This window comes from Streptomyces sp. DT190 (assembly GCF_049846985.1).
Classification (GTDB): Bacteria; Actinomycetota; Actinomycetes; order Streptomycetales; family Streptomycetaceae; genus Streptomyces.
The window spans coordinates 170,963-228,633 of the sequence record NZ_JBNCNM010000013.1; the positions used below are offsets into that span (position 1 = coordinate 170,963).

Consider the following 57,671-nt stretch of genomic DNA (forward strand, 5'->3'; position numbering starts at 1 on the left):
GCGCAGGGCGCTCATCCAGTTCCACATGGTGTCGGAGTTGGCTTGGAACGCCTGGTAACACATGGGGTCTTCGGTCTGCATGGCCGGGCTCGTGTGGTTGCTGCCCCAGGTCTTCCAGCACTGGTACGCGCGGGTGGCGGGGCTGACGATGGTGCCGTGTGCCTGGGCGGGGGTCGACCAGGCGAATGCACCGACCACCGCGGCGAACACCATGACGAGCGCCTGAAGAGGCCGGCGCAGGGACCGCGAACGCCCGGATAACGGACTCTGTTTGCGCATGTGGGGGGACTCCTTCCAGTGTGCAAAGCTGTCATGGGAGCGCTCCCAACGGTACGACTGCGGCACGAAATGTCAATGGAGCAAACAAAGTTGATTTCAGGGGTGGGCGATGAGCTGGCATCTCTCGGGGGCCGCGGGTCGGAAGAGTACGCGGGGCCGGTTCAGCGTCACGGCCGGGCAGGGGGCGCGCCTCGTCGACGCACATCCCGCCATCCCGCCAGCGGCTGTCCGTGCACTTCGCGGGCCTCTTCCTCCGGCCGACCGTCCTGACCGGCCCAGGCGTCCGGACGGCGTCGGCCCGATCTCGCCGTCACCGGCCCACGGGATCACCGTCGGCGCCGTCGTCGCGGCTGCGCAGTGTCATGTGACCGCCGTGGTGCAGCGGAGTACCCGGGCGCAGCCGGGTCACCTCGTGCCCCGCCTCCGCGTCGACGAGGTGCACCTCGCCGTGGCCGCCCCGGCTGACGGCGATCCAGTCGGAGCCCGGTGAGGCGGCGACCGCCCGGCGCTGGACGCCTTCCTAGGGGGTGCCGTCGCGGCGCGGAGCGCCCGCCATGGCCGCCAGGGGAACGCGGCGGACGGTGCCGTCGGTGCCCAGGAGGACAAGTTCGTCGCCGTCGGGGTGGATGCGGGTGAAGGCGGTGTGACGCCGGGCGAAGGCCAGCCGGAAGACGAGCCCGGGGCCGAGTTCCGTGCGGAGCGTGCGGCCCGTCCCCAGATCGTGCCGCCACGCCTGGTTGGTCCATTCCGGCCAGCGCAGCGGGTCCGGGTCGCCGCCGCGCAGCGTGCTCCACAGAGCCGGTCGGCGGGTGTCGAGACGGAGATACCAGCCGCGGGCGGGCGACCCCCAGGGGACGACGGTCTCGTGGACGAGTACGTCGCCCTTCCTGCGGGCCCGGTGCACACCCTCGCCCGTGGCCGCGAACACCTCTCCCGTGTCGGGGGCCAGCGCGTCCCCGTGTCCGTCGTCCGGCAGGGGCAGCACCGCGAGCGGTGTGACCGGCGGGCAGCCGGGCGGAGCCGCGAGGAGGCCGGCGAACCGGTGGACGGCCAGCTCCCCGGGCTCCCGGTGCCGGAGTACGACCAGCGGATCGTCGCCGCCCAGCACCGTCACGCCCGGTTCGCCGACGCGGGTGCGGACCCGTGCCGTGTCCCCGGTGGCCAGATCCACGACGGTCAGCAGCTCCGACCACGGTGCGGCGTTCTCGCCCAGGCCCGTGGTGACGGCCAGCCGGCGGCCGGACGGGTCACAGGCGAGGTGCTCGGCGGGCACGGCGACCGGGACCGCGCGTTCCACCAGCTTCGCGGCGAACGGATCGAGTACCAGCAGCTCCCCTCGGCGGTCGTCGACGCAGGCCACCCGTCCGCCCGGCAGCGCCAGGAACCCCGCGTGCTCGGAGAGATGGCGGCCGGTCAGGCGTCCCACGACCTCCCCGTCCGGCACGGTCAGCACATGGACCGATCCGTCCACATGGTCGGAGACGAGCAGAACGGGTGCGGGCATGGGGGTCCTCCAGAAACCGGGTCTGATGAAAACGATTATCATGTATCTTCGGTGCGTTCCCGATATCCGAGAAAGAGCGAGGGCATCGATGCTGCGCGCACCGTCGAGATTCGTCCGTGGCTGGATCACCGCCGCGGTGGTGGGTTCCGTTCTGGCCGGCTGCGGCTCGCCGTCCGAAGAACCCGCGAGTGACAAGGCCAGGCCGGCGGCGAAGACGGACGTCGGCGTCGAACCCATCAAGGCGTCCACGGAGTTGACCGACACCAACGGCGTCAAGGTCTCGCTGAAGAAGGAACCCGAGCGGATCGTCTGCCTGTTCGCCCTCTGTGACGACATCCTGACCGAGCTGGGCATCGTCCCGACCGCCACCAACAGCGCGTTGCTGGCCCACCCGGACTTCCTGGGGGAGGAGAAGGCCAAGGAGGTCGACGTCATCCCCGGCGGATTCATCGCCCCGGAGGTGGAGGCGATCCTCTCCCACAAGCCCGACCTGGTGATCGGCCTGGGGGACACGCACGGCAAGCTCGCCCCGGCGCTCAAGGGCGCCACGACGTTCTGGGCCATGCAGCCCGAGACGTGGGAGGACAGCGTGGGGTACCTGCGTGACCTCGCCGCGCTCACCGGACGCACCGCCGAGGGCGAGAAGGCCGAGCGGACCTTCCGGACCAAGCTCGCCGCCGCCGAGAAGGCTCCCAGCGACAGGACCGCTCTCATCATCTACGGCAGTGACGAGAACTTCGGCGTCGCGACCCCGGAGACCGACGTGGCCGCCAGCCTCTTGCCGAGGATCGCCGAGTACCCGTGGAAGTCCCGTGGCGTCGAAGGCAGTTACAGCCTGGAAGAGATCCTCGCCCAGGACGTCGACGTGCTGTTCGTCGAGACGCTGGGCTTCGGCGACGCGGACGGCAAGCTGTCGGAGAAGCTGGCCGAGAACCCCCTCTGGGGCAAGATCCCGGCGGTGAAGAACGGCGATGTCCACGAGGTGAACTCGGAGGTGTGGGCCAAGGGCCGCGGCACCCGCTCACTCGGCATCGTCCTCGACGAGGCCACGGCCGCCCTGCGGTGAGGGCGCTCCTGACCGCACCCGTCGCGTCGGGCGGACAGCGGGCGTCACGGGGCGTGCGCAGGGGGCAGCCGCTCCTGGTGGCCGTCCTGCTGGTCGCCTCCTCGGTCTGCGCGCTCAGCCTCGGCACCCCCTACGTCCCACCGCACCGGCTGGCCGCCGCCGTGCTGGACGGGGACACCACGCTCGCAGGGATCGTCGTCACCGAACTGCGCGTGCCGCGGCTGGTGCTGGCGCTCGTCGCCGGAGCCTGTCTGGGCGCGGCAGGGCTCGTGCTCCAGGAGGCGCTGCGCAATCCCCTGGCGGTGCCGGAGATGCTGGGCGTGTCGTCCGGTGCCGCCCTGGGGGTCGCCGCGCCACTGGTGCTGAGCCTGTCACTGCCCGCCGCGGTCCAGCCGATGCTCGCCATCGGCGGGGCCGCGCTCGGCGGTGGTCTCACACTCCTGGCCGCCGGGCTCGGCCGCGGCCCGTCCGCGGTGCTGCTGACCGGCGCCGCGGTGGCGGCCGCGCTGCAGGCCGCGCTGCTCGTCCTGATGGTCATGGCCGACCAGTTGGACCTCCAGCTCATCTACCGGTACCTGCTCGGTTCCCTGTCCGCCCGGACCTGGGACGACGTGGCGGGTCTGTGGCCGTGGCTGCTCGTCGCGGCCCCCGCGCTCGTGCTGTGCGCACCGGTGCTGTCGGTGCTGCGGCTGGGTGACGAGGACGCCGAGGCGCTGGGGGTGCGTGCGCAGCGCGCCCGGCTTGCGGCACTGGCCATCGCGGTGGTGCTGATCGCCCCGGTGACGGCCGTGTGCGGTCCCGTCGCGTGGGTGGGCTTCCTCGCCCCGCACCTGGCCCGGTGGTTCGGCCCCGCGGCGGGGGCGGTGCGCTGGCTTCCGTGGTCCGCCGCCTGGGGCGCGGCCGTCGTGATGGTCGCCGATGTTCCGGCCCGGCTGGCCCTGGCGCCCGTGGAGACGCCGGCCGGTGCGTGGACGGCTCTGCTGGGCGTGCCGGCCGGGGTCGCGCTGATGCGGTCGGGTGGTCGCGGCCGGGCGTCCCGGCGCCGCCCGGCCGCCTCGTCCGTGGCGCGCGAGCCACTGCCCGGACCGGGGAAGGCGGCTCCCGGTGCCGCGGACGACATCCTGCGCGCCGGGGCGTCGTACGACGTCGGCGCGGACGCGCCCGGGTACGGCGGGCTCCGCGACGGTGGCCCGCCCCCTTCCGGCGCGACCGGAACGGAGGGTGGACGGTGACCCGGCGATTCACGGTTCTCGCGGTGCTGGCCGTCGTGTGCGCCGGAGTGGAGCTGGTGGCCGGGCGCGGCATGTCCCCGGGCGCGGCCTGGGACGTCCTGAACGGCGGCGGTGACGCCACGGAGCGCCACATCCTGTTCCAACTGCGCCTGCCCAGGCTGCTGGTGGCTCTCGTCGCCGGTGCCTGTCTCGCCGTGGCGGGGCTGGTCCTGCAGTCCGCTCTGCGCAATCCCCTCGCCGGCCCGGAGGTGACGGGCGTGACCCCCGGGGCGGTACTCGGAGCCGTCACCGCGACCGCCCTGGGACTGGCGGGGTGGGACTCGCCCCTGGCCGTGGTCCTCGCCGCGTGCGCGGGCGGATGTGCCGGAGCCGCACTGCTGTGGCTGCTCGCCGGCCGCGGGCGCGGTGACCCCGCGCAGACCGCCGTGCACGGGGTGCTGGTGTCGGCGGTGCTGGGCGGACTCACCGCCATGGTGCTCCTGGTGGAGCCGGGCGAACTCGGCAGTGTCGTCCAGTGGCTGGTGGGCACGACGGAGGGCCGGGTGTGGCAGCACTGGCACCTGCTGTGGCCGTGGGCCCTCGTCTGGGGGGCCGGGGCCTGGTTGCTGGCCGGGCCGTTGACCCTGCTGCGCTGCGGGGACGACATCGCCCTGGCCGCCGGGCTCTCGGCCCGCCCGGCCCGGACCCTGGCCCTGCTGTGCGCGGTGGCGCTGACGGCGGGCGCGGTGGCCGCCGTCGGGGCGCTGGGCTTCGTGGGACTGCTCGTTCCCCATCTGGCCGTGGCCGTCTTCGGCGCGGACCTGCGGGTGAGCCTGCCCGGTGCCGCCCTGGTGGGCGCGGTGGTGGTGTGCGGGGCGGACGCGACGGCGCAGCTGTCCTCGCGGCTGCTGGCGGGGGTGCTGGACTCCGGACGGCTCACGCTGCCGGTCGGGGCGCTCACCGCCTGCCTCGGCGCCGCGTTGCTGCTGGTCGTCGTGCGCCGCACGCCGAGCCGTACGTTCTGACGTCGAATCGAGGACAGAGCATGACCGAGTCCGTGGGGATCCACGTCGAGGGGGTCCACTTCGGTTACCCCGGGCGACCCGTACTGCGGGGCGTCGACCTGACCGTCCGGCCGGGTGAACTGACCGCCCTCATCGGGCTGAACGGCTGCGGCAAGTCGACCTTGCTGCGGCTGGCGGCCGGGCTGCTGCGACCGGACGAAGGGCGCGTTCGCCTCGGAGGGGACGACCTGGCCCGGTTGTCCCGGAGGGCCACCGCCCGGAGGGTGGCCCTGCTGCACCAGTCCGCTCCGGCCGTCCCGGGCCTGACGGTGCGTCATCTCGTCCGTCAGGGGCGGTACGCGGCCCGCGGGCCGCTGGGCATGCTGCGCGAGGGGGACGACCCTGTCGTGCACCGGGCGCTGCGGGACGTCGGGGTGGGGGAGTGGGCCGACCGTGACGTCGACGCGCTGTCCGGGGGCGAACGGCAGCGGGTCCGGCTCGCGATGGCGCTCGCCCAGGACACCCGCGTGCTGCTGCTCGACGAGCCGACCACCTACCTGGATCTGCACCACCAGCTCGACGTGCTGCAGACGGTGGTCCGCCTGCGCCGGGAACGCGGGCTCACCGTGGTGATGGTGTTGCACGACCTGGCCCACGCCGCCCGGTTCGCCGAACGCGTCGTCGCCCTGCGCGACGGCCGTGTGGTGGCCGACGGAGCACCGGGCGAGGTGGTGACGCCGGGGTTGCTGGCGGACGTGCTGAAGGTGGCCGGGCGGGTCGGCAGGGACCCCGAGGGAGGCTGGCCGGTGTGTTACCCAGATCACCCCCTGTCAGACCTAGAAAATGAAAATCAGATTCATTAGTGTGGCGGCGCGGCGCTCAACCGGGCGCCTCAACTCCCGTACGAACAAGGAGAGTTCATGGACAACGAGCAGATCTTCACGCCGATCGCCGACCAGGGTCAGCTGGCTCACGCCTCGGCCTCCCACTCCAACGCGCTCGTCGAGAACCCCTTCGACGACAACGAGGAGTAAGCGAGGGCCCACCCCCTCGACAGTGGGGCCCGCCCGTTGCCTTCCGGGCGGGCCCCGCGCCCGTACCCCACCCTTGCGTCAGGAGGATCGCCGTGTCCCGCAGCCGACTCGTCCCCGGTGCCGAGGTCGTCGCCGTGCCCGGGCGAGGGCTCGCCGTCCGGACCCCGGAAGGGGAGTTCTTCAGCGTCACGACAGGGGGCGCCGACGAGGACGTCCTGCTCTCCCGGCTCACGGGCGCGGCCACCGGCCCGATGGACGAGGAAGTCGGTCGTGTGCTGCGCGCGTTCGAGGACGTCGGCTACCTGGCGGAAGGGCCACAGGAGTCGCAGTGGCCCGCCGCTCGCCGGGACGTCCGCGTCCTCGGTGATCCGGTCCTGACAGAGCCGCTCGCCGCGCAGCTGGCCGCCCTCGGCGCCCGGCCGCACGTGACCGGGACCGCCTCGGGCGGATCACCGGTGAGTGTCGCGGACCTGCTCGACGGAGACTGCTCCGCGGTCGTGTGGTGCCTCGACGGACCCGTGCCGGACGGGTTGTGGCGCGCGGCCGACACCCTGCCCGACCGTGGCGTCGCATGGCTGCGCTGCCACCGCGAGGGCTGGCAGGCGTACGTGGAACCGGTGGCCGCCGCTCCCGGAGACGTCACCTCGGCGCACGTGCGTTCCCGGCGGCTCGCCGCCACCCCCGCCCACCGCGAACTGGCCGCCTACTGGAGCGGACCCCGTACCTCCGGCGCCCCGGTGCGGCTCTCCCCGCCCGCCGCCACGTTGCTCGCCGCGCTGCTCGCGGACGATCTCCACCGGTGGGCCACCGGCGCCTCGGAAGCGGCCGGCGTCCCGGCCCGTCGCCGGCTCCGCCGCGTGGACCTGCGCACGCTGACGGTCACCGAGCACCCCGTCCTCCCGGTGCCCGACGTCGCACCGATACCGGAGAAGGACGGATGACGGCGTTCGACGCGACCGTGGCGGAACTCGCCACCGACGTGGTCCTCCCGGCCGGCGACGGCCCCTTCCCGGCCGTGCTGATCCGCACCCCGTACGACCGGACCCGGCACCGTGCCGAGGCACACGGCTGGGCCCGCCGCGGATTCGCCGCCGTCGTCCAGGACGTGCGCGGCCGGTTCGCCTCAGGGGGAGACTGGCACCCCTTCGCGAGCGAAGCCGCCGACGGCGCGGCGGCCGCCCGCTGGATCCGGCGCCAGCCGTGGAGCGACGGCCGGCTGGTGGCCGTCGGCGCCTCCTACGCGGCCCACTGCGCCCTCGTCCTCGCCCTCGACGCGCCCGGGGACGCCCGGCCCGACGCCGTCATAGCTGCCGTACCCGCCCTCGGCCCGGCCGAGACGGCCCGCGAGACGTCCGGCGTGGAGCGGCTGCTGTCCCGCGCCGGATGGTGGTCCGCCCACGGCGACCGACCGGACTCGGACGAGAGCGCGCTCGACAAGGCCCTTGCAACGGACCCCGGTCTCCTCGTCCACCTGCCGCTCACCGGCCTTCCCGAACGGCTGGGCCGCGCGCTGCCCTCCTGGGCCGGCCTGTGGCGGGACCGCGACCGCGGGCGCCTGATCGCGCGGGCGGCGGACGCCACCGTGCCCCTGCTCGCGGTGGGCGGCCACCACGACCACTTCACCGAGGACACCGTCGCACTCTGGCACGCCTGGGCCGGACCCTCGGCGCGGCTGCTGCTGGGCCCCTGGGGTCACGGCCTCGGTTCCACACCCGGCCCCGACGCCGGCCCGGCCCACCGGGTGAACCTCGGCGAGCTGTACGTGCGCTGGACCCGCCGTGCCCTGGCCGGCGAACTGGCCCCCGGCCGCCACGGCTCACAGGCCCTGGGCGGGGCCGATCTGTGGCTGCCCGCCGTCGCGGAGGGCCAACCGCGCACCCTACGGCCGCGGCTGCTGCACGGGGCCGCGTTCACCGCCGATCCCGGCCGGCCCGTCCGCTCCGACGATCTGAGCGTCCCCGCCGACGGCCCACCCGACCGCTGCCTGCTGGTCACCCCGCCGCTCCCGCGTCCGCTCGACGTGGTGGGCCCCGTGAGCGTGCGCCTGCGGGCCACGGCCCACACACCGTCCGCCGACTGGGCCGCTCGGCTGGTCGTCCTCGCTCCGGAAGGGACCGCCGTGGGACTCGCCTTCGGAATCGTCCGGCGCGACGAACGGGCGGGCCGCGAGGCCGCGTTCACCGTCTGCCTCGGCCGGATCGCGCGTCGGCTGAGCGCCGGCACCCGGCTGCGCCTGGAGATCGCCGGGCACCACTTCCCGGCCCACGCCCGCAACCCGCACACCGGCGAGGACCCGGTGACGGCCGGCCGGCTGCGCGCCTCCCGGCGCGAGATCGATCCGGACGGCGTGGTGCTGACCCTGCCCGTGCTCCCGTCCCGCCCCACCCCCGTCGACCCCGCGGAGGAGATCCTGAGATGACGACGCTGTCGCTGGAAGCACTCGTCGACCCGGTCTGCGGCATCGTCCGCAAGGTCGAGCCCGTCGAGCACCCCACGGGCGCCCCGCCCCGCTACACCGCCCTCACGGCCGAGATAGCCGACGCCCGCAGACACGGCCTGTGGCCCGCCGACCGGGTCTCCCTCGGCACCACCTTCGGCGACCCCGGCCAGGCACGTGTCGCCGCGATAGCCGAGGGAGTGGAGCGGTACTGCGGCAACCGCGTCCCGCCGCCCGGCCACCCCGACGCCCCCGTGCGGGCCACCGCCACCGAACTGGCCGACAAGGGCCTGCGGTTGTACGGCCCGGAAGACCTGCCCGCCTACGCCGACTGGCAGTACGCCCGGGACAAGTTCCCCTACCGCCCCCTCACTTCCGACACCCCGGCCCTGTGGACGCACGGCACCGAACTGCTGCCCGGCGGACGGACGGCGGATGTCTGGGCGCCCGTCGCGCTCACCCACCTCAACTGGCGGCAGGGCGAACTGCGGCAGCTGCCCCGCACCCACCACCTCAACTACGCCGGAATCGCCACGGGACAGGGCCTCGACGACGCCGTCGAACGGGGCCTGCTGGAGATCGTCGAACGCGACGCCCTGGAACTGTGGTGGCATCTGGACGGCCCTGCTCGCGGCATCGACCCGGCGAGCGTGCCCGGCCTCGCCGACGACCTCGCCGGTTCCGCCTTCGACGTCCACATCGTCGAGATGTACTCGGAGTTCGCCCCCTGCATGGCCGCGCTCGTGCACGACCCGCGCCTCGGCCTGTACGCGGCCGGGTTCGCCTGCAAGTACGACCCGGCCGAGGCGGCCCGCAAGGCCGTCCTGGAAGCCGTCCACACCTGGGTGTTCACCCAGGGCCTGACCGATCCCGACGGCTGGGTCTTCCAGGCCGTGGAGGCCGGGCTGCTCGCCCGCGGGCTGTATCTGGACCACCGGTCCGACGGCCGTTACCTCGACGTGTGCGGCGAGCAGTTCGAGCACGTGAGGGACCTGGGCGCCCATGTGCAGGTGTGGCTGGACGAGCGGATGGCCGCCGAGGCCAGGCGCTTCACCGCGCCGGCGCTCGACACCGTGTCCCTCGACGAGGTCGAACACGGCAGCCGGCAGCGGCTGGACAGCACGCTGCGCGCGGGCGGACACCGTGTGATGACCTTCGACCTCACCACGGAGGACGTGGCCGAGACCCCCTTGCGCGTCGCCCGCGTCCTCGTCTCCGGGCTGCTGCCCAACGCCCCTGCCGCCTTCGGCTACTTCGGCTGCCCGCGCCTCGCCGAGGCCGCCGTCGCCCGAGGGTGGCGCACGAGCCCGCCGAGCGCGCCGGAGGACTTCACGCTGGCGCCTCCGCCGCACATGTGAGGGCCGCACCCGTGGAAGACCTTCGCGAGGACCGCCCGGTGGACCTCGTCGCCGCCCTCGCCCGCGCACGCTCCGCGCAGCCACCCGGACCCGACACACCCGCCGGGGGAGCGGTCCGGGCCTGGCCCGGACCGCCGCGCCCCCTCCCGCCGGCCGGCCCGGCCGACCTCGACCTGGAGGCCCTGCTGCGCCACTCGCTGTCCGCGGCGGACGACTCCGGACGCCTCAGGCCCGCCTCCTCCGCCGGTGCGCTGCACCCGGTGGACGCCGAACTGCGCGTGGGCGCGGGCTGCTCCCTGCCGCCCGGCCGCTACGGCTACGACCCGCTGCGCCACCGCGTCCACCACCTCGGCCGGCAACCCGAGGGCACCCCGCCCGGCGTGACCGCCGAGCTCTCCGTCACCGCGCGGCGTACGGTCTCCCACTACGGCCACCGCGCCTGGCCGCTGCTGCTGCTGGACACCGGGCACGCCGCCGCGGCCCTGTTCCTCGCGGCACGCGCGCTGGGCACGGACGAGCCCGAGGTGCGGCTGGACGGTCTCACCGAGAGCCCCCTGGCCACCGTGCACGTCCCGCCGCCCGACGGGCGGGGCGGCCCGGCGCACCAGGAGGACGGGCAGGGCCGGGCGCACCAGGAGGGCGGGCAGGGCCCGGCGCACCAGGAGGACGGGCAGGGCCGGGCGCACCAGGAGGGCGGGCAGGGCCCGGCGCACCAGGAGGCTGGGCGGGGCCGGGCGCACCAGGAGGCTGGGCGGGGCCGGGCGTACCAGGGCGGCGGCGCCCGCTTCCTCGACCCGCCGGGCGGCCCGGCGACCCCGGCCGAACTGCTGGCGCGCCGCAGTACCCCACCGCCTCTGACGGGCGCCCCCTCCCAGGACGCGCTGCTGGCGGTCCTCACCACCGCGGAACGGGCGGGCACCGGCATGTTGCGGGAGGTCCTCCCGACCGCCGCACGGCCGGACCGCGGGGACCTGCGCTGGTGCGCCGCGGTGGGCCCGCCACGACCCGCCCTGATGGCGCTGTCCGACGACGGCACGACCCTGCGGCGGCACGCGGCGGGAGAGGCCCGCCCGACCCTCGCGGCCTGGGCCGCGGGCCAGGCGTGGATCGCGGACGCGGGCGCCGTCCTGCTCGCCCACGGCTGCCCGGCGGACGCCGACGCCGCACACATCCGCCGCACCCACCTGCGGGCCGGCTTCGCCGTTCACCTGGCCCATGTCACCGCCCTGCGCCACGGGCTGGCGGCCCGGCCCGTCGGCTCGTGGCAGCAGGCGGACCTCGGCGCCGCCCTCGGTGCCCGCCCGGGCCGGGACTGGGTCGTCCACGGACTGGCCCTCGGCACCCGCCACGCCGACGAGGAGAACACCACGTGATCGTCCACCCCGAGCTGCTTCGCGCCACCAGGGGCGCCCGGCGCCCCCTGCTCGCGTCCGCCTTCCTGCAGGGCGCCGTCACCCTGACGCACCTGGTTCAGGCCGCACTGCTGGCCCTCGCGCTCGCCCACCTGGCCCGCGGCGACACCGGCCGGCTGCCGTGGCTGCTGGCCGCGGTGCTCGGCGTCGTCGCCGCCCGCGCCGGGCTCGCCGTGGGGCAGCGGCGCACCGCCACCCGTGCCGGGGCCCGGGGCAGGGTGGCTCTGCGGGACGAACTCCTGGCCCATCTGGGCAGGTTGGGGCCGGCCCACCTGACCACCGCGAGGGCCGGAGCGGTCCGCACCACCCTCGTCGACGGGGTGGAGGGCGTCGACGCCTATGTCTCCCGCTACCTGCCCCAGCTGCTGATCACCCTCACGGTGCCGCCCCTGGTCCTGGCCGCCCTGGCCGTGGTCGAACCGTGGGCACTCCTCGGCCTCGTCCCCGCCCTGCTGCTGGCCCTGGCCGGTCCGCGCGCCTGGGACCGGCTGCTGGCCGCCCGCGGCAAGGAGCACTGGGACACCTACGAAGGGCTCGGCGCCGACTACCTGGAGGCGCTCCAGGGCATGCCGGCCCTGCGTGCCGCAGGCGCCGTCGGGCGCACCCGCGCACGCCTGGAGGAGCGGTCCGCCGCGCTGCACCGGGCGACCGTCGCCAAACTGAGGGTGTCCCTGGTCGACACCGCCATCACCGACCTCGCCATCCAGGGCGGCACCGCCGCGGCCGCGCTCCTGGCGTGCTGGTCGGCCGTCACCGGATCCACCACGGCGACCGGCACCTATCTGATGCTGCTGCTGGCCTCCGAGTGCTTCCGGCCGGTCCGCGACCTGGCCCGCGAATGGCACGCCGGATACCTGGGCGCGTCGGCCGCGGACGGCCTCGCGGCCCTGCGCACCGCCGAGCCGCCCGTCCCCGACACCGGAGAGACCCCCGCCCACTGGACGACCCCGCCCGAAGTGCGGTTCGACAACGTCCGGTTCACCTACGACGGCACCCGGGCGCCGGCCGTCGACGGCGTCTCCTTCAGCGCGCAGGCGGGACGGACCACGGCGATCGTCGGCCCGTCCGGCGCGGGCAAGTCCACGCTGCTGGCGCTGCTCCTGCGTCACCACGACCCGCAGGAGGGCAGCATCACGCTCGACGGGCGCCCCACCACCGAGTACACCCTCGACTCGCTGCGGCAGGGCATCGCCGTGGTGTCGCAGGAGACGTACCTCTTCCACGCCGGCATCGCCGACAACCTGCGCCTGGCCCGGCCCGGCGCCACGGACGACGATCTGATCCGGGCGGCGCGCGTCGCCGGGATCCACGACGAGATAGCCGCCCTCCCCGACGGCTACGCCACCGTCCTCGGTGAGCGCGGCGCCACCCTCTCCGGCGGCCAGCGCCAGCGCCTCGCCCTCGCGCGCGCCCTGCTCGCGGACGCCCCGGTGCTGGTCCTCGACGAGGCCACCAGCGCGGTCGACGAGCGCCGCGAAGCGGACATCCTCGGGGAACTGATGAACGCCGCGAGCGGCCGGACCGTCCTGGTGGTCGCCCACCGGCTGGCCGCCGTGAGGCACGCCGACCGCATCGTCGTCCTCGACGAAGGACGGGTGGACGCCGTGGGCGAGCACGCCGGCCTCGTCGAGGCCGGCGGCGTCTACGCGCGGCTCGTCGACGCCGGCCGCGCCCACCGAGGAGAACTCGCCGCATGAGCACCGCCACCGCCACCACCCTGTCCGAAGCGGACGCGCCCGCGCGAGGCGCACTGCGGGCCCTCCTCCCCGCCCTCGCCGCTCACCGCGCCATGACGGTCCGCACCTGCGCCGCCGCCCTCCTCGAACAGGGCTCCCTCGTCGCGCTGGTGACCCTGGCCGCACACACCGTGGGTACCGCCGTCATCGAAGGGCGAGCCCCCTCGGCCGCCACCGTCACCGCACTGGTCGCCCTGGTCCTCGTCCGTGCCCTGACGACCTGGCGGGAGATGGACCTCTCGCACGACCTGGCCTACCGGGTCCTGGCCGTGCTGCGGGTGCGCGTCTTCGACGGACTCGCCCGCAGCGCGCCCGCCCGCATCGGGGCCCGGCGCAGCGGCGACCTCGCCGCCACGGCCATGGCCGACGTGGAGGCGCTGGAGTTCTTCTACGCCCACACCACCGCCCAACTGCTGGCGTCGGGAACGGTGTTCACCGGCGGTTCCCTGGTCCTCGCCGTGGCGGAACCCTGGCTGCTGGCGGCCGTCCTCCCGGTCGCGGCCCTGCTCGCCGCGGCGCCCTTCGCCGACGCGCACGGGCGCGCGGCACGCGGCAACCGCACCCGGACGGCCGCGGCGAGGCTGTCCGCCGACACCGTGGAGACCGTCGACGGGCTGCGCGAACTGCTCGCCTTCGGCCGGCTCGCCGAACGCCGCCGCACGCTGGCGGAGCGGGGACGGCAGCTGGGCGACGCCCAGCGCGCCGAGGCCACCTGGGAAGCCGTCGCCGCATCGGTCCGTGACCTGCTCATCGTGGCCGCCGTCCTCGGCGTGGTCACCGCGGCGGCGCAGTCCGTGACCTCCGGACGGCTGCACGGCGCGTGGGCCCCGGCGGCGATGGCCCTGGCCCTGTCCGTCCTCGGCCCGGTCGCGGAGTCGGCCCGCGCCCTGAGCCAGGCCGTCGCGCTGCGCGCCGCGGCCGCCCGCGTGGGAGCCGCCGTCAAGGCGCCCGCCCTCGCCCCGCCGCCCGCCGCTCCCCGTCCCCTGCCGCCCGGGCCGCTGGGCGTCCGGCTGCGCGGCGTGCGGTTCGACTACGGCGGACAGCCCGTGCTGGACGGCGTCGACCTGACCGTCCCGCCGGGCCGGACCCTCGCCCTGGTCGGTGTCTCGGGAGCCGGCAAGTCGACCTGCGCGCACCTGCTGGCCCGCTTCTGGGACCCCTCCCAGGGAGCGGTCCAGCTGGTCCCCGCGCACGGCGACCCCGTGGACATCCGGGAGGTGAGCGACCCCGAACTGCGGCGGGCGGTCGTCCTCGTGGGACAGGAGACACCCCTCTTCCACGGCACGCTCGCCGAGAACCTGCGGCTCGCCGCACCCGAAGCGGACGACGACCTGCTCGCCACGACGGCGCGCCGGTGCGGCGTCGACCGGATCGCCCGGATGGACACCCTCGTCGGCGAACGCGGCGCGACCCTTTCAGGAGGACAACGGGCCCGTATAGCCCTCGCCCGCGCGCTGCTGGTACGCCCGCGCGTCCTCGTCCTCGACGAGTCCACCGCCCACCTGGACAACACCGGCGACGCCCAGCTCGCCGCCGCGCTGCGGGAGGAGGGCCGCACCACGATCGTCATCGCCCACCGGCCTGCCACCATCCGCCGTGCCGACCGCATCGCCGTCCTCGAGCAGGGCCGCATCACGGAGGAGGGAACCTGGGAGGACCTCACCAGCCGCCCCGGCAGCGCGCTCAACCGCGTGCTCTCCATACCCTCCTGAGCCCGGTGACGACCAGCTGCTTGGCCGGAAATGCGCATGGCAGGCCGAGGCCCGGATCCGTCGCTTCACCGTCTGAAGCGGGTGCTCGAACCGTGGACGCGACTGCGCGACACCGGTCTCCGCCTCCGAATCGCTGACGGTACCTTCCACCGTCGCATGCCGCTTCAGCAGGGTATCAAGCAGTTTCCGGCTGTCGCCACGTTCTCGCCAAAGCGCCCACCGCACATCTCGTGGTCCTACGGATCGCCTCGATCTTCCTTTGGCTTTGCGCACAATGATCATCTATTACGGAGAACTTGAAGCGGCCACCGTGATGGTCAGGGTTGACTCAAAAGAGATGCCGGGGGCCGGCAGACGGCGGCGCTGCGATTTCTGGGTCCTTGAAGGTCGCCCGGTAGCGCCTCGTCGAGGCCGCTGCGGCAATGCTGCCGTCCGGCCGATCCGGCCGAATGGGCAGGCGGGTGGCCGTGCGGCCATGGACATCGGGTGGGGTGGTGCCCCGGGGTGTCGGGATGCCGCCCAACTTTCTTTCCGAGTTACGGGTTTGCCTGTGAAAGGGCGGGATACACGGCCTTCTTGGTGGGCTGCTGAACGGCCATCTTCCCGTCAACTTCGGGGGGTTGCCATCCTGTGACCCAACGTGAAAACTGTGAGCGCACTCGGTCGGGATGATCGTGTCGAAGCGCGTTCGTGACACGTGAATCGAAGGACAGGGAGTTCTGCGCAGGGCTGCTGCGCGGAGTAGTCACTGGGGGGACGTGGTGGTGTCTGCAAGGTGCCCTGGGCGCGTGTTGCCGGGCTGCGCACGTGCGGGCCTGTCCGCGGCTCGGCGGGCGTCCGGACCGCTCGGAACCGCCGCCCCGCCGCGCCTGTCCAGTCCTCAGTTCCGCTGACGCCCGGGCCGGAATGCCCTGAGAAGTGGCGAAGCCGGCCGTCCTCGGTGGGCCGACCCCGCTGAGCCGTGCCATGGTCCACCTGGCGCGGAGCGACAACCGCCTCGCAGCGCCTCACCCCGATGGCCGAACCCGTGACGGCCGGTGCTGCCCGCGGTCCGCCACCGCGCAGGTCGGTGGCCCACCGCCGGGCAGGCGCGCCCTCACCCAAGGAGAAACGGTGACAAGCACACAGCTGACCGGGGCCGAATCGCCGCTCGACGCGTTACCCGGGCGATGGCGGTCCTTACGCGACGCGGGCCCCGTGACGTACGACGAGGAGCGGCGGCAGTGGCACGTCGTGGACCACCTAGGCGTCTCGTCGGTCCTGTCCGACCCGGCGACGTACTCCTCCGACATGACGCCGATCGCCCCAACCCAGGAGGACTTCGAGGCGTTCACGCAAGGCAACTTCGTCGGCATGGACCCGCCCGAACACCGCAAGCTGCGCACCCTGGTGAGCCAGGCCTTCACCCCGCGCGTGATCCACGGACTCGCACCGCGCATCGAGGCCGTCTGCGCGCGGCTGTTCGACGGCGTCGCCGACCACGACCGCTTCGACCTGGTCGACACCCTCGCCTACCCCCTGCCGATCATCGTGATCGCCGAACTCCTCGGAATCCCCGCCGAGGACCACCGGCTGTTCCAGGAATGGGCGGCGACCCTCTTCGGCGGTGACCAGCTCGGCGACAGCCTGGACATGGCCGACCTGGAACGTGCGCTGGAGGCCATCGCCCCGACCGTGCGCGAGATGAACGGTTACGTGCTGGACCACATCCGGCACCGCCGCGCCCACCCCGGTGACGACCTGACGAGCCGGCTCCTCGCGGCCGAGGTGGACGGCACGCGACTGGCGGACCAGGAGATCGTCGGGTTCGTCGCCCTGCTGCTGGTCGCCGGGCACATCACCACCACCGCGCTGCTCGGCAACGCCGTGGTCGCCTTCGACCGGCACCCCGGCACGCTCACGGCGCTGCGGAGGGATCCGGACCGGGTGCCGGACGCCGTCGAGGAAGTCCTGCGCTGGCTGCCGCCCTTCCCCGAGCTGGGCCGGCGCACCACCCGGCCGGTGACGCTCGGCGGTCACGAGATCGCCGCCGACACGCTGCTGATGGTGCACCTGGGAGCCGCGAACCGCGACCCCTCCCGCTTCACCTCGCCGGACGTCTTCGACACGGCCCGCGACCCCAATCCTCACCTGACGTTCGGCCACGGCATCCACTTCTGTTTCGGCGCCCCATTGGCCCGGCTGGAAGCCCGCATCGCCCTGCAGATGATGATGGAACGTTTCTCCTCCATCGAGGTGCCCTCGTACGAGGACGTCACGTACCAGAACCCGGCCGTCATCGTCGGCGTACGCCACCTGCCGGTCGCCGTCACCCGGCCGTAGCACGTTCCACGCGCGCCTCCCGCACCGCTCACCCGCGGACCGGCCGCACTCTCCTCTCCACACCCGCTCACGCCAGGAGTCACCTCCCCATGCCGTACCCCACCGCCGCTCCGGCCGCCCACCGGCCGCCCACCTTCTCGCAGCAGGAGTTGAGCAGCCGCCTCGACTCCCTCGCGCGCGCCCACCGTGTGCCCGGCGCCCAACTGGCCGTGCACACCGGAAGCGACGTCCTCAGCGTGCACACCGGCACGGCCGACGCCCGGACGAACACCCCGTTCACTGCGGGGACGGCCGTCCCCCTGGGTTCCGTCACCAAGACCGCCACAGCCGCGGCCGCTCTGCTCCTCGCCGACGACGGAGACCTGGAACTGGACGATCCCGTCGCGGGCTTACTGCCAGAGTTAGCCGGGGGGATACCCGATGTGACGGTGCGGCACCTGCTGAGTCACACGGCCGGCCTGCCCACCGGGCCCGACTCCGACAGCGCCGCGGGCACCACCCCCGCCCGCTACCTCTCCGCGGTCTGCACCGCCCGGAACACCCTCTTCCCGCCGGGCACCGGATTCTCGTACTCCAACGCCGGCTACGTGGCCGCCGGCCGCATCCTGTCCGAAGTGACGGGCATGACCTGGCAGGAGGCGGTGACGGCGCTCGTCCTGGAGCCCCTGGGCATCGCGCCCGCCTTCCTCGGTGACGCCGCACCCGCACGGCCACTCGCCAGTGGCCACGCCCTCAACACGGCCACGGGCCTGGTGCGCCCGGCTCGGCAGAACCTCGCTCCGGTGGAGGCTCCGGCCGGAGCCCTGCTGGCGAGCGCCGAGGATCTGGCCGCTCTCGGCCGGGCCGTGATCGGCAGGTCCGCCGCGTTGCCGGCCGCCGTCGCCGATGCGATGCGATGCCCCGAACCGGCCGCCGACCCCGGTGCGCTGGCCGACGCCTGGGGCCTGGGCCTCGCCCTCTTCCGGCAGGACGGCCGGGTGTGGTGCGGCCACGACGGCAACGCCCAGGGCACCTCCTGCCATCTACGGGCGGACCCCGACAGCGGGATCGTCGTCGCCTTCACCGGCAACGCCGGCGCCGCCACCGCCCTGTGGCGCGACATCGCCGCGGAACTCGCCCGGGTCACCGGCATCCGCGTGCCCACCGCCCCGGCCGCCGGCACCCACCGCCGCGGACCGGCCGTGGCGCTCCCGGACTGCGCCGGGACGTACCGCAACGGGAGCACCGAGTACACGGTCAAGCTCGACGGGGACGGCAGGCCGACCCTGTCCGTCGACGGCGACTGCCCCATTCCGCTGGTGTGCTACCCGGACCTGTCCTGCGACCTGCTGGACCCGGCCACGGACCGGGTGGAACCGGGTGGCCGCTTCCATCGCGACCCCGACACCGGGGTCATCGACCGCCTGCAGGTCTCCGGACGCACGGCGCGCCGTACCGGCTCCGACTGACACAGGCGCCGCACCGGTGGCGGCCGGCCGCGCGAGGCCGCGCACACGTCGTCCGGCCGCGCGCCTCACCGCGCCGTCACATCACGCCGGATCCGCGCGATCCGACCACGCGCCGGACCGCATCGCCCGAGCGCGGGCCGAACCGCCCGGTCCGACCGCGCACGGCACCGGCACGGCCCGGCCGTGCCCCGCACCCGCTCCGTACGCGAGGACCCCGCTCCGCTCCGGTGCGCCCACGGGCCGCCCGGGAGCGGCGCGGCGCGTCCGTGCGCCGCCCCCACGCCCGAAGGACTGCACCCGATGACGGACCCGCACGCCCAGCGCCCCGCCACAGCCGGCCCCTCGGCGGCCGGCACCGTCCCCCCGACCCCCGACGGCGACGTCCACGGGCACCTGCCGCTCGGTGAGCTGTTCACCAGGCGGGTGAGGCACGATCCGCACGCCCCGGCGCTCACCGACGGCCGGCGCACCTGGTCGTACGGAGAGCTGGCCCGGCGGGCCGGCCGGCTCGCCGCCCACCTCTGCGCGAGTGGTGCCGGGCCGGAGCGGGCGGTGGCGCTGATCCTGCCCCGATCGATGGAACTGATCGCAGCGGAACTGGCGGTGGCACTCACGGGAGCGGCCTTCCTCCCCGTGGACCCCGGCTACCCGACCGAACGGCAGGCGCTGATGCTCGCCGACGCCGCGCCCGCCGTCGTCCTGGACGACACCGGACAGGTCCGCGCCCTGCTGGACGGTGAAGACGGGCTTGAGGGGGAGACCCTCCCCGTTCCCCGCAGAACACTCCTGGACCACCCGGCGTACGTCATCTTCACTTCGGGCTCCACCGGCACCCCCAAGGGCGTCACCGTCACCCACCGCGGCATCGCCGGTTTCGCAGCGGCGGCCGCCGAACGGTATGCCGTCGGCCCGGGCGACCGAGTCCTGCAGTTCTCCTCGCCCAGCTTCGACGCCTCCGTACTCGAGGTGTTCATCTCGGTGCTGTCCGGGGCCCTGCTCGTGGTCCCGCCGAACGGACCGTGGCTCGGTGAGGAACTCGCCGCCGTCCTGGACGAACAGCGCATCTCTCACGCCCTCATCCCGCCGGCCGCCCTCGCCACGCTGCCCGAACCGGCGGACGTCGGCGGCCTGCCCTCGTTGCGCACCCTGATCGTCGGGGCCGAGGCGTGCCCGGCCGCGCTCGTCGACCGCTGGGCATCCGGCCGTCGCATGATCAACTCCTACGGTCCGACCGAGGCCACCATCGTCGCCACCTGGACCGGACCGCTGGCCCCCGGCTCCGGGGCGCCCGGCATCGGCGGTCCGCTGCCCGGCGCCGAGGCCCACGTCCTGGACGCGGCCCTGCGCCCGGTGCCGCCCGGCGCCGAGGGTGAGCTGTTCGTAGCCGGTGACGGCCTGGCCCGCGGCTACCTGGGCCGCCCGGGTCTGACCGCGACGCGGTTCGTCGCCCACCCCTTCGGACCGCCCGGCGCCCGTCTGTACCGCACCGGCGACCGGGTACGCCGGCGGGCCGACGGCGAGCTGGAGTTCCTCGGCCGGGTGGACCGGCAGGTCAAGGTCCGCGGCTTCCGCATCGAGCCCGGCGAGATCGAAGCTGCGCTGCTGCGCGACCCGCACGTCCGCGAAGCCGTCGTCGTGGTCCGCGACACGGAACCCGCCCGCGGTCGCCTCATCGGCTACGTCACCGCCGCCGACCCCGCACACAGGCCCGAACCGGCCCGGCTGCGCGCCGCCCTCACCGCCTCCCTGCCGGTCCACATGGTGCCCTCGGCCGTCATCGTGCTGGACACGCTGCCGCTCACCCCGCAGCACAAGATCGACCTGCGGGCGCTGCCCGCCCCGGGCGGCGTGGCCGCAGAGCAGCACGTCGAACCGCGCACCGGCGAGGAAGACACCCTGGCCGCGATCTGGGCCGAGGTCCTCGGCGTCGGAACCGTCGGCGTCACCGACGACTTCTTCGACCTGGGCGGCGACTCGATTCTCGCGGCCCGCATCCTGACCCGCGTCCGGGAAGCACTCGGTGTCCGGCTCTCCCTGCGCGACGTGTTCACCGCGCGAACCGTCGCCACGCTCGCCACGCTTGCCGCGCCCACCGCCCGGCCGTGCGCCACCGCCCCGCCGGAGCCGATCCCCTCCGCCCCACGCACGCAGCCGGTCCCGCTCTCCGGCGCCCAGCGGCGCCTGTGGTTCCTCGACGACCTCGCCGACGGCGGCACCGAGTACAACACCGGTGTGGCGCTGCGGCTGGGCGGCCCCCTCGACACGACGGCCCTGGAACGCGCCCTGCACCGGCTCGCCGCACGCCACGACTCCCTGCGCACCACCTTCGCCACCGTCGACGGACAGGGTGTCCAACTCGTCTCCGATGAATCCGACTTGCCCCTGCGCACCACCGACGTCGGGCAGGTGCCCGGTGACCGGCGGGACCAGGCCGTCGAACGGCTGCTGACCGAGGAACTGCGCCGGCCCCACGACCTCACGACCGGGCCCCTGACACGGGCACTGCTCGTCCGCCGGGCACCCGAGGACCACGTCCTGCTGCTGGCTCAGCACCACATCGTCACCGACGGTTGGTCCGTCGGCGTCCTCACCCGGGACCTGGCGGCGCTCTACCGCGCCGAGGCCACGGGCGAACCCGACGGACTGTCCCGGCAGGACGTGCAGTACCCCGACTTCGCGCTGTGGGAGCGCGAGCGGCACACCGCCGACGCCCACGCCGACGACCTCGCCTACTGGAAGCGCCATCTGGCCGGCCTCCAGCAGCTCGACCTGCCCACCGACCGGCCGCGCCCCGCCGTGCGCACCACCGCGGGCGCCGCACACCGCGAGGAGCTGCCGCGCCACCTCGTGGACCGGCTGCGGCAACTTGCCGCGAGCCGCGACACGACCGTCTTCACGGTTCTCGCCGCGGCGGCGGCCGTGCTGTTCGCCCGCTGCTCCGGGCAGCGGGACGTGGCGTTCGGCACCATCACCAACGGGCGCGACCGCCGCGAACTGGAGGACGTGACGGGCTTCTTCGCGAACACCGTCGTGTTGCGCGGCGACGTCGACGACGCCGTCACCGTCGACCGGTTCCTGCAGACCATGCGCGGGACGGTGCTGGACGCGTTCGCCCATGACGGCGTGCCCTTCGACCGGGTGGTCGAAGAACTCGCCCCGCCGCGAGACCCCAGCCGCACCCCGCTGGTGCAGGCGCTCGTGGTCCAGCAGGCGGCACCCGCGCGGCCGCCGGTCGCCGCCGGGGTCCGCATCGAGGACCATCCGCTGCCCCGCCCGGCCGCCCGCTTCGACCTCGTGCTGGAGTTCGCGCCACGCGCGGACGGCGGGCAGGAGCTGACGGTCGAGTACAACACCGACCTGTTCGAGGCGGCGACCGCGGCCCGGATGGCCCGGCACCTGCGGCACCTGCTCGACGGCATGGCGGAGGCGCCGCAAAGGACGCTGGCCGACCTTCCGCTGCTCTCCGACGAGGAGCGGCGCGAGCTCCTGGACACCTGGAACCCGCCCGTGCCGCCCGGGGACCGGGCCGACGGCGCCACGCTGCCCGCGCTCTTCGAGGAGCAGGTGGCCCGCACTCCCCACCGGACGGCGGTGACCTGCGACGGGACCCGGCTCGACTACGCAGGGCTGAACCGGCGTGCCAACCGTCTCGCCCGGCTCCTGGCGGCGCGCGGCGCGGGACCGGAGTCGCTCGTGGCGCTGTGCCTGCCGCGCACCGCCGACCTGCTGCCCGTGCTGTGGGCCGTCCTGAAGTCGGGCGCCGGGTACCTGCCCGTCGACCCGGGCTACCCGGCCGAGCGCATCCGCTTCATGCTCGCCGACGCGGCCCCCGCCCTCGTCCTGGCCACCCGGGAAACGGCACATGCCCTCCCCGAGGACTGCGAGCCGCTCCTGCTGGAGGACGTGGCACCCCCCGCCGTCGGCACCTCGGACCAGGCTGAAGCCGACGCCCCGGATCCGGCCGATGCCGGCGCCGCCGACCTGACCGACGCCGAGCGGACCGGACCACTCGACCCGTCCCATCCCGCCTACGTCATCTACACATCGGGCTCCACCGGCCGGCCCAAGGGCGTCGTCGTCACCCACCGCAGCGTGGCCGCGCTCGCAGCCTGGGCCGGGGAGACGTTCGGTGCGCGCGGGTTCTCCCACGTCGTCGCCTCCACGTCCCTCAACTTCGACGTGTCCGTCTTCGAGTTGCTGTGCCCTCTGCTGGCCGGCGGCAGCGTCGAAGTGGTCACCGACCTCACCGCCCTCGCCGACCTCACCGCCTCCGCCGACGGCTCCCGCCCGCGCCGGGTCGGACTGATCAGCGGCGTGCCGTCCGCGCTGTCCCGCATCTTCGGCGACGACGGTGCCATCGAGGCGGACACCGTCGTCCTGGCCGGCGAGGCCCTGCCCGCCCGGACCGTCCGGGACATCCAGGACGCCATGCCCGCGGCCGAGGTGGCGAACATCTACGGCCCCACCGAGGCCACCGTCTACGCCACCGCCTGGTTCGCCGACGGCGCCCTCCCCGACCAGGCCCCTCCCATCGGCCGTCCCCTCGCCCGCACCCGTGCCTACGTGCTGGACCGGCTGCTGCGCCCCCAGCCGCCGGGCGTCACCGGCGAGCTGTACCTCGGTGGCGGCGGCCTCGCACGCGGTTACCTGCGCCGCCCCGGACTGACCGCCGCCCGCTTCGTCGCCGACCCGTTCGGCGCACCCGGGGAGCGCATGTACCGCACGGGTGACCTGGTGCGCTGGAGCACCCACGGCCAGCTCGAATACCTCGGCCGCGTCGACCAGCAGGTCAAGGTGCGGGGCTTCCGCATCGAACTCGGCGAGGTCGAGGAGGCCCTGCGCAGCTGCGCGGGCGTCACGGAGGCCGCCGCCACCGTCCGCGACGCCGACGGCCACCGCCGCCTGGCCGGCTACGTGGTCGCCGCCCCCGGCGCCCGGCTGGAGCCCGAGGCCGTGCGCCGCGAACTCGGGCGCACCCTGCCCGACTACATGGTCCCCTCGGCCGTCGTGGTGCTGCCCGCCCTGCCGCTCAACCCCAACGGCAAACTGGACCGCGGCCGGCTCCCCGATCCGGCACCGGCCGAACCCGCCGCTCGCCACGTCGCGCCCCGCACCCCCACCGAACGGACCCTCGCCGCCATCTGGGCCGCCGTCCTGCACGTGGAGCGGGTCGGAGCGGACGACAACTTCTTCGCCCTGGGCGGCGACTCCATCCTCAGCATCCAGGTCGTGGCCCAGGCCAGGCAGGCGGGCCTGACGGTCACCTCGCGGGACGTCTACCAGCACCAGACGGTCGCAGCCCTGGCCCGCCGCGCCGACGAGACGGACCGCCACCGGACCGCCGTCCCGTCCGCCCCCGTCGAGGCCACCGGGGCCGCGCCGCTGACACCCATCCAGCACTGGCTCTTCGACAGCGCCGGCCAGCGGGCGGGACACTTCGCCCAGACCCTCTCGCTGGAACTGCCCGTCGACGTCGAGGAAAGCGCGCTCCAGGCCGCCCTCGACGACGTGGTCGCCCACCACGACGCACTGCGCTCCCGCTTCCGCGCCGACGGCACGGGCGTACGGTGGCTGGTCGACGGTCCGGCCGTGCGCTGCCGCCTCACCCGTCACACCGGCCCGGACACCGACAGCCCGCACTCCGGCCCCTACGACCTGGGCCACGGCCCGCTGCTGCGCGCCGTCCTGCACGACCGGGGCGACGGTCGGCCGCCCGTGCTGCACCTGTCCGTCCACCACCTGGTCGTGGACGGGGTCTCCTGGCGTCTGCTCCTGGAAGACCTCGAACGCGCCTACCGCGCTCGCCGCGAGGGCCGGGACGGCGAGGCCGCGCTGCCCCGTAAGTCCTCCCCGCTGCGGCAGTGGGCCGAGCGCCTGGCCGCGCACACCGCCGCCGGTGGTTTCGACGACGAGCGGGCGTACTGGATCCGCGAGACCGAAGACGCCCGGGCGGCTCTGCCCGCGGACCGGGAGGGCACCGGCACCTACGCCTCCCAGCGCTCGGTGACGGTGCGGCTCGGCACCGATGACACCGAAACGCTGCTGCGGACGCTTCCCGAGACGTACCGCACCCAGGCCAACGACGTCCTGCTCGCCGCCCTCGGCCGGGTGCTGTGCGGCTGGAGCGGGCACGACCGGGTCCTGGTCGACGTCGAAGGGCACGGCCGTGAGGAGCTCTTCGCCGACGTCGACACCAGCCGCACCGTCGGCTGGTTCACCACCCGCCACCCCGTCGCCCTCGCCGTCCCGCCCCAGGCGCCCTGGGACAGCGTGCTCAAGCAGGTCAAGGAACACCTGCGCGCCGTGCCCCGGCACGGCATCGGCCACGGCGCCCTGACCCTGCCGGGCCGTGACGGCGCACCCCTCCCGGCCGCCGGCGCGCAGATCAGCTTCAACTACCTCGGCCGGTTCGGACTGTCCGACACCACCGAGGGCCTGTACCGCGGGCTGGTCCGCCCGCTGGAACTGGACGCCGACCCCTCGGCGACGCGCCCGCACGCACTGGAGGTCGTGGGGCGGCTGGACGGCGACGGCCTGGAGTTCACCTGGTTCTACTCCGACCAGGTGCACCGGCCGGAGACCGTCACCGAGCTGGCGGAACGCTACGCCGACGCGCTGGCCGGCCTCGCCCGGTACGCGGCCCGGCCCGGCACCGCCGGACGCACCCCCTCGGACTTCCCGCTGACCCGGCTCGACCAGACCCACGTCGACCGCATCGTGGGCGACGACCCCGCCGGTGTGGAGGACGTCCACCCCATGACGCCCACTCAGGCCGGCATGCTCTTCCACCGGCTCTCCCAGGACGACGGCGCCGTGTACTTCCAGCAGCTGACGTTCGTCCTCGACGGCGTGCCCGACCCGCGGGTGCTGGCGGACGCCTGGCAGCGGGTCTCGGACCGCACACCGGTGCTCCGCTCGCGCGTGGCGTGGCAGGACGTGCCGGAGCCGCTGCTCGTGGTGCAGCGCCGGGCGGCGGTGCCGGTGGAACTGTCCGACTGGCGTGGTCTGGCCGCCGCCGAACGGGACGAGCGGCTGCGCGACCTGCTCGTCCGCGACCGGGCCCGAGGCGTCGACCTGACCCGCGCACCGCTCCAGCGCCTGGTGCTGGCCCGGCTCTCCGACCGCGAGGTCCGCGTCGTGTGGTCCTTCGACCACCTGATCCTCGACGGCTGGAGCCTGTTCCAGGTCCTCTCCGACGTCTTCGCCAGCCACGCGGGACTGTCCGGCACGGCGCAGCTCGCGCTGCCCGAGCGCCGCCCGTTCCGTGACTACGTCGCCTGGCTGTCCGAGCGCGCCGACCGGGCCGGGGCCGAACGGCACTGGCGGGCCCGCCTGAACGGCCTGAGCGAGACGACACCGCTCCCGTTCGACCGCGAGCCCCGCGAGAGCCACCGCGCGCAGTCGACGGCGGCGGTGCGCGTCACCCTGCCCGAGCCCGCCACGAAAGCGCTGGCGGATCTGGCCAGGACGGCGGGCCTCACGATGAACACCCTCGTCCAGGGCGCCTGGGCGGTACTGCTGAGCCGTCAGGCGGGCCGTGCCGAGGCGGTCTTCGGCACCACCGTCTCCGGACGGCCCGACGAACTGCCCGGGGCCGACGCCATCACCGGCCTGTTCATCGCGACCCTGCCCGCCCGTGTGACCGTGCCCCGCGACGAGCCGCTGCTCACCTGGCTGGCCCGGCTCCAGCGGGAACAGAGCGAGGACCGGCGCCACGACCACGTGCCGTTGCACCGGATGACGGCGTACACCGAGCTGCCCGAGCGGGCCGCCCTCTTCGACAGCATCGTCGTGTTCGAGAACTACCCGGTCGACGACGGCCTCGCCACCGCGCACGGCCTGCGGCTGACCGGTCTGGACGGCATCGAGACCACCAACTACCCGCTGAGCCTGGTCGCCTACCCCGGCACGGAACTCGCCCTGCGCCTCGGCTACGACCCCGGCCTCTTCGACACCGCCACCGTCGAGCGGATGGCCGAGTACCTGACCGTCCTGCTGGAGGGCTTCGCCGCCACCCCGCGGCGCACTCCCGCACGCCTGCCCCTGCTGACGGCCGCCCGCCGTGAGCAGGTGCTCCACACCTGGAACGACACGGCCACCGGCACCCCGGCGGCGACGGCCGCGGACCTCTTCGCCGCGCAGGTGGAGCGCACCCCCGACGCCGTCGCGCTGCTGGCCGGCGCCGAACGGCTGACCTACCGCGAACTCGACGTGCGCGCCGCGGCCCTGGCCGGCCGGCTGGCAGGCCTCGGGGTGCGCCCGGAGGTCGCCGTCGGCGTGCTGATGGACCGCTCGGCCGCCCTCGTCGTCACCCAGCTCGCCCTCGCCCGCCTCGGCGGCGTGTACGTCCCGCTCGACGGCCGGGCCCCCCGTGAACGGCAGCGCACGATGCTCGCGGAGGCCGGCGCCGGCCTGCTGCTCACGGACACCGAGTGGCACGAGACGGCCGCGGACCTTCTCCCGGAAGGACGCGTGCTGCGCCCGGGCGAGGACACCGCCACGACCGCGGACCCCACCACCGTGCCGCGCGTGGACCCGGACAACGTCCAGTACCTCATGTTCACCTCCGGATCGACCGGCACCCCCAAGGGCGTGGCCGCGCGGCAACGGGACGTCGCCGCGCTCGCCCTCGACCGTGCCTTCACCGGCCACGACCGCGTCCTGGTGCACTCCCCGCACGCCTTCGACGCCTCCACCTACGAACTGTGGGTGCCGCTGCTGCGCGGGGGCACCGCCGTTCTCGCCCCTCCGGGGGACCTGGACGCCGCCGCCGTCCGTCACGCGATCGGCGAACAGGGCGTGACCTGCCTGTTCCTGACGGTCGGCCTGTTCCGCCTGCTCGCCCAGGAGGACCCCGCCTGCCTGCGCGGCGCCCGGGAGGTGTGGACGGGCGGCGAAGCCGTGCCCGGCGCCGCCGTACGGCGCGTGCTGGAGGCCTGCCCCGACCTCACCGTCGTCGACGTCTACGGCCCGACCGAGACCACCACCTTCGCCACCCGCCAGTCCTTCCACGCCGGTGACTCGCTGCCCGTGACCCTTCCCATCGGCCGCCCCCTCGACGACACCCGCGGCTACGTCCTGGACGGCGCGCTCCAGCCGCAACCGCCCGGGGTGCCGGGGGAGTTGTACCTCGCCGGCGCCGGCCTGGCCCGCGGCTACGCCGGGCGCCCCGGCGCCACCGCGGCCCGCTACCTGGCCGACCCCTACGGGCCGCCCGGCGGGCGGATGTACCGCACCGGCGACCTCGTGCGCTGGAGCGCCGACGGCGAACTGCACTTCGTGGGACGCGTCGACGACCAGATCAAGATCCGTGGCTTCCGCGTCGAACCCGCCGAGATCGAGGCCCGGCTCACGGCCCACCCGGCGATCGCCGAGGCGGTGGTGTCGGTGTCACGGCACGAGGGGCGCAAACGCCTGGTCGCCCACCTGGTGCCGGGCCCCGGCGCGGCCGTGCCGCGGGCGGTCGAACTGCGCGCCCACGTGGCCGCTGAACTGCCCGACTACATGGTCCCGGCCGCGTTCGTCACCGTGGCCGAGCTGCCCCTGACCGCGAACGGCAAGGTCGACCGGCGCAGGCTGCCCGAACCCGAGTGGTCGGCGGCGGCCGACACCGTCCACCGTGCGCCGCGCACCGAGGCCGAGCGGGTGCTCGCCGGCATCTGGGCCGAGCTGCTCGGCGTGGACCGCGTCGGCCTCGACGACCACTTCTTCATGCTGGGCGGCGATTCGATCGTCAGCATCCAGGTCGTCTCCCGTGCCCGCACCGCCGGGCTCGCCCTGACCCCGAGGGACCTGTTCCGCCACCCCACGCTCGCCGATCTGGCCGCCGCCGCGACCGGCACCGGCGCGGCCGTCGCGGGCACCGGCCCGGTCTCCGGGGAGGTCGCGCTCACTGCCATCCAGCACTGGTTCCTCGACGCCGAGCCGCCGCGCCCGGAGTACTTCAACCAGTCGGTGGTCGTGGAGACCGGCGAGGACGTCGACCCCCGTGCGCTGAACACCGCCCTGGCCGCGCTGTGGACCCACCACGACGCTTTGCGGGCCCGCTTCACCCGCGCCGCGGACGGCACCTGGCGCCAGGAGTACTCCGCCGCGGACGCCGACCTGCCGGAGCTGCTGCGGGTGCACGACCTGAGCGGTCACGACGCGCAGGCCGCCTCGGAGGCCGAGGCTCGCCTCACCCACGAGGCACACACCGGCTTCCGCCTGGACACCGGGCCGCTGATCGCCGCGCGCCTCTTCACCGGCGACAGTCGGCCCCCGCGCCTGCTGCTGACCGCCCATCACCTGATCGTCGACGGCGTCTCCTGGCGCGTCCTGCTCGAGGACCTGGAGACCGCCTACCGGCAGGCCCGGGCCGGTGAACCGGTGCGGCTGCCGCAGCGCACCACGTCCGTGCGGGAATGGGCGCGGCGGCTCACCGCCCGCACCGGCGAGGCGGACCTCGCCGCGCAGCGCGCCCACTGGGCGGACGTCTCGCGGCACTGCGCCGAACCGCTGCCGGTGGACCTCGACGGCGGCAACACCGTCGCCGACCTGCGCGCCGTGACCGTACGCCTGGACCGGCGGCGCACCGAGGACCTCCTGCGCAAGGTCCCCGGCGTGTACCGCACCCGCGTCGACGACGTCCTGCTGACCGCTCTCGGCCGCGTCCTGGCGGACTGGACCGGGCGCCGCACCGTCGCGGTGGCGCTGGAGGGGCACGGCCGCGAGGATCAGCTCTTCGACGACCTCGACCTGTCCCGCACGGTCGGCTGGTTCACCAGTCTCTTCCCGGTGGCCCTGGATCTGCCGCGGGGCGACTGGGGCACCGCGCTGAAAGCCGTGAAGGAACAACTGCGGGCCGTACCCGACCGGGGAATCGGCTACGGCGCCCTGCGCCACCTCGCGGGCGACGAACGGCTCGCCGCCGCGCCGCTGCCCGGCATCAGCTTCAACTACCTGGGCCGGTTCGACTGGTCCGCCGCCGACGCCGAGCTGGTCCGGGCCGTGCCCGGCGGCCTGGACGGCGCGGAGGACCCTGCGGCGCCCCGTCCGCACCTGCTGGACGTGGTGGCCCGTGTCGAGGACGACCACCTGGAGATCACCTGGCACTACAGCGGCGCCCGCCACCGCGAGGAGACCGTCGCGGCCCTCGCCGAGGGCATGCTGCGCTCGCTGGAGGAGATCGTCGCGCACTGCGCCACCCCCGGGGCCGGCGGCCGTACCCCCTCCGACTTCCCGCTGGCCCGGCTCGACCAGGCGGCCGTGGACCGGGTCGTGGGCGACGGCCGCGGCGTCGAGGACGTGTACCCGCTGACCCCGATGCAGGCGGGCATGCTGTTCCACAGCCTCCTGGACCCGCAGGGCCGCACCTACGTCAACCAGGTGCAGGTCGTCCTGCACGGCGTCACCGACCCGCACGCCCTGGCCGCTGCCTGGCAGGACACGGCCGACCACAACGCCATCCTGCGCACCCGCCTGGTGTGGCAGGAGACCGCCGAACCCCTCCAGGTGGTCGAGCGGCGGGCGGCCGTGCCGGTCACCCACCACGACTGGACCGGCCGGCCCGCCGAGCGGTGCGCGCGCGATACCGAAGCGCTGCTGGCCGTCGATCGCGAGGCCGGCATCGATCTCGGCGCGGCCCCGCTGATGCGGCTCGCGCTGATCCAGCTGGCACCGGACCGGGTGCGCATGGTGTGGACGTTCCACCATGTGCTGCTCGACGGCTGGAGCGCGGCCCAGGTCTTCGACGAGGTGTGCGAGCGGTACGCGGCCCGGACCGCCGGCCGCCGCCCGCAGGTGCCCGACCGGCCCCCCTTCGCCCGCTACCTTCAGTGGCTGACCGCCCAGGACACCGCCCGGGCCGAACAGCACTGGCGCGAGACCCTCGCCGGATTCGCCGTGCCCACCGAACTGCCCCGCGACCGGCGCCCCGCCGAAGCCCACCGCGCGTCCTCGTCGGGCACGGTGCGGGTGACCCTCGGCACGGAGGTGTCGGCACGGCTGCGGGACACCGCCCAGCGGGCCGGACTGACCGTCAACACCGTGCTCCAGGGCGCCTGGGGGCTACTGCTGCACCACTACGGCGGCGGTGACGACCTGGTGTTCGGCACGACCGTGTCCGGCCGCCCGGCCGAACTGCCCGGCGTGACCTCCATGGTGGGCCTGTTCATCAACACCCTGCCCACCCGGCTGCGCATCGACCGGGACCGCCCCCTGCTGGAGTGGCTGCGCGAGGTGCAGGCCGCCCAGTCGGAGTCCCGGCGCCACGACTTCGTGTCCCTCGCCCAGTTGCAGACGTGGAGCGAGGTGCCCGGCGGCACCGGCCTGTTCGACAGCATCGTCGTCTTCGAGAACTACCCGTTCGACGCGGGCGCCCTGGCCCGGCACGGACTCGCCGTCGAGCAGGAACGCGACGTCGAGCCGACCAGCTACGCGCTCAGCGTGGTCGTCGCCCCCGGCGACGACGTCACCATGAGCCTCGACTACGACCCGGCCGCCTTCGACGCGGCCACCGTCGAGGGGATCGGTGCGAGCCTGCGCACCCTCCTGACGCAACTCGCCGCCGACGCCGACCGGCCCCTGGCCGACCTCACCCCGCTCACCCCGGCCGTCGGGCGCCGCCTGCTGGAGCGCCTCGCCGGACCGGGCGCGCGGCTCCCGCGGCGCACCCTCCCGGACGCCTTCGCGGCCCAGGCCGCCCGCACCCCCGACGCACCCGCCGTCAGCTCCGCCGCCGACCACCTCACCTACCGGCAGCTCGACGAGCGCGCCAACCGGCTCGCCCGCCTGCTGATCGACGCCGGAGCCGGCCCGGAGCGGTTCGTCGCCCTGGCCCTGCCCCGCACCGCCGACCTGATCGTGGCGCTCCTGGCGGTCCTCAAGAGCGGCGCCGCCTACCTGCCCGTCGACCCCGGCTACCCGGCCGAGCGCATAGCGTTCCTCTTCGAGGACGTCCGCCCCGACGCGGTCATCACCAGCGCGGAGACCTCCGCGCGGCTGCCGGACGGCCCGTACACGCGGATCGCCCTGGATGACCCGGCGTGCGCGGCCCGGCTGGCCGCCGCGTCCGCCGCACCCGTCGGCGACGGCGAGCGGCGTGCCCGGCTGCTGCCCGACCACCCGGCCTACGTCATCCACACCTCCGGCTCCACCGGCCGGCCCAAGGGCGTCGTCGTCGCGCACGCCTCGGTGGTGGCGCTGACCGAGTGGGCCGCCGCCGAGTTCACCGGCCGCGGACTCGCGCACGTGGTGGCGTCCACCTCGCTCAACTTCGACGTGTCGGTGTTCGAGATCATCTCGCCGCTGCTGGCGGGCGGCCGGGTGGAGGTCGTCCGCGACCTGCTGGCCCTCGCCGAGCGGCCCGAGCCGTGGCGGGCGGGGCTGCTCAGCGCCGTGCCCTCCGCCCTGGGCCGGCTGCTGGCCGAGGACACCGTGCACGTCGGTGCCGACACCGTCGTCCTGGCCGGGGAGGCCCTGCCCGCCCGTGCCGTCCGGCAGGTGCGCGAGGCGATCCCCGGCTGCCGCGTGCTCAACATCTACGGCCCCACCGAGGCCACCGTCTACGCCACCGCCTTCACCTGCGACCCGGCCGACCCCGACCGCGTCCCGCCCATCGGCCGGCCCGTCGGTGGCGCCCGTGCCTACGTCCTGGACGCCCGCATGCGCCCCGTGCCCGTCGGGGCGCCTGGCGAGCTCTACCTCGCCGGGACCGGCGTGGCCCGCGGCTACCTCAACCGGCCCGGCCTGACCGCCGGCCGTTTCCTCGCCGACCCCTTCGGGCCGCCCGGCAGCCGCATGTACCGCACCGGCGACCTGGTCCGCTGGACCGCCGACGGCGACCTGCTGTACCTGGGCCGCAGCGACGACCAGGTCAAGGTGCGCGGCTTCCGCATCGAACTCGGCGAGCTGGAGGCCGCGCTGGCCCGGCACCCGCGGGTCGCCGCGTCCGCCGCCCGCGTGGTCGAGCACGACGGCCACAAGCGCCTCGTCGGCTACGCCGTGCCGCGCGACGGCGACCTGCCGGCGCCGGCCGAGCTGCGGGAGTTCCTCGCTCGCACCCTGCCCGACCACCTGGTCCCGGCGGCCGTGGTCTCCCTGGAGCGGCTGCCGCTGGGCGCCACCGGCAAACTGGACCGGCGCGCCCTGCCCGAACCGGTGTGGTCCGCGGCCCCCGCCACGCGGGACTCCCGGCCGCCGCGCACCGCCACCGAGCGGACCCTCGCCGCGATCTGGGCCCAGGTGCTGGGCGTGCCCGACGTGGGCGCCACCGACAACTACTTCGCGCTCGGCGGAGACTCCATCCTCGGCATCCAGATCGTCTCCGCGGCCCGCCGGGCCGGACTGACCCTGACACCCCGTCACCTCTTCGCCCACCAGACGATCGCCGAACTCGCCGCCGCGGTCGACGCCTCACCCGCCGGCCCGGCCACCCCCACCGCCGACCAGGGCCCGGTCATCGGGGACGTCCCCCTCACCCCCGTACAGCACTGGCTGTTCGACACCCTCACCGGCGACCCGGCCCGCTTCACGCAGGCGGTTTCCTACGAGGTGGCGCCCGACACCGACGAGACACTGCTGCGCGCCGCCCTCGCGGCGGTACTGGAGCAGCACGACGCGCTGCGCACGCGGTACGAGCACACGGGCGACGGCCGGTGGCAGCAACTGGGCACCCCGCCGGGCGCCGCACCGCACCTGGAGGTGCACCGCGCCCCGGAGGAACCGGCCGCCGTGGCCGCCGCTCTCGGCTCGGGGTTCGACCTGACCGGCGGGCCGCTGCTGAAGGCCGCTCTCTGCCGGCGGGACGGCGACCTGCCGCCCGTCCTGCTGCTGGCCGCCCACCACCTGGTCGTCGACGCGGTGTCCTGGCGGGTGATCCTCGAAGACCTCGACACCGCCTACCGGGCGCTCCTGGCCGGGGCAATGCCCGACCTGGGCGCGAAGACGACCTCGTTCCGCGACTGGGCCCGGCACCTGGCCGCGCGCACCGCCGACGGCGGCTTCGACGACGAGGTCGCCCACTGGAGCGCGCTGCGGCCGACCGACCTGCCGGCCGACCTCCCGGGCGGCAACACCGCCGCCGACGAGGAGACCGTGACGGTCAGCCTCGGCGCCGAGGAGACCGAGCGCCTGCTGAAGGAGGTCCCCGACGCCTACCGCACCCGCGTCAACGACGTCCTGCTGTGCGCGCTCGGCCGGGTCCTCGCCCGCTGGACGGGCCAGGACCGGGTGGTCGTCGCGCTGGAGGGGCACGGCCGCGAGGACCTCTTCGACGGCGTCGACCTGTCCCGCACCGTCGGCTGGTTCACCACCATGTTCCCCGTCGGCCTCGACGTGCCCCGCGACGCCGGCCTCGGCACCGCGCTGAAGACCGTCAAGGAGAACCTGCGGGCCGTCCCGCGCGGGGGAGTGGGCTACGGCGCGCTGCGGCACCTGCACCCGTCGCGACCCGAACTGCCCGACCTGCCGCAGGTGGGCTTCAACTACCTCGGGCAGCAGGACCTCAGCGCCACCGGAGACGGTCTGCTGCGGGCGCCCCACGAGGGCCTCACCGGCGGCATGGACCGCTCGGCGGACCGGCCCAACCTCATCGACGTGCTCGGCCGGGTCACCGACAAGCGGCTGGAGTTCACCTGGTCGTACTCCCGCTCGGTGCACCGCCCGGAGACCGTCGCCCGCCTCGCCGAGGAGACGGCGGAGGAACTGCGCCGGATCGTCCGGCACTGCGCCGAGCCCGGCGCGGGCGGCCGGACACCGTCCGACTTCCCACTGGCCGCCCTGGACCAGGCCGCGGTCGACCGGCTCGTCGGCGACGGCCGGGACGTGACGGACGTCTACCCGCTCACCCCCACCCAGACCGGCATGGTCGTGCACGGCATGGACGAGCCCGGCGAGGGCCTGTACGTCGAGCAGATCACCTTCGTCGCCGACGGCGTGCGCGACCCCGCGCTGCTCGCGGACGCATGGCAGCACGTCGTGGACGCCACGCCCGTGCTGCGCACCGCCGTCGCCCTCACCGGGGTCCCGGCGCCGCTGCAGACCGTGCACCGCCGCGTCCCGCTGCCCGTCACCCGGCTCGACTGGAGCGACCTCGATCCGGCACGGCAGGCAAGCGCACTGCGCGGACTGCTCGACGAGGACAAGGCCCGCGGCATCGACCTGCACCGCCCGCCGCTGCTGCGCGTCACCCTGATCCGGCTCGGCGCGGACGAGGTGCGCGTGGTGTGGACCTTCCACCACGTCCTGCTGGACGGCTGGAGCGTCTTCCACGTGCTGTCGGACGTGCTCCAGGCGCATGCCGCGCTCGCCGCCGGGACCGAGCCGCGACTGCCTCGGCGGCGGCCCTTCGCCGACTACGCCGCCTGGCTGGCCGGCCGCGACACCGCCACCGCCGAGGAGCACTGGAAGGCCGCCCTCGCCGGATACGCGGCGCCGACCCCGCTGCCGTACGACCGCAGGCCCGCCCCGGGCGCCGCCGCTCGGTCGGGCACCTGGCTGTCCCAGCGGCTCGACGCGGACGGCACCGCCCGGCTGACCGACTTCGCGCGCCGCCACCGGCTCACCCTCAACACCCTCGTCCAGGGCGCCTGGGCGCTGCTGCTGGCGCGCGCCGGGGGCGGTCGGGAGGTGTGCTTCGGCACCACGGTCTCCGGCCGGCCCGCCGACCTGCCCGGCGCGGACACCATCACCGGCCTGTTCATCACCACCCTGCCCGCGCGGGTCACCGTGGACGAGTCCGCGCCGTGCACCGCCTGGCTTCGGGAGGTGCAGGCCGCCCGCGCCGAGGACCGGCGCTTCGACCACGTGCCGCTGACGGACCTGCACCAGTGGAGCGAACTGCCGCCGGGCACGCCCTTGTTCGACAGCCTGCTGGTGTTCGAGAACTATCCGGTCGGTGACGCCACCGCCGGTGCGCACGGCGTGCGCGTGCACGGCCTCGACGCCCGCGAGGCGACCAACTACCCGCTCACCGTGGTGATCTCGCCCGGCGACGAACTGACCGTGGAACTCGGTTACGACCCGCGGTACTTCGACGAGACCACCGCCGAAGCCCTGGCCGCCCGCCTGGCGCACGCCCTGACCGCCCTGGCCGCGTCCGGCGACGAAACACCGCTGCACACGGTGGACGTCCTGCCGCCCGCCGAACGCCACCGGCTGCTGCACGGCCCGGCCCGCCCGCGCCTGGCACCGCCGCCCCCGGCGACGCTGCCCACGCTGATCGAGGCCGCCGCCGACCGGTGGCCGGACCGACTCGCCCTCGAAACGGGGGAGTCGACGCTCACCTTCGCCGAGGCGGAGGCCCGCGCCAACCTGCTGGCCCACCGGCTCATCGCGCGCGGCGCGGGGCCCGGCGACCTGGTCGCGCTGGTCCTGCCACGCTCGGCGGACATGGTCCTCGCCCAGCTCGCCGTGGCCAAGGCGGGCGCCGCGTTCCTCCCGGTGGACCCCGGTTACCCGGCCGAGCGGGTCCAGCTGATGCTGCGTGACGCGCGGCCCGCCGTCACCCTGACCGCCGAGGAGGTCGCCGGCCTGCTCGCCGCACCGCCCGACGGCACGCCCGGCCACCGGCCCGCCGACCCCGACCGCGTCCGCCCGCTGCACCTGGACGACCCGGCGTACGTCATCTACACCTCCGGCTCCACCGGCACCCCCAAGGGCGTCGTCGTCACCCACCGGGGACTGGCCGCGTTCGCCGCCGCCGAGGCCGCGCACTACCAGGTCGGCGAAGGGGACCGGGTCCTGGCCTTCGCCACGCCCAGCTTCGACGCCTCGGTGCTGGAGTTGTGCATGTCCCTGCCGCACGGCGCGGCCCTCGTCGTACCGCCGGCCGGCCCGCTGCTCGGCGCCGACCTGGCCGGCGTCCTGCGCGACGCGCGCATCACGCACACCCTGCTGCCGCCCGCCGCGCTCGCCACCCTCCCGCCGGACACCCCCGGCACCCTGCCCGACCTGCACACCCTGATCGTCGGCGCGGACGCCTGCCGGGCCGAGCTGGTCGCCCGGTGGGCACCGCACCACCGCATGGTCAACTCCTACGGACCCACCGAGGCAACCGTCGTCGCCACCTGGTCCGACCCGCTCGTCCCGGACGGGGAGGCACCGCCCATCGGCCGCGCCCTGCCCGCCACCGCCGCCTACGTCCTCGACGCGCGCCTGCGCCCCGTCCCCGACGGTGTCCCCGGCGACCTGTGGCTGGCCGGACCGGCCCTGGCCCGCGGCTACCTGGGCCGTCCCGGACTGACGGCGACCCGCTTCACCGCCGACCCGTTCGGGCCGCCCGGCAGCCGCATGTACCGCACCGGCGACCTGGTCCGCCGCGACGCCCGCGGTGAACTGCACTACCTCGGCCGCACCGACCACCAGCTCAAACTGCGCGGCCACCGCATCGAGGCCGGTGAGGTCGAGGCCACCCTGGTGCGCCACCCGGCCGTCCTGGACGCCGTGGTGAGCGTGCGGGAGGACGAACCGGGGCTGCCGCGCCTGGTGGCCCACGTGCTCGCCGTCCCCGGCGTCGAACCGCCCACCGGCGCCGACCTGCGGGCCCTCGCCGCCCGCACCCTGCCCGGCCCGATGGTGCCCTCGGCGTTCGTGGTCATGGACCGCTTCCCGCTCACGGAGAACGGCAAGACCGACCGCGCCGCCCTGCCCGTCCCCGTCCCGGAGACCCGGGAGCCCGACGCGGGGTACGTAGCGCCGCGCACGCCCACCGAGGAGGCCGTCGCCGCCCTGTGGGAGGAGGCGCTGGACACCACCGTGGGCGCCGAAGACGACTTCTTCGCCCTGGGCGGCGACTCCCTGCGCGCCCTGCTCATCGCCTCCCGCGCCAACGACGTCTTCGGCGTGAGCCTCACGCCCCGCGACGTCCTGGTGGGCCGCACCGTCGCCGCCCTGGCGGACCTGGTGGAGGAACAGGTGCTGAGCGAACTCGAAGACGCCGCACGCGGCGACAGCGACCACGACGAACGGTGAGGACCGGACGACCATGACGTCTTCGAAGCGAAACCGTGCCGAGGCCCTCCCGCAGGACCTCCAGGAAGCACTCCGCCGCCGGCTGGCCGGACGGGCGGGGGCGGGCGCCCCCGGTGCCGCCCGGCAGGCCATCCCGCGCGCCGACCGCACCCGGCCGCTGCCGCTGTCCTTCGCCCAGCAGCGCCTGTGGTTCCTGGACCGGCTGCGCCCCGGCGACCCGCGCTACAACAGCGCCGTCGCGCTGCGCCTCACCGGCGCCCTCGACCACACCGCCCTGTCCGCCGCACTGGAGCACGTGGTGGCGCGACACGAGGCGCTGCGCACCACCTTCCAGGAGCACGACGGCACCCCCGCGCAGACCGTCCACCCGGCCGGGCCGCTCCCGCTGCCCGTGCACGACCTCACGGGGGAGGCCGGCGCCGACCCGGAGGCCGCGCTGCTGGCCGAGTACGAGCGGCCCTTCGACCTGGAGACCGGGCCGCTGCTGCGCGCTCTGCTCCTGCGGGAGGCTCCCGACACCCACATCCTGCTGCTGACGGCCCATCACATCGTCACCGACGGCTGGTCCATGGGTGTCCTGCTGGACGAACTGTGCACCGCCTACGACGCCCTCGCCCGAGGCACGCGGCCCGCACTGGCGCCGGTGGCCACGCAGTACCCGGACTTCGCCGTCTGGCAGCGCGAGCAGCTCTCCGGCACCCGGCTGGAGCGTCAGCTGGCGCACTGGAAGGAGAGACTCTCGGGAGCGGTCGCCCCCGAACTCCCGCTGGACCGGCCGCGCCGCGCAGAGGAGTCCGGCGCCGGCGCGGTGCACACCTTCACCGTCCCGGCGGCCACCACGGCCCGGCTGAAGCAACTCGCGGCCGAGCAGCACACGACCCTGTTCACCGCCCTGGTCGCCGCCTGCCAGACCCTGCTGGCCCGCTGGTCCGGCCAGGACGACATCACCGTCGGCTCGCTCACCCCCGGGCGCGGACGGACCGACCTGGAGCGGGTTGTCGGGTTCTTCGTCAACACCGTCGCACTGCGCACCCGTGTCGAGACGAGCGGCACCTTCCGGCACCTGCTCACCGCCGCCGCCGACACCGTCAACGACGCCTTCGCGCACGGCGACACGCCGTTCGAACGGCTGGTGGAGGCCGTCGGCGCGACCCGCGAGGCGGGCCGCAACCCGCTGTTCGACGTGATGGTCCTGCTGCACCCGGCGCCGCCCACCGCACCCGACCCGCACGGCCTGACCGCCTCCCCGGTCGCCGTGCCCCGGCGGGCCGCCACCTTCGACCTCAGCGTCGAGTTCGTGCCCGACGGCGACGGGCTGACGGGCCTGCTGGAGTACCGCACCGACCTGTTCGACGCGGCCACCGCCGAACGCATGGCGGACCAGCTGCTGCGCACCCTGGACGGCGCCGCCGCCGATCCCGACCGGCCCCTCGGCGCCCTGCCGCTCCTCACGCCCGAGCAGGAGCGACAGGTGACACGGGACTGGAACGGCACCGCGCGCCCGGTGCCCGAGGAGACCCTGCCCGAGCTGTTCGCCCGGCAGGCGGCCCGCACTCCGCACGCCACCGCCCTCGTCGCCGGGGAGGTCCGCCTCGACTACGCGACGCTCGACGCCCGCGCCGACCGCCTGGCCCGCCACCTGGCGGCGCGGGGAGCCGGACCCGAGCGCCTGGTCGCCCTGCGACTGCCGCGCACCGCCGACATGATCGTGGCGATTCTCGCCGTCTGGAAGGCCGGCGCCGGCTACCTGCCCCTGGACCCCGCGCTGCCGGAGGACCGGGTGCGGTTCCTGCTGGACGACGCGCGGCCCGCGCTGGTGCTGGACGAGGCCGCACTGCGGGAGGCCGGGGACGCCACCGGTGGCCCGCTCGCCCCACCGCACCCCGACACCACCGCCTACGTCATCCACACCTCCGGCTCCACCGGCCGCCCCAAAGGCGTGGCCGTCACGCACCGGTCAGCGGCGAACCTCCTGGCGGGCCACCGCGAGGGCTTCGTCGCCGAGGCGGGCGGCGGGCCGCTGCGGGTGGCGCTGACGGCGTCGTTCTCCTTCGACACCTCGCTGGAGGGCGTGCTGCTGATGGCCGACGGCCATCCGCTGCACCTGGTCGACGAGTCGACCCGGCTGGACGCCGCCGCGCTGGTCGAGTACGTCGTCGAACACCGCATCGACTTCCTCGACCTCACCCCCACCTACCTGCGGCAGCTGCTGCCCGCCGGGCTGCTCGACGACCCGCGCCACCACCCGCGGGTCCTCATGCTCGGTGGCGAGGCCGTGGGGCCCGCCCTGTGGCGTGACCTGGCCGCGCGGCGGGACGTGGCCGCGTACAACTTCTACGGCCCCACCGAGTGCACCGTCGACGCGCTGGCCTGCCGCATCGAGGGCGACGGCCGGCCGACCGTGGGTCGGCCGCTGGCCAACGTGCGCGCCTACGTCCTCGACGACCGGCTGCGGCCCGTGCCGCCCGGCGTCGGCGGAGAGCTGTACCTGGCCGGTGTGCAACTGGCGCGCGGTTACGGCGGGCGGCCGGGGCTGACGGCCGCCCGGTTCCTGCCCGACCCCTTCGGCCCGCCCGGCGCCCGCATGTACCGCACCGGCGACCTGGCCCGCTGGACCACCGACGGACGCCTGGACTACCTCGGGCGCGCCGACGACCAGGTCAAGGTGCGCGGCCACCGCATCGAGCCCGGCGAGGTCGAAGCGGCCCTGACCGACCTGCCCGAGGTCGCCGCCGCCGCGGTCGTCGCCGTCACCGATCCGCACGGCCACGTCCGGCTCGCCGCCTACCTCGTCCCCGCCGACGGCGACGCGCCGCCCGCCGCGGGCGACGTACGGGCGGCCGTACGGCGGGTGCTGCCGGACCACATGGTGCCCTCCTCCTTCACCGTCCTCGACGCCCTGCCGATGACGGTCAGCGGCAAGGTCGACCGGCGTGCCCTGCCCGCCCCCGACGTCGAAGGCGGCGGTCGGGAGCGGGAGTCCGTCGCCCCGCGCACCCCCGAGGAGGAGACCCTCGCCCGTATCTGGGCCGAGGTGCTGGGAGCGCGCCGGGTCGGCGTGACGGAGAACTTCTTCGAGCTGGGCGGCGACTCCATCCTCAGCATCCAGGCCGTCTCCCGCGCCCGCGCGGCCGGGCTGCACCTGACCTCACGGGACGTCTTCCGCCACCAGACCGTCGCCGACCTCGCCGCCGCCGCGTCCGCGCGCACCGCGCGGGTACCCGCCCCCCGGCGCCCGGCCGAGCGGGGACCGGCACCGCTGACCCCCGTACAGGAGTGGTTCCTCGCCACCCACGGCCCGCTGCGGCACTTCAGCATGTCGCTGCTGCTGGACCTGCCCCACGACCTGGACGAGCCGGCCCTGGAGCGCGCCCTGGAGGCGCTGGCCGCCCATCATCCGGCGCTGCGCACCCGCTTCGCCCGCGCGGGGGACACCTGGCTCCAGCACCCCGGCGAGGGACCGGCCACCGGCCTGCTCACCCGCCACGACCTCTCCCACGCCGCAGACCCGGCGGCAGAGCGCGAACAGGCCGCCGGGGCCGCCCGCGCCGCACTCGACCCGGAGACCGGCGCCCTGCTGCGCGCCGCCCTGCTGACCCGATCCGGTGAGCGCCCCCAACTCTTGGTCACGGCACACCACCTGGCGGTGGACAGCGTCTCCTGGCGCATCCTGCTCACCGACCTCGCCGAGGCCTACCGGCAGGCGAACCGGGGCGAGACGGTCCGGCTGGAGGCCGTCCCCACCCCGTTCACCGACTGGGCCGCGCACCTCACGCGCCGGGTGCGCGCCGGTGACCTCGACGCCGACCTGCCGCACTGGACGGCCGAGGCCGCCGAGCCCCGTACGCCACTGCCCGTGGACCGCCCGGGCACCCCGTCGGCCGGCTCGGTGCGCACCCTCGGCACCCGCGTGGACCGCGCCACCACCGAGGCCCTGCTGCGCCGGGTGCCCGCGGTCTACCGCACCCAGGTCAACGACGTTCTGCTCGGCGCGCTGAGCCGGGTCCTCGCCGACTGGACGGGCGCCGAGCGGGTGACCGTCCTGCTGGAGGGCCACGGCCGCGAGGACGACACGCTGGACCTGTCCCGCACGGTGGGCTGGTTCACCGCCCAGCACCCCGTCACCCTCGCTCCCGCAGGACCCTCCGCGGCGCCCGACTGGGGCGCCACCCTGAAGGCCGTGAAGGAGCGGCTGCGAGCCGTGCCCCGGCACGGCCTGAGCTACGAGGCCCTGGCCCGTCTCGGCTCGCCCGACCCGGCCGCCCGCGCCCTGGCGGAGGTGCCGCTGCCGCAGATCAGCTTCAACTACCACGGCCAGTGGGAGGCCCCCGACGGCGGCGACTTCGCCCCGGCCGGCGAGGCACCCGGCCGTGACATCGCCCCGGACGCACCGCTGGACCACCTGCTGGACGTCTCCGCCGTGGTCACCGACGGCGAACTGCGGATCACCTGGCACTACAGCGACCAGGTGCACGACGAGCACACCGTTCGCGACCTGGCCGACCGCATGACCCGCGCGCTCGCCGCGATCACCGAGCACTGCGCCCGTCCCGGCGCGGGCGGCCGCACCCCGTCCGACTTCCCGCTGGCCCGCCTCGACCAGGACCGTCTGGACCGGCTCGTCGGCGACGGCCGGGAGGTGGAGGACCTGCTGCCCCTGACCCCGTTGCAGGAGGGCATGCTCTTCCACCGGCTGGTCGGCGGCCCCGACGACGTCTACGTCGACCAGGCGGGCCTGCTGCTGGACGGCGTCGCGGACCCGCACGCCCTCGCCGTCGCCTGGCAACGAGTCACCGACCGCACGCCCGCCCTGCGTACCTGCGTGGTCTGGGAGGACGTCCCGGTGCCCCTCCAGGTCGTGCGCCGCGACGTACGGGTTCCCGTCACTCAGCTCGACTGGCGCGGCCTGGACGAAGAGGAACGCGCCGAGCGTCTGGCCCGGCTGCGTGACGACGACCTCGCGCAGGGCATCGACCTCGCCGCGGCGCCCCTGATGCGGCTGACCCTGGTCCGGCTGCCCGACGCCCGGCTGCACCTGCTGTGGACCTCCCACCACCTCATCCTGGACGGCTGGAGCCTCGCCCAGGTGCTGACCGAGGTGTGCGAGGAGTACGCGGCGCTCACCGCGGGCACGGAGTTCCGGCCGCCGCTGCGGCGCCCATTCGGCGACTACGTGCACTGGCTCGCCGACCAGGACCCGGACGCCGCACGCACCCACTGGCAGGGTGTCCTCGCCGCCTTCGCCGAACCCACCCCGCTGCCCGCCGACCGCCCCCTGCGCGAAGCCCACCAGGCCCGCTCCGCCGATGTGCACACGGCCGGCCTGGACCAGGAGACGTCGGCCCGCCTCGCGCGCACCGCCCGCGAAGCCGGACTCACCCTCAGCACGGTCCTGCAGGGCGCCTGGGCCCTCCTGCTGGCTCGCTACGCCGCTCAGGACGACGTCGTGTTCGGCACCACCGTCTCCGGACGGCCCGACGACCTGCCCGGCGTCGAGTCGATGGTCGGCATGTTCATCAACACCGTGCCCACCCGCGTCCGCGTCGACGCCGCGCGCCCGGCCGGGGCCTGGCTGCGCCGACTCCAGGACGCGCAGGCCGAGTCGAGACGATTCGCCGCCGTGTCGCTCGCCGAGCTGACCCGGCTGAGCGACGTGCCGTCCGGCAGCCCGCTCTTCCACAGCATGGTCGCCTTCGAGAACTACCCCTTCGACGAGGCCCGCACGGCCGGCTCCGGGATCCGGCTGGCCGAGGTGACCTCCCGCGACGCCACCAACTACCCGCTCGTCCTGCGCGCCTACCACGGTGAACGCCTCGGCTTCGACCTCGCCTACGACCCGGCCCTGTTCGACGCCGCGACCGTCCGCGCGCTCGCCGGCCGGCTGTGCCTGCTGCTCACCGGGCTGGCCGACGGCATCGACCGGCCGCTGCGCACCCTGCCCTGGACGACGGCCGGGGAACGCCGCCGCATGCTCACCGACTGGAACGGCGCCGGTAGCGGCCGCCCCGCCGACACGCTGGTGGACCTGTTCGAGGCGCAAGCCGCCCGCACCCCCGGCGCCATCGCCGTCACCTGCGGAACCGAGCACCTCGACTACGCGACCCTCGACGCCCGCGCCGGCCGCCTCGCCCACCGGCTCGCCGAACTCGGCGCCGGACCCGAGCGGTTCGTCGCCCTCGCCCTGTCCCGCTCCACCGAACAGATCGTGGCGATCCTGGCCGTCCTGAAGGCCGGCGCCGCCTACCTGCCGATCGACCCCAACTCGCCCGCCGAACGCATCGCCCACCTCCTCGCCGACGCCACCCCGGTGACCCTGGTGACCACCCGCGACACCGCGGCCCGTGTCGACGGCACCGGTGTGCCCGTGGTCCTCCTCGACGCCCCGGACGAGGAGGCCGACCTCGCCCGGCGCCCGGCCGCGGGACCCCACCCGGCCCACCGCCCCCTGCCGGAGAGCCCCGCCTACGCCATCTACACCTCCGGCTCCACCGGCCGGCCCAAGGGCGTGGTGATCCCGCACGCCAACGTGGTGCGGCTGTTCACCCGCACCCGCCCGTGGTTCGGCTTCGGCCCGGACGACGTGTGGACGCTGTTCCACTCCTACGCGTTCGACTTCTCCGTGTGGGAGCTGTGGGGCCCGCTGCTGCACGGCGGCCGGCTCGTCGTCGTGCCCGACGAGACCGCCCGCTCGCCGGAGGACTTCCTGCGGCTGCTGGCCGACGAAGGGGTCACCGTTCTCAACCAGACGCCGTCCGCGTTCTACCCGCTCGTCCGCGCCGACGCCGAACACCCCGACACCAGTGCCCGCCTCGTCCTGCGCACCGTGATCTTCGGCGGTGAGGCCCTCGACGTCGGCCGGCTCGCCGACTGGTGGGCCCGCCACCCGGCCGACGCGCCGCGCCTGGTGAACATGTACGGCATCACCGAGACCACCGTGCACGTCACCCACGCCCCGCTCGACCCCGCCACCGCGGCGAGCGGCCCCGTCAGCCCCATCGGCGTGGCCATCCCGGACCTGCGGGTGTACGTGCTCGACGCGGATCTGGCACCCGTGCCGCCGGGGGCGACCGGTGAACTGTACGTGGCGGGAGAGGGCCTGGCCCGCGGCTACCTGGGCCGCCCCGGCCTGACCGCCACCCGTTTCCTCGCCGACCCGTTCGGCCCGGCCGGCAGCCGCATGTACCGCACCGGCGACCGGGCGAAGTGGCGGCCCGACGGCACCCTGGAGTACCTGGGCCGCGCGGACGCCCAGGTGAAGATCCGCGGCTACCGCATCGAGCCCGGCGAGATCGAGGCCGCCCTGCACACCCACCCCGGGGTCGCCGACGCCGCCGTCGGCGTGTTCGAGGACGCCTCCGGCACCCGGCGCCTCGTGGCGCACGTCGTCGGCACCGGCGGCGCCACACCCTCGGCGGCCGAGCTGCGCGCCCACCTGGAACGGCTGCTGCCGGCCCACATGGTGCCGGCCGCCTACGTCCCGATGGACGCCCTCCCGCTCACCGTCAACGGCAAGCTCGACCGGCGCGCCCTGCCCGCCCCCACGGCGGACGGCTACGCCGCCGACACCGAACGGACCGCACCGCGCACCCCCGCCGAACAGGCCGTCGCCGCCGCCTGGTCGGAGGTCCTCGGGGTCGACGAGGTGTACGCCGGGGACGACTTCTTCGCGCTCGGCGGCGACTCCATCCTCGCCGTCCGTGTCATCGCCCGGCTGCGCGCCGCGTTCGGCCCGGACGTCTCCCCGCGCCTGCTGTTCACCCACAGCACGCTGTCCGCGCTCGCCGCCGTACTGGGCGAACCGGCCGGTGAGCCCTCCGCGCCGCCCGCCGACGCGATCCCGGCGACCGCCCCGCAGACTCCGGCGCCCCTGTCGTACGCCCAGCAACGCCTGTGGTTCCTCGACCGGTTCGAGCCCGGCAGCACTGAATACACGACGCTGTCCGTGCTGCGCCTGCGCGGCCCGCTCGACGAGCGGGCCCTGCGCACCGCCCTGGACGGACTCGTCGCCCGCCACGAGGCCCTGCGCACCACCTTCACCGAACAGGACGGGCAGCCCCGGCAGGTGGTGCACCCACCGCATCCGGCCGCCCTCGTCGTGGACGACCTCACCCCCGCGTCCGATCCGCGAGCCGCAGCGGCGGAACTGCTGGAGCGCGAGGCCGCCACGCCCTTCGATCTGGCAGCCGGGCCGCTGCTGCGCGCCCGCCTGGCCCGCACGGCGGACGACGAGCATGTGCTGGCCCTCGCCGTCCACCACATCGTGACCGACGGCTGGTCGCTCGGCGTCCTCGGCCGGGACCTGGGCGAGCTGTACGCGGCCGCCACCGAGAGCCGCCACCCCGAACTCCCCCGACTGCCCGTCCGGTACGCCGACCACGCCGCCTGGCAGCGTGCCCGCACCGAACAGGCCGAGCGCCAACTCGCCCACTGGCGCGAGAGGCTGGACGGTGTGCCGCCCCTGGAGCTGCCGACCGACCGGCCGCGTCCCGCCGTACGCACCCGCGACGGCGCGCTCGTGACCTTCACCCTGCCCGCCGAGCTGACCGACCGGCTGCGCGAGCGGGGCCGGGAGGCGGACGCCACCCTGTACATGACCCTGCTGACAGCCTGCACGGTCCTGCTGTCCCGCTGGGCCGACCAGGACGACTTCGCCGTCGGCACCGTCACCGCCGGCCGCGAGCGTCCCGAACTGCACGACGTCGTCGGCATGTTCGTCAACACCCTCGTCCTGCGCAATCCGGTGCGCCCCGGCATGTCGTTCCGCGTCCTGCTGGAACAGGTGCGCGAAACCGTCCTGGACGCGTTCGCCCACCAGGACGTGCCCTTCGAACAGCTCGTGGACGCCCTCCAGCCCGAACGGGACACCAGCCGCACCCCCCTGTTCCAGGTCATGGTCGCCCTGCACAACCTGGGTGCGAAAGCACCCGCACTGCCGGGCCTGGACGCCGAACCGGTCCTGCCGCCGGTCCGGCACGCCACCTTCGACCTGGCCTTCGACTTCGTGGAGAGCGACGGCGGCGTCACCGGCCACCTGGAGTACAACACCGGCCTGTTCGACGAGGACACCGTCCGCCGCCTTGCCGCCCGCCTGCGGCTGCTGCTGGAAGCGGCGGTGCGGGACCCTGACCGGGACGTACGGGCGCTGGAGCTGATGACCGCCGACGAACAGCGGCGGGTGCTGCACGACGGGCAGGGACCGCGCCTCACCGTCCCGGACACCACCTTCCCCGCGCTGTTCGAGGCACAGGCCGCCCGCACCCCGCACGCCACCGCGCTGGTGGCCCGGGACGCCACCCTCGACTTCGCCGCCCTGAACGAGCGTGCGAACCGGCTCGCCCACCACCTGCTGGCCCTGGGCGCCGGCCCCGAGCGGGTGATCGCCGTACGGCTGCCGCGCACGTCGGGCCTCATGGCGGCGGTCCTCGCCGTCGCCAAGGCGGGCGCCACCCTGCTCTACCTCGACCCCGACCTGCCCGCCGAACGCACCGCCGGACTCCTCGCGGACACCGCCCCGCACACCGTGCTCACCGCGGACGCGCTGCGCGACACACCGTGGGACCGGCTGCCCGCGCACAACCCCACCGACCACGACCGCCCGGCCCCGCTGCTTGCCGACCACGCCGCCTACATCGTCTACACCTCCGGCTCCACCGGCCGCCCCAAGGGCGTCGTCGTGGAACACCGCCATCTGGTCAACCTCTGCCACGACCACCGCGATGGGCTCCTCGCCCCGCACACCGCCGACGGACGGCGGCTGCGCGCCGCGCTCAGCGCCTCCTTCTCCTTCGACACCTCCTGGGAGGGGCCACTGCTGCTCGCCCTCGGCCAGGAGGTCCACCTCGTCGACGACGACGTACGCCGGGACCCCGAGGCGTTCTGCGCACAGATCACCGAACGACGCCTGGACCTGGTCAACGTCACCCCGTCCTTCCTGCGTGAACTCCTCGCCGCGGGACTCCTCGCGCCCGGCCGCCACCACCCGCGCGTCCTGCTCGTCGGCGGCGAGGCGACGGGCCCCGACACCTGGCGCGATCTGTGCGCCGCCGTCGAACTCGGGGTCACCGCCTACAACATGTACGGCCCCACCGAGTGCACCGTCGACGCCACCTACGGGCGGGTCGCCGACCACCCCGGCCGGCCGGTCATCGGGCGGCCCGGCGCCAACCTGCGCGCCTACGTCCTCGACGGCGCCCTGCGCCCGGTGCCGCCCGGCACACCCGGCGAGCTGTACCTCGCCGGCGCGCAGGTGGCCCGCGGCTACCTGCACCGGCCCGGCCTGACCGCCGCGCGTTTCCTCGCCGACCCGTTCGGCGCACCGGGGGAGCGGATGTACCGCACCGGCGACCGCGCCCGCCGCGACGAGCGGGGACTGCTGGAGTTCCTGGGCCGCGCCGACGAGCAGATCAAGATCCGCGGGTTCCGCGTCGAGCCCGGCGAGGTCGAAGCCGCGCTGCTCGCCCACCCGGACGTGGCCGAAGCCGTCGTGACGGCACGCGAGCACCTGGACCGGCTCATGCTCGTCGCCTACCTCGTGCCCGCCGGGGGCACCGTCCCGGCCGGCGACGAACTGCGCCTCACGCTGCGGCGCACCCTGCCCGACCACATGGTGCCGGCGGCGTTCGTGCCCCTGACCCGGATCCCGCGCACCGCCGGCGGCAAGACCGACCGGCGTGCCCTGCCCGCGCCGCCCGCGCAGCCCCGGCCCGATGCCGCGTACGTGGCGCCCCGCTCCGGGACCGAGGAGACGCTGGCCGCGATCTGGGCCGAGGTCCTGCGGGTCGAACGGGTGGGCGCACACGACAACTTCTTCGCGCTCGGGGGTGACTCCATCCTCAGCATCCAGATCGTCTCCCGGGCCCGTCAGGCGGGACTGGTGCTGACCACCAAGGACGTCTTCCGACACCAGACCGTCGCCGAACTCGCGCTGAGCGTCCGCGAGTCGGTGCCGGTCACGGTCGACACCGCCGCCCCCGCCGAGGCGCCGCTCGCACCCATCCAGCGCTGGTACCTGGACGGCCGAGCCCCCGGTGACCCGCTGCGCTTCACCATGTCGCAGCGCCTGGAACTGGCCCCCGGAACCGGCCTGTCCGCCCTGCGCCACGCGGTGGACGCCCTCGTACGTCACCATCCGGCGCTGCGCACCCGCTTCCGCCGCACCGAGGACGGCTGGCGCCAGGAAGTCCTGCACGGCGTTCCGGACGGCGTCCTCACCCGGCACGACGTGGCCGGCCTGGACGGCCCCGCCCTGGAGGCCGAGACGGCCCGCCTCGCGGACGAGGCCCGCGCCGCCCTGGACCCCGCCGAGGGCCGTGTGGCGCGCGTCCTGGTCCTCGATCGCGGCCCGTGCCTGCCCGCCCAGCTGCTGTTCACCGTCCACCACCTCGTCGTCGACGGTGTCTCCTGGCGGATCTTGTTGTCCGACCTGGAGACCGCCCACCGGCAGGCCGCCGCCGGACACCCCGTCGAACTGCCCCCGGCCACCACCGTGTTCGGCCAGTGGGCGGCCCGGCTGGAGGCCCACACCCGCTCCGGCGCCCTGGACGGCGACCTCGACCACTGGCGGCGCACCACGACGGCCCCCGCCGACCTGCCCGCCGGCCGGCCGGGTCCCAACACCCACGGCACCGCGGCCACGGTCACCGTGTCACTGGAGCAAAAGACCACCGAAGCCCTGCTGCGGCAGGTCCCGGAGGCCTATCGCACCCAGGTCAACGACGTGCTGCTCAGCGCCCTCGGACGTACCCTGGCCCGCTGGTGCGGGCGCGAGAGCGTGCTCGTCGGTGTGGAGGGTCACGGCCGCGAGGACCTCTTCGACGACCTGGACCTGTCGCGGACCGTCGGCTGGTTCACCGCCGAATTCCCCCTCGCGCTGACCGTCGACCCCGACGCGGGCTGGCACGAGACCCTGCGCTCGGTCAAGGAACAGCTGCGCGCGGTGCCCCTGCACGGCCTGAGCCATGGTGCGCTGCGTCACCTCCTGCCCGGCAGCCCGCTGGCCGACGCGCCGGCACCGCGCATCGGCTTCAACTACCACGGCCGGTGGGACGTCGACGCCGGCGGCAGCGGCGGCCTGTACGGCGCCGCCCTGCCCCCGGCCGGCTCCGACACCGACCCCGACGCCCCGCGCCCCTACCTGCTGGACATCACCGGTGTGGTCCAGGACGGCCGGCTCGAACTCGGCTGGACCTACCCGCCGGCCGTCTACGACGAGTCCACCGTTCGGTCGCTCGCCGACGAGATGTGCGCGGCGCTGCGCGAGATCGCCGCCCATTGCGGCCGCCCGGACGCGGGCGGCCGCACCCCGTCCGACTTCCCGCTGGCCGGGCTCGACCAGCCCGAGCTGGACCGCCTCGTGGGCGACGGCCGCCACGTGGAGGACGTCCTGCCGCTGACGCCGCTGCAGGCCGGCATGCTCTTCCACGGTCTGGTGGACACGGCGGGCGCCTACGCCGACCGGGTGGCCGTGCGCCTGGCCGGGGTGAGCGACCCGCAGGGCTTCGCCGCTGCCTGGCAGCAGGTCGCCGACCGCACCGAGGCCCTGCGCACCAGCGTCCACTGGCAGGGCCTGCCGCACCCCGTGCAGGTCGTGCACCGGCGCGTGCGGCTGCCCGTCACCCACCTGGACTGGCGAGGTCTGACGCCCGAGGAGTGCACGGCGGCCACGGAGGAACTGCTGGCCGCCGACCGCGCGGCGGGCATGGACCCGACCACCGCACCGCTCACCCGCCTCACCCTGGCCACGCTTCCCGGTGACGAGATCTGGCTGCTGTGGTCCTCCCACCACCTGATCCTGGACGGCTGGAGCACCGGGCAGCTCCTGACCGAGGTGTGCGAGCGCTACGCCGCGCTCACCGCAGGCCGAGAGGCCCCCGCCCCCGTCCGGCGCCCGTTCGCCGACTTCCTGCGCTGGCTGCACGACCAGGACGAGACCGCCGCCGAGGCCCACTGGACCGAGACCCTCGCCGGGTTCCCCGCCCGCACCCCGCTGCCGTACGACCGCACGCCGGCCGAGGAGCACCGCGCCCGCGCCACCGCCCTGGCGCGACGGCACCTGGACGAACACCTGTCGGCGCGGCTGCGGCGCACCGCGGCCCGGGCCGGGATCACGGTGAACACCGTGATCGAAGGTGCCTGGGCGCTGCTGCTGGCCCGCCACAGCGGCCGCGACGACGTCGTGTTCGGCACCACGGTCTCCGGGCGCCCGGCCGAACTGCCCGGCGTGGAGGCGATGATCGGCATGTTCATCAACACCGTGCCCACCCGCGTCCGGATCCCGGGCGGGGGAGCGGCGTCCTGGCTGCGGGAGGTGCAGGAGCGGCAGAGCGACACCCGGCGCTTCGACTTCCTCGCCCTGCCCCGCATCCAGGCGCTGAGCGAGACACCGGCGGGCGAGGCGCTCTTCGACAGCATGGTGGTGTTCGAGAACTACCCCGTCGACGAGTCCGCCACAGCCCGCACGGGTGTACGGATCGAGGAGGTGCACGCCGAGGACGCGCCGACCTTCCCGCTGTGCCTGCGCGCCCACCTCGGCGACCGCCTCGGCATCGACCTCGCCTACGACGCCCGGTTGTTCGACCCGGACACCGCCGAACGCCTCGCGGACCGCCTCGCGGTCGTCCTGCGCGCCCTCGCCGACGCCCTGGAGACCGACGCCGACGTCACCGGCCTGCAACCGCTGACCCAGGACGACCGCGCCCTGCTGCGGCGGTGGAACACCACCTCCCGGCGGACCATGCCGCGCAGCCCCGTCGACCTGTTCACCGAGCAGGCCCACCGCACGCCCGAAGCGCCCGCGCTGCGCGAGGGCGGCACCGAGCTGACCTACCGTCACCTCGACGACTGGTCCGATGCCGTGGCCTCCCACCTCCTCGCCGAAGGACTGCGGGCCGAGGACCGGGTGGCGCTGCTGATGGACCGCGGCGCCGAACTCGTCGTCGCCCAGCTCGCCGTCCTCAAAGCGGGCGGCGCCTACGTCCCCGTGGACGTCCGCGCCCCCGAGGACCGGCGCCGCACGCTGATCCGGCGGGCGGGCGCGACGGCCCGGTTGACCGCCGAGGACGTCGCCGCGACGCGCACCGCCGTACCGGGCGCGCCCGTTTCCGTACCGGCGGACCCCGAGCGGCTCGCGTACGTGATGTTCACCTCCGGGTCGACCGGCGAACCCAAGGCAGTCGCGGTACGCCACCGTGACGTGGCCGCCCTCGCCACCGACAGCCGCTTCACCGGCGCGGTGTGCGAACGGGTGTTGCTGCACTCCCCGGTGGCCTTCGACGCCGCCACGTTCGAGGTGTGGGCGCCCCTGCTCACCGGCGGCTGTGTCGTCGTGGCACCCCCGCGGCCGCTGGACGCGGCACTGCTGCGCGGCCTGGTCCGCGACGGCGGTCTGAGCGCCCTGTGGCTGACCGCCGGCCTCTTCCGGCTGCTGGCGCAGGACGCACCGGACTGCTTCACCGGTCTGCGCCAGGTGTGGACCGGCGGCGACGTCGTACCCGCCGCGGCCGTCCGCCGCGTCCTGGCGGCCTGCCCCGGCCTGACCGTCGTGGACGGCTACGGGCCCACCGAGACGACGACGTTCGCGACGTCCTTCGCGCTCGTCGACCCGACGGCCGTCCCCGACACCGTGCCCATCGGACACCCGCTCGACGACCTTCGCGCGCACGTCCTCGACGGCAGGCTGCGTCCCGTGCCGCCGGGCTGCGCCGGCGAGCTGTACATCGCCGGCGAGGGCGTGGCACGCGGCTACCTGGGCCGTCCCGGCGACACCGCCGCCCGCTTCCTCGCCGACCCCGCAGGCCCGCCCGGCACCCGCATGTACCGCACCGGCGACCTGGCCCGCCGTCGCCCCGACGGCACCGTGGAGTTCATGGGCCGCGCCGACGACCAGGTGAAGATCCGCGGCTTCCGCGTCGAACCGGGCGAGGTCGAGGCGGTCCTCGCGGCGCACCCCCGCGTCACCGACGTGACGGTCCTCGCCCGTGAGGACGTGCCCGGCAGCCGCCGCCTGGTGGCCTACGTCGTCGGCACCCAGGACACCGCGGATCTGCGGGAGTTCGCCCGGCGCTCACTGCCGGACTACCTCGTCCCGTCGGCGTTCGTGGCCCTGCCCGCCCTGCCGCTCAGCCGCAACGGCAAGGTCGACCGGGCCTCGCTCCCCGCGCCCGAACCCACGAGCGGCGACCGGCGGGGCACACCGGCCGGTCCGCGCACCGACGCCGAGCGGCGCACGGTGCAGATCTTCGCCGACATCCTCCCCGGGCCGTGCCCCGGCGTGGGGGACGACTTCTTCCAGCTGGGCGGCGACTCCATCCTCAGCATCCGGCTGGCCGTCCGCCTGTCGGAGGCGTTCGGCACCGACCTGTCCCCACGTGCGGTGTTCACGCACCCCACCCCCGCCGCCCTCGCCGCCCTGCTCACCGAGGAACGCCCCGGTGACGCCACGCCCACCGCGATCGTCCCGGCCACCCGCGACACGCCCGCCCCGATGTCGTACGCCCAGCAACGCCTGTGGTTCCTGGAGGAGTTCGCGCCGGGCAGCGGAGAGTACGTCACCGCGCTGGCCCTGCGGCTGCGCGGCCGGCTCGACGTGCCCGCCCTCACCGCGGCCCTGCGCGCCCTGGTCGAGCGGCACGAGGCGCTGCGCACCACCTTCGACGCGGTGGACGGCCGCGGCGTGCAGATCGTCCACCCCGCGCGGGACGTACCGCTGACCCTGCACGACGTGTCGGCGCTCGCGGGCAGCGAACGCGACGCCCGGCTGGCGGACCTGCTGGAGGCCGAACGCGCCCGCACCTTCGACCTGCGGCGCGGCCCGCTCCTGCACACGGGGCTGATCAGGCTCGCGGACGACGAGCACGTCCTGACGCTCGCCCTGCACCACATCGTCACCGACGGCTGGTCCACGGGCGTGCTCACCGGAGACCTCGCCCACTTCTACCGCGCCGAACTCGGTGCGCGGACGGGTACGTTGCCGCCGCTGCCGGTGCAGTACGCCGACTACGCCCACTGGCAGCGCGGGCGCGGCACGGACGACCACCTCACGTACTGGAAGACGCACCTGGCCGGGCTGGAGACGCTCGACCTGCCCACCGACCGGCCCCGTCCGGCGGTGCGCACCCACCACGGCGCCACGGTCCGCCTCGCCCTGCCCCGCGACACGACCCGCCGCCTCGCCAGGGTGGGCCGGGACCGGCAGACCACCCTCTTCACCACGCTGGTCGCCACCGCCCAGGCCTACCTGGCACGGCTGACCGGCGGTGAGGACATCACCGTCGGCACGGTCACGTCCGGCCGCGATCGCGCCGAGACCCAGCACCTCGTCGGATTCTTCGTCAACACCCTCGTCCTGCGCTCCCGCGTCGAACCCGGCCGCCCCTTCACCGAGTTCCTCAGCGAGGTCCGCGGCACCGTCCTCGACGCCTTCACCCACCAGGAGGCGCCGTTCGAGCAGGTGGTGGACGAGGTGCAGCCGGTCCGCGACACCAGCCGCACCCCCTTGTTCCAGGTCATGGTGGTCCTCCAGAACGCTCCCGCCGCCACCCTCGACCTGCCCGGCATCGAAGTCACCGACGTCGACACCGAGCTGCGGCACGCCGCGTTCGACCTCACCCTGGAGTTCGCCGAGACCGGCACCGGCGAACTGCACGGCGTCCTCACCTACAACACCGACCTGTTCGACGCGGCCACCGCCGAACGCATGGCCGACCAGCTCGCCACCCTCCTGACCGCCGTCGCCGACGACCCCGACCGGCCCGTGGGCGCCCTGCCCCTCGCGACCGACGAGACGCTCAAGACCGTTCTCGACCAGGGCCGGGGCATCGCCCGCCCCGTCCCGGCGGCGACCCTGCCCGAGCTGTTCGAGCGACAGGCCGCCCGCACCCCCGACGCCGTGGCCCTCGCCGACGCCGACGGCCGCGAGCTGACCTACGCGCACGTCGAACGCGCCGCCAACCGGCTGGCGCACCGCCTCATCGCCCGGGGCGTGGGACCCGAGCGGATCGTGGCGCTGGCCCTGCCCCGCAGCGCCGAGACGGTCGTCGCGCAGATCGCCGTCACCAAGGCCGGCGGCGCCTTCCTGCCCGTCGACCCGGACTACCCCGAACAGCGCCGGGAGTTCATGCTGCGCGACGCGAGCGCCTGCCTCGTCCTGGACGAGCCCGCCGCCGTGTGGGACGCGGACGGCCCGGACACCGCCCCCACGGACGCCGACCGCACGGCGGCGCTGACCGTCGACCACCCGGCGTACGTGATCTACACGTCCGGCTCCACGGGCACGCCGAAGGGGGTGGCGGTGACGCACCGCGGCCTCGCCGCCTTCGCCGCGGCAGCCGCCGACCGCTACGACGCCGGCCCGGGCGACCGGGTCCTCCAGTTCGCCTCACCCAGCTTCGACGCCTCCGTACTCGAGCTGTGCGTGTCCCTGCTCAGCGGAGCCACCCTGGTCACGGGGGAGGAAGGGCCTCTCATCGGCGAGCGCCTCGCCCAGGCCCTCGCCGAGCGACGCGTCAGCCACACGCTGATCCCGCCCGCGGCCCTCGCGACGGTCGCTCCCGAGACCGCCGACGCCCTGCCGCACCTGCGCACCCTCATCGTCGGAGCCGAGGCCTGCCCCGCGCACCTCGTCGAACGGTGGGCCCCCGGCCGGCGGATGATCAACTCGTACGGTCCGACCGAGGCCACCGTCGTCACCACCTGGACCGGCCCGCTCGCGCCGGGCACGGGAGCCCCGCCCATCGGGCGTCCCGCCGGCGCCACCCGCGTCCACCTGCTCGACGCCGCCCTGCGCCCCGTCCCGCCCGGTGTCACCGGCGAACTCCACGTGTCCGGACCCGGACTGGCCCGCGGCTACCTCGACCGGCCCGGCCTGACCGCGTCCCGCTTCGTGGCCGATCCGTTCGGCGCCCCCGGAGAGCGCATGTACCGCACCGGCGACCTGGCCCGCTGGGACGCCGGCGGCGAACTGCGCTTCGTCGGACGCGCCGACGAGCAGGTGAAACTGCGCGGCTTCCGCATCGAACCCGGAGAGATCGAGAACGCGCTGCGCACCAGCCCGCTCGTGCGCGACGCGGTGGTCACCGTACGCGGCGCCGGCAACGACCCGCAGGGCCGTTCCGGCGGACGGCTGGTCGCCTACGTCGTGCCCGCCGGGGGCTCCTCGGAGTCACTCCCGGGCACCGAGCTGCGCGACCACCTGGCCGGGCTGCTCCCACCGCACATGATCCCCTCTGCGTTCGTGCCGCTGGCCCACCTGCCGCTCACCCCGAACGGCAAGACGGACCGGGGTGCGCTGCCCGAACCGGGCCCCACCCACACCGCCACCGGACCGCACACGCCGCCGCGCACCGACACCGAGCACCGCATCGCCCGCATCTGGGCCGATGTCCTCGGTGTGGCCGACGTCGGGGCGCACGACAACTTCTTCCACCTCGGCGGCGATTCGATCCTCAGCATGCAGGTCGTCTCACGGCTGCGGCGCGACGGCCTGCACGTGACCACCCGTGACCTTTTCACCCATCAGACCGTCGCGGAGCTGGCCGGCGTCGTCACCACCGCGCCGCGGCACACCCGGCACGAAGCGGTGAGCGGAGACGTGCCGCTCACCCCCATCCAGCACTGGTTCCTGACCAGCCCGCGCGCCAGCCACTCGCACTTCAACCAGTCCCTGCTGGTGGAACTGGCCTCCGGCGTGGACGCCGCCGCCCTGGAAGCGGCCCTCGACGCCCTGCTCGACCACCACGACGCTCTGCGCATGCGCTTCACAACGGATCAGGAAGGCTGGCGCCAGTTCAACCCGCCGGTGGCCGACACCGACCGCGACCGGCTCCTGGCCCGCCACGACCTCAGCGGACTGACCTCGACCGAGGCCGACGCGGCGATGGAGCAGACCGCCGAGGAGCTGCACACCGCCTTCGACCTGGCACGCGGCCCGCTGCTGCGGGCGGCCCTGTTCACCGGCGCCGCCGACCGGCCCGCCTTTCTCCTCCTGGTCGCCCATCATCTGGTGGTGGACGCCGTCTCCTGGCGCATCCTGCGCGACGACCTGGAGGCCGCCTACCGGCAGGCCGCCCTCGGTGAACCCGTCACCCTGGGCGAACGCACCACCTCCTTCCGCGACTGGGCCCGAGGCCTCGCCGCGCATGTCGCGGCCGGCGCCCTCGACCACGAACTGCCCTACTGGGAAGCCGCGGTGGACACCCAGCCCCTCCCGGCCGAGACACCGACCGGGCCCGACACGGGCGCAGCCGACACGCTCACCGTCGAACTGGGCGAGGCCGAAACCGAGGCGCTGCTGCGCGCCGCGCCGACCGCCTACCGCACCCGTGTCAACGACGTGCTGCTCGCCGCCCTCGCCCTCGCCCTGGCCCGCTGGAGCGGCCGCGAGGAGGTCCGTCTGGACCTGGAAGGACACGGCCGCGAGGACGTCCTCGACGACGTCGACCTGACCCGCACGGTCGGCTGGTTCACCACCGTCCACCCCGTCGCCCTCCACATCCCCGAACCCGCCGACCTCGGACCCGATCGTGACTGGCGGACCCTGGTGAAGTCGGTACGCCGCCAACTGCGCGCCGTACCCGGCAACGGGCTCGGCTTCGGCGCGCTGCGCACCTTCGGCCCGCCCGAGGTGCGCGAACGCCTCGGCCGCGCCGCACACGGACAGGTCGTCTTCAACTACCTCGGCCAGTGGGACGCCCGTCCCGACAGCCCCGGCGAGGGCCTGGTACGCGCCGAGCACGGCTCCTTCGGCCGCCACCACGACCCGCGCGACAGCGGCTCACACCCGCTGGAGATCGTCGGCGCGGTCCAGCGGGGCCGGCTGTCCTTCACCTGGCACCACCGGCCCGCCCTGCACTCCACCGACACCGTGCGCCGGGTCGCCGAGGACTTCGCGCACGCCCTGCGGCACATCGCCCACCACGCCCGGGACCGCCGGTGACGCCCCGCCCCGTTTGCCGCGCCCCACCGCCGGCGCACGGCCGGCCGTTCCGCACCATCCACCCGTCACGAACCCGAGAGCGAGACAGACAGACATGGACGAGAACACCCGTTACCAGGTGCTGCGCAATGACGAGGAGCAGTACTCCCTGTGGCCGGCCGACCTCGAGGTCCCTGCAGGCTGGCAGCCCGTCGGCAAGGAGGGCACTGAGGCCGAGTGCTCCGCCTACGTCGACGAGGTGTGGACCGACATGCGCCCGCGCAGCCT

General features: G+C 75.0%; 17 protein-coding genes and 1 pseudogene (2 of these 18 running past the window's edge). 16 read left to right on the forward strand and 2 right to left on the reverse strand.

The genetic code is table 11. From position 1 onward, the window contains the following. Together ACPXCS_RS23210 and ACPXCS_RS23215 are read right to left on the reverse strand one after the other, a co-directional pair. Nucleotides 1-213, reverse strand: the 5' end (the start) of a protein-coding gene (locus ACPXCS_RS23210; RefSeq protein ID WP_425948677.1) for a lytic polysaccharide monooxygenase auxiliary activity family 9 protein. The gene continues 393 nt to the left of window position 1, outside the view; the window shows 213 of its 606 coding nt (coding positions 1-213); the start codon lies at nucleotides 211-213; its stop codon lies off the left edge, out of view. A 376-nt stretch (nucleotides 214-589) separates the two neighbouring features. Then, a pseudogene (locus ACPXCS_RS23215) lies at nucleotides 590-1,783 on the reverse strand (YncE family protein). Between the two features lie 88 nt (nucleotides 1,784-1,871). Here ACPXCS_RS23215 and ACPXCS_RS23220 point away from each other — a divergent pair. From ACPXCS_RS23220 to ACPXCS_RS23295, 16 genes are all read left to right on the forward strand, one after another. Then, entirely contained in the window at nucleotides 1,872-2,849 is a 978-nt protein-coding gene (locus ACPXCS_RS23220) for an ABC transporter substrate-binding protein (RefSeq protein WP_425948675.1), read from the forward strand. Nucleotides 2,850-2,902: 53 nt separating this feature from the next. Beyond that, complete coding sequence (locus ACPXCS_RS23225) at nucleotides 2,903-4,081, forward strand: FecCD family ABC transporter permease (protein WP_425948674.1); 1,179 nt, start codon at nucleotides 2,903-2,905, stop codon at nucleotides 4,079-4,081. After that, on the forward strand, nucleotides 4,078-5,085 hold the full coding sequence (locus tag ACPXCS_RS23230; RefSeq protein ID WP_425948672.1) for a FecCD family ABC transporter permease: 1,008 nt from the start codon (nucleotides 4,078-4,080) through the stop codon (nucleotides 5,083-5,085). The genes ACPXCS_RS23225 and ACPXCS_RS23230 overlap by 4 nt, the downstream gene beginning before the upstream one ends. 20 nt (nucleotides 5,086-5,105) lie before the next feature. Then, entirely contained in the window at nucleotides 5,106-5,927 is an 822-nt protein-coding gene (locus ACPXCS_RS23235) for an ABC transporter ATP-binding protein (RefSeq protein ID WP_425948670.1), read from the forward strand. 57 nt (nucleotides 5,928-5,984) lie between these two features. Beyond that, a complete protein-coding gene (gene amiA, locus ACPXCS_RS23240; RefSeq protein ID WP_240797855.1) occupies nucleotides 5,985-6,098 on the forward strand; it encodes a streptamidine family RiPP in 114 nt (37 codons plus the stop codon). A gap of 92 nt (nucleotides 6,099-6,190) precedes the next feature. After that, nucleotides 6,191-7,039, forward strand: a complete 849-nt coding sequence (locus ACPXCS_RS23245) for a hypothetical protein (RefSeq protein ID WP_425948669.1) — start codon at nucleotides 6,191-6,193, stop codon at nucleotides 7,037-7,039. After that, nucleotides 7,036-8,517: a CocE/NonD family hydrolase gene (locus ACPXCS_RS23250; protein ID WP_425948668.1), complete on the forward strand. Its 1,482-nt coding sequence runs from the start codon at nucleotides 7,036-7,038 to the stop codon at nucleotides 8,515-8,517. The genes ACPXCS_RS23245 and ACPXCS_RS23250 overlap by 4 nt, the downstream gene beginning before the upstream one ends. After that, nucleotides 8,514-9,893 (forward strand): YcaO-like family protein, encoded by a 1,380-nt coding sequence (locus tag ACPXCS_RS23255; protein ID WP_425948667.1) that lies wholly within the window; start codon nucleotides 8,514-8,516, stop codon nucleotides 9,891-9,893. Before ACPXCS_RS23250 ends, ACPXCS_RS23255 begins: the two co-directional genes overlap by 4 nt. Before the next feature lie 11 nt (nucleotides 9,894-9,904). Then, nucleotides 9,905-11,266: a SagB/ThcOx family dehydrogenase gene (locus tag ACPXCS_RS23260; protein ID WP_425948666.1), complete on the forward strand. Its 1,362-nt coding sequence runs from the start codon at nucleotides 9,905-9,907 to the stop codon at nucleotides 11,264-11,266. Next, nucleotides 11,263-13,002, forward strand: coding sequence for an ABC transporter ATP-binding protein/permease (locus ACPXCS_RS23265; RefSeq protein ID WP_425948665.1), 1,740 nt, complete (start codon nucleotides 11,263-11,265; stop codon nucleotides 13,000-13,002). The genes ACPXCS_RS23260 and ACPXCS_RS23265 overlap by 4 nt, the downstream gene beginning before the upstream one ends. Next, nucleotides 12,999-14,753, forward strand: coding sequence for an ABC transporter ATP-binding protein (locus ACPXCS_RS23270; RefSeq protein ID WP_425948663.1), 1,755 nt, complete (start codon nucleotides 12,999-13,001; stop codon nucleotides 14,751-14,753). The genes ACPXCS_RS23265 and ACPXCS_RS23270 overlap by 4 nt, the downstream gene beginning before the upstream one ends. A gap of 1,113 nt (nucleotides 14,754-15,866) precedes the next feature. Continuing rightward, a complete protein-coding gene (locus ACPXCS_RS23275; RefSeq protein ID WP_425948661.1) occupies nucleotides 15,867-17,075 on the forward strand; it encodes a cytochrome P450 in 1,209 nt (402 codons plus the stop codon). An 89-nt stretch (nucleotides 17,076-17,164) separates the two neighbouring features. Then, nucleotides 17,165-18,523 (forward strand): serine hydrolase domain-containing protein, encoded by a 1,359-nt coding sequence (locus ACPXCS_RS23280; RefSeq protein WP_425948660.1) that lies wholly within the window; start codon nucleotides 17,165-17,167, stop codon nucleotides 18,521-18,523. Nucleotides 18,524-18,823: 300 nt separating this feature from the next. Beyond that, nucleotides 18,824-37,474: a non-ribosomal peptide synthase/polyketide synthase gene (locus tag ACPXCS_RS23285; RefSeq protein WP_425948658.1), complete on the forward strand. Its 18,651-nt coding sequence runs from the start codon at nucleotides 18,824-18,826 to the stop codon at nucleotides 37,472-37,474. A 13-nt stretch (nucleotides 37,475-37,487) separates the two neighbouring features. Then, entirely contained in the window at nucleotides 37,488-57,404 is a 19,917-nt protein-coding gene (locus tag ACPXCS_RS23290; protein WP_425948656.1) for a non-ribosomal peptide synthase/polyketide synthase, read from the forward strand. A 94-nt stretch (nucleotides 57,405-57,498) separates the two neighbouring features. Further along, on the forward strand, nucleotides 57,499-57,671 hold the 5' portion of the coding sequence (locus ACPXCS_RS23295) for an MbtH family protein (protein WP_365092185.1). It continues 31 nt past the right edge of the window; the window shows 173 of its 204 coding nt (coding positions 1-173); it begins with the start codon at nucleotides 57,499-57,501; its stop codon lies off the right edge, out of view.

Excerpts from the sequence above, each read along its gene's own strand:
- ACPXCS_RS23220 (WP_425948675.1), top strand. The coding sequence starts at position 1,872 with ATGCTGCGCGCACCGTCGAGATTCGTCCGTGGCTGGATCACCGCCGCG.
- ACPXCS_RS23235 (WP_425948670.1), top strand. The coding sequence starts at position 5,106 with ATGACCGAGTCCGTGGGGATCCACGTCGAGGGGGTCCACTTCGGTTAC.
- amiA (WP_240797855.1), top strand. The coding sequence starts at position 5,985 with ATGGACAACGAGCAGATCTTCACGCCGATCGCCGACCAGGGTCAGCTG.
- ACPXCS_RS23250 (WP_425948668.1), top strand. The coding sequence starts at position 7,036 with ATGACGGCGTTCGACGCGACCGTGGCGGAACTCGCCACCGACGTGGTC.
- ACPXCS_RS23255 (WP_425948667.1), top strand. The coding sequence starts at position 8,514 with ATGACGACGCTGTCGCTGGAAGCACTCGTCGACCCGGTCTGCGGCATC.
- ACPXCS_RS23270 (WP_425948663.1), top strand. The coding sequence starts at position 12,999 with ATGAGCACCGCCACCGCCACCACCCTGTCCGAAGCGGACGCGCCCGCG.
- ACPXCS_RS23280 (WP_425948660.1), top strand. The coding sequence starts at position 17,165 with ATGCCGTACCCCACCGCCGCTCCGGCCGCCCACCGGCCGCCCACCTTC.
- ACPXCS_RS23285 (WP_425948658.1), top strand. The coding sequence starts at position 18,824 with ATGACGGACCCGCACGCCCAGCGCCCCGCCACAGCCGGCCCCTCGGCG.
- ACPXCS_RS23290 (WP_425948656.1), top strand. The coding sequence starts at position 37,488 with ATGACGTCTTCGAAGCGAAACCGTGCCGAGGCCCTCCCGCAGGACCTC.